This window comes from Bacteroides faecalis, assembly GCF_003865075.1.
GTDB lineage: Bacteria > Bacteroidota > Bacteroidia > Bacteroidales > Bacteroidaceae > Bacteroides > Bacteroides faecalis.
This window is the reverse complement of record NZ_BHWB01000004.1, coordinates 57,672-115,342: the sequence shown is the minus strand read 5'-3', so window position 1 is coordinate 115,342 and position 57,671 is coordinate 57,672. Positions and strand designations below refer to the sequence as shown.

At 37.4% G+C, this 57,671-nt stretch carries 57 protein-coding genes, 1 tRNA gene and 2 pseudogenes (2 of these 60 cut by a window edge); 37 read left to right on the top strand and 23 right to left on the bottom strand.

What is annotated here, in order from left to right; translation table 11 throughout:
* The 5 genes from EJF25_RS26125 to EJF25_RS24860 form a co-directional block, all read left to right on the top strand.
* Positions 1–444 carry the 3' portion of a transposase gene (locus EJF25_RS26125; protein WP_262707196.1) on the top strand. It extends 30 nt beyond the left edge of the window, so the window shows 444 of its 474 coding nt (coding positions 31–474); the start codon falls outside the window, past its left edge; it ends in the stop codon at positions 442–444.
* Complete coding sequence (locus tag EJF25_RS26120; RefSeq protein ID WP_262707201.1) at positions 327–623, top strand: transposase; 297 nt, start codon at positions 327–329, stop codon at positions 621–623. Before EJF25_RS26125 ends, EJF25_RS26120 begins: the two co-directional genes overlap by 118 nt.
* Before the next feature lie 318 nt (positions 624–941).
* A complete protein-coding gene (locus tag EJF25_RS08425; protein ID WP_125040859.1) occupies positions 942–1,334 on the top strand; it encodes a WbuC family cupin fold metalloprotein in 393 nt (130 codons plus the stop codon).
* 189 nt (positions 1,335–1,523) lie between these two features.
* A complete protein-coding gene (locus EJF25_RS08420) occupies positions 1,524–2,045 on the top strand; it encodes an HU family DNA-binding protein (RefSeq protein ID WP_125040858.1) in 522 nt (173 codons plus the stop codon).
* Between the two features lie 41 nt (positions 2,046–2,086).
* Positions 2,087–2,179 (top strand): smalltalk protein, encoded by a 93-nt coding sequence (locus EJF25_RS24860; protein ID WP_159106337.1) that lies wholly within the window; start codon positions 2,087–2,089, stop codon positions 2,177–2,179.
* 67 nt (positions 2,180–2,246) lie between these two features.
* Here the strand turns inward: EJF25_RS24860 and EJF25_RS08415 are convergent, their stop codons facing one another.
* From EJF25_RS08415 to EJF25_RS08400, 4 genes are all read right to left on the bottom strand, one after another.
* On the bottom strand, positions 2,247–2,504 hold the full coding sequence (locus tag EJF25_RS08415; protein ID WP_125040857.1) for a hypothetical protein: 258 nt from the start codon (positions 2,502–2,504) through the stop codon (positions 2,247–2,249).
* Between the two features lie 3 nt (positions 2,505–2,507).
* Positions 2,508–2,870, bottom strand: coding sequence for a phage holin family protein (locus tag EJF25_RS08410; RefSeq protein ID WP_125040856.1), 363 nt, complete (start codon positions 2,868–2,870; stop codon positions 2,508–2,510).
* 28 nt (positions 2,871–2,898) lie between these two features.
* Entirely contained in the window at positions 2,899–3,108 is a 210-nt protein-coding gene (locus EJF25_RS08405) for a YtxH domain-containing protein (RefSeq protein ID WP_005677876.1), read from the bottom strand.
* A gap of 78 nt (positions 3,109–3,186) precedes the next feature.
* Positions 3,187–4,437, bottom strand: coding sequence for a DEAD/DEAH box helicase (locus EJF25_RS08400; protein WP_125040855.1), 1,251 nt, complete (start codon positions 4,435–4,437; stop codon positions 3,187–3,189).
* A gap of 174 nt (positions 4,438–4,611) precedes the next feature.
* Between EJF25_RS08400 and EJF25_RS08395 the strand changes: the two genes are divergently transcribed.
* The 21 genes from EJF25_RS08395 (at position 4,612) to EJF25_RS08295 (ending at position 26,651) form a co-directional block, all read left to right on the top strand.
* Entirely contained in the window at positions 4,612–5,382 is a 771-nt protein-coding gene (locus EJF25_RS08395; RefSeq protein WP_125040854.1) for an SDR family oxidoreductase, read from the top strand.
* A 117-nt stretch (positions 5,383–5,499) separates the two neighbouring features.
* Positions 5,500–5,988: an SPOR domain-containing protein gene (locus EJF25_RS08390; RefSeq protein ID WP_125040853.1), complete on the top strand. Its 489-nt coding sequence runs from the start codon at positions 5,500–5,502 to the stop codon at positions 5,986–5,988.
* Positions 5,989–6,240: 252 nt separating this feature from the next.
* Positions 6,241–7,065 carry a 3'(2'),5'-bisphosphate nucleotidase CysQ gene (gene cysQ, locus EJF25_RS08385; RefSeq protein WP_200832891.1) on the top strand — a complete coding sequence of 275 codons (825 nt, stop codon included), beginning with the start codon at positions 6,241–6,243 and terminating at the stop codon, positions 7,063–7,065.
* A gap of 11 nt (positions 7,066–7,076) precedes the next feature.
* A complete protein-coding gene (locus EJF25_RS08380; protein ID WP_125040852.1) occupies positions 7,077–8,630 on the top strand; it encodes an SLC13 family permease in 1,554 nt (517 codons plus the stop codon).
* Positions 8,631–8,646: 16 nt separating this feature from the next.
* Positions 8,647–9,264 carry an adenylyl-sulfate kinase gene (cysC, locus tag EJF25_RS08375; RefSeq protein ID WP_125040851.1) on the top strand — a complete coding sequence of 206 codons (618 nt, stop codon included), beginning with the start codon at positions 8,647–8,649 and terminating at the stop codon, positions 9,262–9,264.
* Between the two features lie 16 nt (positions 9,265–9,280).
* Positions 9,281–10,189 (top strand): sulfate adenylyltransferase subunit CysD, encoded by a 909-nt coding sequence (gene cysD, locus EJF25_RS08370; protein ID WP_077154559.1) that lies wholly within the window; start codon positions 9,281–9,283, stop codon positions 10,187–10,189.
* Positions 10,190–10,202: 13 nt separating this feature from the next.
* The gene (gene cysN, locus EJF25_RS08365) at positions 10,203–11,663 is read left to right on the top strand and encodes a sulfate adenylyltransferase subunit CysN (RefSeq protein ID WP_125040850.1); all 1,461 of its coding nucleotides are present in this window, start codon (positions 10,203–10,205) and stop codon (positions 11,661–11,663) included.
* Positions 11,664–11,764: 101 nt separating this feature from the next.
* The gene (locus EJF25_RS08360; protein WP_125040849.1) at positions 11,765–12,871 is read left to right on the top strand and encodes a cholesterol-responsive sulfotransferase; all 1,107 of its coding nucleotides are present in this window, start codon (positions 11,765–11,767) and stop codon (positions 12,869–12,871) included.
* Positions 12,872–12,888: 17 nt separating this feature from the next.
* Entirely contained in the window at positions 12,889–13,857 is a 969-nt protein-coding gene (locus tag EJF25_RS08355) for a PCMD domain-containing protein (RefSeq protein WP_125040848.1), read from the top strand.
* Positions 13,858–14,161: 304 nt separating this feature from the next.
* Positions 14,162–15,433, top strand: coding sequence for a hypothetical protein (locus EJF25_RS08350; protein WP_200832890.1), 1,272 nt, complete (start codon positions 14,162–14,164; stop codon positions 15,431–15,433).
* A gap of 16 nt (positions 15,434–15,449) precedes the next feature.
* On the top strand, positions 15,450–16,886 hold the full coding sequence (locus tag EJF25_RS08345) for a carboxypeptidase-like regulatory domain-containing protein (RefSeq protein ID WP_125040846.1): 1,437 nt from the start codon (positions 15,450–15,452) through the stop codon (positions 16,884–16,886).
* Positions 16,887–16,939: 53 nt separating this feature from the next.
* Positions 16,940–17,683: a YjbH domain-containing protein gene (locus EJF25_RS08340; protein WP_125040845.1), complete on the top strand. Its 744-nt coding sequence runs from the start codon at positions 16,940–16,942 to the stop codon at positions 17,681–17,683.
* 54 nt (positions 17,684–17,737) lie between these two features.
* On the top strand, positions 17,738–18,877 hold the full coding sequence (locus EJF25_RS08335) for an OmpA family protein (RefSeq protein WP_025075622.1): 1,140 nt from the start codon (positions 17,738–17,740) through the stop codon (positions 18,875–18,877).
* A gap of 125 nt (positions 18,878–19,002) precedes the next feature.
* Complete coding sequence (gene ruvX, locus EJF25_RS08330; protein WP_125040786.1) at positions 19,003–19,419, top strand: Holliday junction resolvase RuvX; 417 nt, start codon at positions 19,003–19,005, stop codon at positions 19,417–19,419.
* Positions 19,420–19,457: 38 nt separating this feature from the next.
* Positions 19,458–20,012, top strand: a complete 555-nt coding sequence (def, locus tag EJF25_RS08325) for a peptide deformylase (RefSeq protein WP_125040785.1) — start codon at positions 19,458–19,460, stop codon at positions 20,010–20,012.
* Between the two features lie 76 nt (positions 20,013–20,088).
* Positions 20,089–22,113 (top strand): tetratricopeptide repeat protein, encoded by a 2,025-nt coding sequence (locus tag EJF25_RS08320; RefSeq protein WP_125040784.1) that lies wholly within the window; start codon positions 20,089–20,091, stop codon positions 22,111–22,113.
* Positions 22,114–22,195: 82 nt separating this feature from the next.
* The gene (gene thrS, locus EJF25_RS08315; RefSeq protein ID WP_125040783.1) at positions 22,196–24,136 is read left to right on the top strand and encodes a threonine--tRNA ligase; all 1,941 of its coding nucleotides are present in this window, start codon (positions 22,196–22,198) and stop codon (positions 24,134–24,136) included.
* A 70-nt stretch (positions 24,137–24,206) separates the two neighbouring features.
* Positions 24,207–24,806 carry a translation initiation factor IF-3 gene (infC, locus tag EJF25_RS08310; protein ID WP_125040782.1) on the top strand — a complete coding sequence of 200 codons (600 nt, stop codon included), beginning with the start codon at positions 24,207–24,209 and terminating at the stop codon, positions 24,804–24,806.
* Positions 24,807–24,877: 71 nt separating this feature from the next.
* Positions 24,878–25,075, top strand: a complete 198-nt coding sequence (gene rpmI / locus EJF25_RS08305; protein WP_002561639.1) for a 50S ribosomal protein L35 — start codon at positions 24,878–24,880, stop codon at positions 25,073–25,075.
* A 99-nt stretch (positions 25,076–25,174) separates the two neighbouring features.
* Complete coding sequence (gene rplT, locus EJF25_RS08300) at positions 25,175–25,525, top strand: 50S ribosomal protein L20 (RefSeq protein ID WP_125040781.1); 351 nt, start codon at positions 25,175–25,177, stop codon at positions 25,523–25,525.
* A gap of 358 nt (positions 25,526–25,883) precedes the next feature.
* Positions 25,884–26,651 carry an EFR1 family ferrodoxin gene (locus tag EJF25_RS08295; protein WP_125040780.1) on the top strand — a complete coding sequence of 256 codons (768 nt, stop codon included), beginning with the start codon at positions 25,884–25,886 and terminating at the stop codon, positions 26,649–26,651.
* On the opposite strand, the gene xpt is transcribed toward EJF25_RS08295, so the two are convergent.
* The 7 genes from xpt to EJF25_RS08260 all read right to left on the bottom strand — a co-directional run bounded on the left by xpt (position 26,648) and on the right by EJF25_RS08260 (position 34,049).
* Entirely contained in the window at positions 26,648–27,217 is a 570-nt protein-coding gene (gene xpt / locus EJF25_RS08290; protein ID WP_125040779.1) for a xanthine phosphoribosyltransferase, read from the bottom strand. The genes EJF25_RS08295 and xpt overlap by 4 nt on opposite strands.
* A gap of 85 nt (positions 27,218–27,302) precedes the next feature.
* The gene (locus EJF25_RS08285; RefSeq protein WP_125040778.1) at positions 27,303–28,610 is read right to left on the bottom strand and encodes a phenylacetate--CoA ligase; all 1,308 of its coding nucleotides are present in this window, start codon (positions 28,608–28,610) and stop codon (positions 27,303–27,305) included.
* A gap of 11 nt (positions 28,611–28,621) precedes the next feature.
* A complete protein-coding gene (locus EJF25_RS08280; protein ID WP_125040777.1) occupies positions 28,622–29,206 on the bottom strand; it encodes an indolepyruvate oxidoreductase subunit beta in 585 nt (194 codons plus the stop codon).
* A gap of 3 nt (positions 29,207–29,209) precedes the next feature.
* Positions 29,210–30,802, bottom strand: coding sequence for a thiamine pyrophosphate-dependent enzyme (locus EJF25_RS08275; protein ID WP_125040776.1), 1,593 nt, complete (start codon positions 30,800–30,802; stop codon positions 29,210–29,212).
* 83 nt (positions 30,803–30,885) lie between these two features.
* Positions 30,886–31,914, bottom strand: a complete 1,029-nt coding sequence (gene mltG, locus EJF25_RS08270) for an endolytic transglycosylase MltG (protein WP_125040775.1) — start codon at positions 31,912–31,914, stop codon at positions 30,886–30,888.
* 53 nt (positions 31,915–31,967) lie between these two features.
* Entirely contained in the window at positions 31,968–32,846 is an 879-nt protein-coding gene (locus tag EJF25_RS08265; protein WP_125040774.1) for a DNA/RNA non-specific endonuclease, read from the bottom strand.
* Between the two features lie 333 nt (positions 32,847–33,179).
* Complete coding sequence (locus EJF25_RS08260) at positions 33,180–34,049, bottom strand: IS982 family transposase (RefSeq protein WP_125040773.1); 870 nt, start codon at positions 34,047–34,049, stop codon at positions 33,180–33,182.
* Positions 34,050–34,109: 60 nt separating this feature from the next.
* On the opposite strand from EJF25_RS08260, the gene EJF25_RS08255 reads away from it, so the two are divergent.
* Both EJF25_RS08255 and EJF25_RS24855 read left to right on the top strand, forming a co-directional pair.
* Complete coding sequence (locus EJF25_RS08255) at positions 34,110–34,337, top strand: hypothetical protein (protein ID WP_125040772.1); 228 nt, start codon at positions 34,110–34,112, stop codon at positions 34,335–34,337.
* Between the two features lie 6 nt (positions 34,338–34,343).
* Positions 34,344–34,565, top strand: a complete 222-nt coding sequence (locus EJF25_RS24855; RefSeq protein ID WP_160119390.1) for a hypothetical protein — start codon at positions 34,344–34,346, stop codon at positions 34,563–34,565.
* 252 nt (positions 34,566–34,817) lie between these two features.
* Here the strand turns inward: EJF25_RS24855 and EJF25_RS08245 are convergent.
* Together EJF25_RS08245 and EJF25_RS08240 are read right to left on the bottom strand one after the other, a co-directional pair.
* Positions 34,818–34,890 (bottom strand) — tRNA-Thr (locus tag EJF25_RS08245).
* Positions 34,891–35,114: 224 nt separating this feature from the next.
* Entirely contained in the window at positions 35,115–36,323 is a 1,209-nt protein-coding gene (locus tag EJF25_RS08240; protein ID WP_125040771.1) for an ROK family transcriptional regulator, read from the bottom strand.
* Between the two features lie 346 nt (positions 36,324–36,669).
* Here EJF25_RS08240 and EJF25_RS08235 point away from each other — a divergent pair, with 346 nt between their 5' ends.
* From EJF25_RS08235 to EJF25_RS08215, 5 genes and pseudogenes are all read left to right on the top strand, one after another.
* The gene (locus EJF25_RS08235) at positions 36,670–38,550 is read left to right on the top strand and encodes an FAD-dependent oxidoreductase (protein WP_125040770.1); all 1,881 of its coding nucleotides are present in this window, start codon (positions 36,670–36,672) and stop codon (positions 38,548–38,550) included.
* Positions 38,551–38,583: 33 nt separating this feature from the next.
* On the top strand, positions 38,584–39,684 hold the full coding sequence (locus EJF25_RS08230) for a DUF4434 domain-containing protein (RefSeq protein WP_125040769.1): 1,101 nt from the start codon (positions 38,584–38,586) through the stop codon (positions 39,682–39,684).
* A gap of 9 nt (positions 39,685–39,693) precedes the next feature.
* Positions 39,694–41,112, top strand: coding sequence for a sugar porter family MFS transporter (locus tag EJF25_RS08225; RefSeq protein WP_125040768.1), 1,419 nt, complete (start codon positions 39,694–39,696; stop codon positions 41,110–41,112).
* A gap of 21 nt (positions 41,113–41,133) precedes the next feature.
* Complete coding sequence (locus EJF25_RS08220; RefSeq protein WP_125040767.1) at positions 41,134–42,306, top strand: n-acyl-d-glucosamine 2-epimerase; 1,173 nt, start codon at positions 41,134–41,136, stop codon at positions 42,304–42,306.
* A gap of 31 nt (positions 42,307–42,337) precedes the next feature.
* Positions 42,338–44,338: pseudogene (locus EJF25_RS08215) on the top strand (SusC/RagA family TonB-linked outer membrane protein); the annotation flags it as partial.
* A 215-nt stretch (positions 44,339–44,553) separates the two neighbouring features.
* Here the strand turns inward: EJF25_RS08215 and EJF25_RS08210 are convergent.
* On the bottom strand, positions 44,554–45,840 hold the full coding sequence (locus EJF25_RS08210; protein WP_009040242.1) for an IS1380-like element ISBf12 family transposase: 1,287 nt from the start codon (positions 45,838–45,840) through the stop codon (positions 44,554–44,556).
* 1,195 nt (positions 45,841–47,035) lie between these two features.
* On the opposite strand from EJF25_RS08210, the pseudogene EJF25_RS25555 reads away from it, so the two are divergent.
* The 3 genes and pseudogenes from EJF25_RS25555 (at position 47,036) to EJF25_RS08190 (ending at position 49,331) form a co-directional block, all read left to right on the top strand.
* A pseudogene (locus EJF25_RS25555) lies at positions 47,036–47,944 on the top strand (DUF4934 domain-containing protein).
* A gap of 72 nt (positions 47,945–48,016) precedes the next feature.
* Positions 48,017–48,208, top strand: coding sequence for a hypothetical protein (locus EJF25_RS08195; protein ID WP_125040843.1), 192 nt, complete (start codon positions 48,017–48,019; stop codon positions 48,206–48,208).
* A gap of 244 nt (positions 48,209–48,452) precedes the next feature.
* Positions 48,453–49,331: an exodeoxyribonuclease X C-terminal domain-containing protein gene (locus tag EJF25_RS08190; protein ID WP_125040842.1), complete on the top strand. Its 879-nt coding sequence runs from the start codon at positions 48,453–48,455 to the stop codon at positions 49,329–49,331.
* Here EJF25_RS08190 and EJF25_RS08185 read toward each other — a convergent pair.
* The 4 genes from EJF25_RS08185 to EJF25_RS08170 form a co-directional block, all read right to left on the bottom strand.
* Positions 49,306–50,313 carry a metallophosphoesterase family protein gene (locus EJF25_RS08185; RefSeq protein WP_125040841.1) on the bottom strand — a complete coding sequence of 336 codons (1,008 nt, stop codon included), beginning with the start codon at positions 50,311–50,313 and terminating at the stop codon, positions 49,306–49,308. The two genes, EJF25_RS08190 and EJF25_RS08185, sit on opposite strands and share 26 nt — an antisense overlap.
* A gap of 43 nt (positions 50,314–50,356) precedes the next feature.
* Positions 50,357–50,836, bottom strand: a complete 480-nt coding sequence (ispF, locus tag EJF25_RS08180) for a 2-C-methyl-D-erythritol 2,4-cyclodiphosphate synthase (RefSeq protein ID WP_125040840.1) — start codon at positions 50,834–50,836, stop codon at positions 50,357–50,359.
* 483 nt (positions 50,837–51,319) lie between these two features.
* Positions 51,320–51,934 (bottom strand): fumarylacetoacetate hydrolase family protein, encoded by a 615-nt coding sequence (locus EJF25_RS08175; protein WP_125040839.1) that lies wholly within the window; start codon positions 51,932–51,934, stop codon positions 51,320–51,322.
* Positions 51,934–52,587, bottom strand: coding sequence for a redox-sensing transcriptional repressor Rex (locus EJF25_RS08170; protein WP_125040838.1), 654 nt, complete (start codon positions 52,585–52,587; stop codon positions 51,934–51,936). Before EJF25_RS08170 ends, EJF25_RS08175 begins: the two co-directional genes overlap by 1 nt.
* A 166-nt stretch (positions 52,588–52,753) precedes the next feature.
* On the opposite strand from EJF25_RS08170, the gene EJF25_RS08165 reads away from it, so the two are divergent.
* Positions 52,754–53,104: a translation initiation factor gene (locus tag EJF25_RS08165; protein WP_125040837.1), complete on the top strand. Its 351-nt coding sequence runs from the start codon at positions 52,754–52,756 to the stop codon at positions 53,102–53,104.
* Positions 53,105–53,450: 346 nt separating this feature from the next.
* On the opposite strand, the gene tsf is transcribed toward EJF25_RS08165, so the two are convergent.
* The 5 genes from tsf to EJF25_RS08135 all read right to left on the bottom strand — a co-directional run.
* Positions 53,451–54,275, bottom strand: coding sequence for a translation elongation factor Ts (gene tsf / locus EJF25_RS08160; protein WP_125040836.1), 825 nt, complete (start codon positions 54,273–54,275; stop codon positions 53,451–53,453).
* A 120-nt stretch (positions 54,276–54,395) separates the two neighbouring features.
* Complete coding sequence (gene rpsB, locus EJF25_RS08155; RefSeq protein ID WP_025075938.1) at positions 54,396–55,232, bottom strand: 30S ribosomal protein S2; 837 nt, start codon at positions 55,230–55,232, stop codon at positions 54,396–54,398.
* Positions 55,233–55,357: 125 nt separating this feature from the next.
* Positions 55,358–55,744 carry a 30S ribosomal protein S9 gene (gene rpsI, locus EJF25_RS08150; protein ID WP_077155340.1) on the bottom strand — a complete coding sequence of 129 codons (387 nt, stop codon included), beginning with the start codon at positions 55,742–55,744 and terminating at the stop codon, positions 55,358–55,360.
* Positions 55,745–55,750: 6 nt separating this feature from the next.
* Positions 55,751–56,212 (bottom strand): 50S ribosomal protein L13, encoded by a 462-nt coding sequence (gene rplM / locus EJF25_RS08145; protein ID WP_025075940.1) that lies wholly within the window; start codon positions 56,210–56,212, stop codon positions 55,751–55,753.
* A gap of 416 nt (positions 56,213–56,628) precedes the next feature.
* A protein-coding gene (locus EJF25_RS08135; RefSeq protein WP_125040835.1) for a glycoside hydrolase family 88 protein crosses the window boundary here: on the bottom strand, positions 56,629–57,671 show its 3' portion. Its footprint extends 157 nt past the window's final position; only the last 1,043 of its 1,200 coding nucleotides appear in the window; the start codon falls outside the window, past its right edge — the gene reads right to left on this strand; the stop codon is at positions 56,629–56,631.

The following is a 57,671-nucleotide window of genomic DNA, read 5'->3' as shown; positions in this document are numbered from 1 at the left end:
CACATCTTTGAAGAATATGCTTACTATCTGGTTGGCGAAGTACGACAAAAGCGTGTTAATCATATTTTCAAGGTTAATGGTAACATTTATGCTTTCGAATCGACAACTATTGATCTGTGTCTTTCAGTCTTTTGGTGGGCTAAATTCTACAAGAAGAAAGGTGGCGTCAAAGTGCATACATTATATGATGTGGAAACACACCCTGCATTCTTTCATATTACGGAAGCATCCGTGCATGATTCGAAAGCGATGAATGAGATTCCTTATGAACCGGCTCTTATTATATCTTTGACCGCGGTTATAACAACTTCAAGATGCTGTATAAAATTCATCAAATTGAAGTCTACTTTGTTGTCAGAGCAAAAAAGAACCTCGGGTACAAATCCATCCAATGGAAACGTAGGCTGCCTAAGAATGTGCTGTCAGAGGCGAGTCTACTTCTGACCGGATTCTATCCTAAGCAATATTATTCGGAACTACTTAGACTGGTTAAATATTGGGATGAAGAACAAGAAAGAGAATTTATATTCATAACCAATGCGATGCATATATCTGCGCTTCAAGTTACTGAACTTTATAAAAATTGCTGGCAGGTAGAGCTGTTTTTCAAAAGGCTCAAGTAGCACCTTAAAATCAAAAGATTTTGGGGAACTACAGAGAATGCTGTTCGAATACAGATATATGCTACAATATGCGCTTACTCTTTGGTGGCAATCATTCAACACGATATGCAACTTGACAGAAGTACATATGAAGTGCTACAAATATTGAGCATCTCATTGACTGATAAGACTCATCTGAGAGACCTATTTGATAAAACTAAATTTCAAAATGACAAAGAACGATTCGGACCCAATGGATCAAATTTATTTAATTTGTCCCAATTTTAATGGGACACTAATGACATGAGGAATATTTGAAAACTAAAATGGTATAAAATTATGATTATAGATAATAGCTTATTAGACGAGGTTTCGGAGAAAGCAAAAGCAAGTGAACGGTTGAGAATGAATTTTAATCTTCATGATTCTCTTGATGCGAAAGCACAGCGTTTATTAAATGCATTGGAAATTGGTACGATACTTCCTATTCACCGTCATCGTAATACCGCAGAAACTTATATTCTTCTTCGAGGAAAAATTCGTGTGATGTTCTATAATGAAATGGGAGCTGAAACAGAATCATTTTTATTAGCTCCTTTAAATGGGAATTATGGTGTTCATGTCCCTATCGGACAATGGCACACATTAGAGGTATTAGAGCAAGGTTCAGTAGTTTTTGAAGTAAAAGACGGACCTTATATTCCATTCCAACCGGAAGATATATTGTATTAGTTTACTTGTTTTATTTACACTTGTATTAGAAGACGCTGATATTTAGTGTATTATAAATGATATTTTAAAAAAGGCTCCTTGTGGGGCTTTTTTTATTGTCCATTCAAAATAAAAACTTCACCTTTGCATCGTTGATCAACGACACGTGAAAAAATAATTTGAATTTAAATCTTTAAAAAAAAACGTATTATGAGTGTAATTTACAAAATCGTTACGCGACCATCGGATCCGCGTGTTCCTAATTCTCCTAAGAGATATTATCCGCATTTGGTTACTTTAGGTCAAACTGTTAATTTGAAATATCTTGCACAGAAGATGCAGGATCGTTCTTCGCTTTCGGTTGGTGATATCAAAAGTGTTATTCAGAACTTTGTGGATAAGTTGAAAGAACAGTTGCTGGAAGGTAAGTCGGTAAATATCGAAGGTTTAGGAGTGTTTATGCTGACAGCTCGTTCGAAAGGTGCAGATTTGGCGAAGGACATTACTGCCAATAGTGTAGAGAGTGTGCGTATTTTCTTCCAAGCAAATAAAGAATTACGTATCACAAAAACAGCCAGTCGTGCGGACGAGAAGCTTGACTTGATCAGTTTGGATGATTATCTAAAGAAAATCAATGCGATTGTGACACCGGAAAATCCTGATGGAGGTGAAGGTGGAGATGACAAAGGCGACGGTGATGACAGTGGGGAATCACCGGATCCCACATTGTAAGCTATAAAATGAATTGTTAAATTTAAAAATAGAAAGAATCTATGAAGAAAACGTGGAGTGTGGTATTAAAAGTAATTATTGCTGTTGCCGGTGCTATTGCCGGAGTGCTTGGAGTACAAACGGCAATATTGTGATAAGTAGTTACTAAGTCGATTATTAAATAGAGGTAGTAGGCGGGAATGATTTTTTCCGCCTATTTTTTTATTTCAGATTTCTAAAATATTTCCGTATCTTCCGCATGATTTTTATTCCCAGCATGACACCATCGAATACCGCCATACCGGTATTGAATGAACGCATAATAGCATCTGCTTTATTATTTGCCGGTGCAAGAGGAGCAAATATTTCGCGTACAGTGGCTGTCATCGCCTTCTTCTGAACTTGGATTTCGCCTTGTAGCTTTTTTTTGCGTTGGGTTATTTCTTCTAAAGTTATTTTTTGGGGGGACTGCGTGCTCATAACTTATTTATTTGAATCGGTTAAAAATAAACCGGCAAGGAAGTTCACCATTGGAGAAATAATGAGTCGCTTGCGGAAAATGATGACAGCGATGATGAGTAGGATGTTTATACCCGCTATGATGGAAAAGCTTATCATTAAGCCGCCAACTATAGGCTCCAGGATATAAGCTAATGCAAAAAGCAGGTAAAACAGAGCCACCATAGCAAGGATAACAAGTACTAAGACCATAATTAATGTGGAAAGAAGTATGGCTAACTTCTCTGTAATCTCTAATTTAGTGTATTCTTTTTGAAGTTCCAGATATTTCTTAAACTCGAAAAACAATTGTTGAAAATTCTCAATACTTTTATCGTCTGCAAACATGATCGCTCTGTTTTAATCCTTTGTTACTTTATTCTGCTATTTCTCCTTTCATCTCAGCTGCTATCTCATCAACGAGATTTTCCATCTCACTGCGATTCAGTTTGATACCTTTCTTGCGAAGAATTTCTGCAATTTTATGACGAGTGTCTTCTCCTTTTTCAGGAGCGAACAAAATACCAAGGGCTGCGCCTACGGCTGCACCACCTAGAAAAGCTGCTAATACATTTAATCCTTTCATATCTTTAAAATTTTAAATGAAATATCACAAATATAACATTTTTATCGGTAAGTTGTTCTCGAATGATGAAAAAAATAATTAGTTTTTATTCATTTTTTTTCTCCGCCAGTAATCTCCGTTCGCCCGATTTCCACGATAAGCTTTTTTTTCTTTGGCTTTGACTTTGATTTCTTCAGCTTTTTCGCTCTGAGCTTTAATGCCTTCTTGTGTGATGAATGGATGATCTTTGATAACTGGAATGTTCTTGCCGATTAACTTTTGAATATCTTTTAAATAGGGGAGTTCTTCAGACTCACAGAAAGAGATTGCTGTTCCTTCGTGTCCGGCACGACCTGTACGTCCGATACGGTGAACATAAGTTTCCGGTATATTGGGTAGCTCATAGTTAATGACATGGGATAGTAAATCTACATCGATTCCTCGGGCAGCTATGTCTGTAGCGATCAGTGCCCGGAGAGTATGATTTTTGAAGTTGGTAAGCGCACGCTGACGTGCATTCTGGGTTTTATTACCATGGATCGCTTCTGCTCCTATTCCGGCTTTTGTCAGAATACGTGCTAACTTATCCGCACCGTGTTTTGTGCGAGTAAAAATAAGTACAGATTCAATGGATGGGTTCTTCAACAGGTGAATTAATAAGTCCTTTTTCTGCTGTTTTTCTACAAAATAGATGGACTGGGAAATGGTATCTACTGTAGAAGAGGCAGGTGTTACTTCTACTTTTTCCGGATTGGTTAGCATCGAATTAGCTAATTTCTCTATTTCAGGAGGCATCGTTGCGGAGAAAAAAAGGGTCTGGTGTCGAACAGGAAGTAGTTTTAGTATGCGTTTTATGTCATGGATGAATCCCATGTCGAGCATACGGTCCGCTTCGTCTAATACAAAAAAATCAAGAGATTTGAGAGAAATATAATTTTGGTCTATCAGATCTAATAATCTTCCGGGGGTGGCTATTAGGATTTGCACTCCTCCTCGTAAAGCATCGGTTTGAGACTTTTGATTTACACCACCGAAGATGACAGTATGTTTTATCCCGGTATAGCGTTCGTAGGCTTCGAAACATTCGCCGATTTGAATAGCCAGTTCACGCGTCGGAGTTAAAATCAGGGCTTTGATATTTTTCTTCTGATCTGTCTTATACAATTTTTGTAGGATTGGGAGAGAAAAGGCTGCTGTCTTTCCTGTACCGGTCTGTGCGCAACCTAATAAATCTTTTCCACGAAGTACAATTGGAATGGCCTGTTCTTGGATGGGAGTAGGGGTAGTGTAACCCTCTTGTTGCAGAGCTTTTAAAAGTGGCTCTATTAAATTCAAATTTTCAAAATTCATGTAAAATAGTTGAATGAGCCTCGCGGCTCTGTTATATGATTGTACAAAGATACGATCTGATGAGAAGTATTCATTTTTTTATGAAGTGGTTTAATCTTATTTAACTACGCTTCGGGACTAACCAATGAATGTTAAGACGTACTTTTGTCTCTTGATATTGTAAAATGAAACATAATGGAAACTAAGATTGTTTTTATTACCGGTGCAAGTAGTGGAATTGGTGAAGGCTGTGCCCGTAAATTTGCATCTCAAGGATGGAATCTGATTTTGAATGCACGTACTGTGTCGAAACTTGAAAAATTGAAATCTGAATTGGAGGCTGCTAATGGGGTCCAGGTGTATATATTACCTTTCGATGTACGTGACCGAAAACAGGCAGCTTTGGCATTGGAGACTTTGCCTGAAAAATGGAAATCTATTGATGTGCTGGTAAATAATGCCGGATTGGTAATTGGAGTGGATAAGGAATTTGAAGGAAATCTGGATGAATGGGATGTTGTGATTGATACGAATATCAAAGCTTTGTTGGCTATGACACGTTTGGTTGTTCCGGGGATGGTTGAGCGTGGACGTGGACACATTATTAATATCGGTTCTATTGCCGGTGATGCAGCATATCCTGGGGGAAGTGTTTACTGTGCTACCAAGGCAGCGGTGAAGGCACTTTCGGATGGTCTTCGGATTGATCTGGTAGATACTCCGCTGAGGGTGACGAATATAAAACCGGGTATGGTGGAGACGAATTTTACAGTAGTACGTTATAGAGGTGATAGGCAGGCTGCTGATAATTTTTATAAAGGTATTCGCCCTTTGACGGGAGATGATATTGCTGAAACTGTTTATTTTGCAGCGTCGGCTCCTGCACACATTCAAATTGCCGAAGTGCTTTTGATGCCGACTTATCAGGCAACGGGAACTATTTCTTATAAGAAGAAGGAGGAATAAACGTTTTTTCGTTGGATTTCTTTTGCCGGATGATAAAATTTCTATTATTTTGTTGCCGGAAACTAAATATAAGTAGACGATAACATTGAATTATTAATTAAAACAGAGTATAAAGGTATGAAAAAATTGGTCGTATTAGGAATGGGGGTATGCATAGTGTTGGCATTTGCCTCTTGTAAATCTAGCGAAAGCGCCTATAAAAAAGCTTATGAGAAAGCTAAACAACAAGAGTTGGCTGAACCTCAGGTTGAGGCTCCGGTAGAAGTGACTCCGGTAGTGACTGCTCCTGTTACTACAACTAAGCCTACGGATACTTCCGGTGTTCGTCAGGAAAAGGTTACTGTTATTTCCGGTAATCAAGGATTGAAAGATTACAGCGTCATTGTTGGTAGCTTTAGTGTGAAAGCAAATGCTGAAGGGCTGAGAGATTGGTTAGATGCGCAAGGGTATAAAGCTACAATTGTATTCAATGCTGAAAAAGCTATGTACCGTGTCGTTGCAAGCTCATTCGCTGATAAACCTTCTGCTGCTGAGGCACGTGATGCTATCAAAGCTAAATATCCGAGTCGTTTTAAAGACGCTTGGTTGTTATATCGTATTAATTAATTTCTTTTTGGTAATATATATCGGGAGGAATGTGTATTGTTTCCCGAATAAGAAGGCGGTAACTGGGAAGTTACTGCTTTTTTATTAGAGTTGTATGAATATATTTTTAGATTTATTTATCAATCTACTAAAAGAAGTTATAAAAAAGGGATGTGAAACTTTTTTAGCAAAGAAAGTTTTTACTTTTGTCAATTCTTAATTTAGGAGATTTATGACCTTGATTGATAGGCCAATTTTAATATAAAGATTCTGATGGAACAAAAATATGTGATGGCTGCTATTGATGCGGCTTTGAAAGCAGGTGAGAATATTCTTTCTATTTATAATGATCCGACATCGGATTTTGAAATAGAGAGGAAAGCGGATAATTCTCCTTTAACGATAGCAGACCGAAAAGCACACGAAGTGATCGTTTCAATTTTGAAGGAGACTCCTTTTCCTGTTCTTAGTGAAGAAGGTAAGCGATTGGAATATGCAGTGAGACACGAGTGGGATACTTTATGGATTGTGGATCCGTTGGACGGAACAAAAGAATTTATTAAACGTAATGGAGAATTTACGGTGAATATCGCTTTGGTGCGCGAGTCTATACCTGTAGCCGGTGTGATTTATGTTCCTGTGACAAAAGAACTCTATTTTGCTGTAGATGGAGTAGGGGCTTATAAATGTAAGGGTATTATCTGTTTGGAAGATAATATGATAACATTGGAGCAGTTGATACGGAAATCGGAAAAGTTACCGGTAAAGGAAGTTCAGGATCGTTTTGTAGTGGTTGCTTCCCGTTCACATTTGACATCTGAGACTGAGACATATATTGAAGACTTGAAGAAGAAACACGGCGCTATTGAATTAATATCGAGTGGAAGTTCTATTAAAATCTGTTTGGTTGCTGAAGGTAAAGCTAATGTATACCCGCGTTTTGCTCCGACTATGGAATGGGATACAGCTGCCGGGCATGCGATAGCCAGGGCTGCCGGAATGGAATTATATCAGGCAGGTAAAGAGGAACCTCTTCGGTATAATAAGGAAGATTTATTGAATCCGTGGTTCATCGTTGAGGAAAGAAGAAAACACTAATTAATGTTTATATGACATTTGAAATTGTATTTGTACTGTTATCCTTATTAGGAATGGTAGCCGCTCTGATTGCTGATAAAATGCGTCCGGGTATGGTACTTTTTTCTGTAGTAGTTTTGTTTTTGTGTGCCGGAATTCTGACTCCGAAAGAAATGCTTGAAGGGTTTAGTAATAAAGGTATGATTACTGTTGCTTTATTGTTCCTGGTGAGTGAGGGTATTCGTCAATCAGGTACATTGGGGCAAGTGATTAAGAAGTTACTTCCACAAGGGCATACTAATGTTTTTAAGGCTCAATTGCGTATTTTGCCTTCAGTTGCATTTATTTCTGCTTTTCTTAATAATACTCCGGTAGTTGTTATATTTGCTCCTATCATTAAACATTGGGCTAAGTCAGTTAAACTTCCGGCAACTAAATTTCTGATTCCGCTTTCTTATGTTACAATTCTCGGAGGTATTTGTACTTTGATTGGTACTTCTACCAATTTGGTGGTGCATGGGATGATTTTGGAAGCGGGATTTGAAGGTTTCTCCATGTTTGAGTTAGGTAAAGTAGGAATTTTTATTGCTATTGCCGGTATTATTTATATTTTCCTTTTTTCCAAACGACTTTTACCGGATGCTCGTCCGGATACGGCTGTTCCTGATGAGGAAATAGAAGAAGGAGAAAAGCTACATCGCGTAGAAGCTGTGTTGGGTGCACGTTTTCCTGGTATCAATAAAAAATTAAGTGATTTTAATTTCCAACGTCATTATGGAGCCGAAGTGAAAGAAATAAAGACTCGTAGCGGACAGCGGTATGTTACGAATCTGAATGAGGTGGTGCTTCGTGAAGGTGATACACTTGTGGTAATGGCTGATGATACGTTTATTCCGACATGGGGAGAGTCTTCGGTGTTTGTGCTGTTGGCGAATGGTAATGATCTGGATTCTGCCGGTAAGAAGAAACGTTGGCTTGCTTTGATTTTATTGGTATTGATGATTGTTGGTGCTACAGTAGGTGAGCTTCCTGCAACCAAAGAAATGTTTCCGGATATTAAGTTGGATATGTTTTTCTTTGTTTCCATTACTACTATTATAATGGCGTGGACTAATATTTTTCCTGCTCGTAAGTATACTAAGTATATTTCCTGGGATATTCTTATTACCATTGCTTGTGCGTTTGCAATTAGTAAGGCGATGGTTAATTCAGGAGTAGCTGATAGTGTAGCTAAGTTTATTATCGGATTGAGTGATGATTACGGACCACATGTGTTGCTTGCTATACTATTTGTTATAACTAATTTGTTTACGGAGTTGATTACTAACAATGCTGCGGCTGCTCTTTCTTTCCCGTTGGCGTTGTCAATAGCTTCTCAATTGGGAGTGAGCCCGACCCCATTCTTTGTGGTGATTTGTATGGCTGCTTCTGCCAGTTTCTCAACTCCGATCGGTTATCAGACTAATTTAATTGTTCAAGGTATTGGCAACTATAAGTTTACGGATTTTGTCAAGATTGGACTGCCACTTAATATTATAACATTTTTAATTTCTGTGATTCTGATTCCAATGATTTGGAAGTTTTAATAAACTAATTGTATAGATGGAAGAGAAAAATCATATATATCCTATATTTGACCGTATGATGACACGACAGGACAAAGAAGAACTGTTAGGTCAGCATAGTGTGATGATCTGGTTCACCGGGTTGAGTGGTTCGGGAAAGAGTACGATTGCTATCGCTCTGGAACGGGAACTGCATAAGCGCGGATTGCTTTGTAGAATTCTGGATGGAGATAATATCCGTAGTGGAATTAATAATAATTTGGGATTTTCGGAAGCTGATCGAGTGGAGAACATCCGTCGTATTGCTGAAGTTTCTAAATTATTTCTTGATAGTGGTATTATCACTATCGCTGCATTTATTAGTCCCAATAATGACATTCGTGAGATGGCGGCTAATATTATCGGACAGGATGATTTTTTAGAGATTTTCGTGAGTACTCCTTTGGAAGAGTGCGAAAAACGTGATGTTAAAGGTTTATATGCCAAAGCACGAAAAGGGGAAATAAAGAATTTTACCGGAATATCGGCTCCTTTTGAGGTCCCGAATCATCCGGCTTTGTCATTGGATACGTCAAAGCTGACTTTGGAAGAATCTGTGAAACGTCTGTTGGAGCTTATTTTGCCTAAGGTGAAAAGAACTGTTGAAGTAGAATAAAATCATTATTAAAGTAATGGAAGAATATAAATTAAGCCACTTGAAGGAACTCGAAGCTGAGTCTATTCATATTATCCGCGAGGTGGCTGCGGAATTTGAGAATCCTGTGATGCTTTATAGTATCGGTAAGGATTCTTCAGTGATGGTACGTCTGGCTGAAAAAGCGTTTTATCCAGGAAAAGTACCATTCCCATTGATGCATATCGATTCGAAATGGAAGTTTAAGGAAATGATTCAATTTCGGGATGAATACGCAAAGAAGTATGGTTGGAATCTGATTGTAGAAAGTAATATGGAAGCTTTTCATGCAGGAGTAGGACCTTTTACGCATGGAAGTAAAGTGCATACAGACCTGATGAAAACACAGGCTTTGCTTCATTCGTTGGATAAATATAAGTTTGATGCTGCCTTTGGAGGTGCACGTCGTGATGAGGAGAAATCTCGTGCTAAAGAGAGAATATTTTCTTTCCGCGATAAGTTTCATCAGTGGGATCCCAAAAATCAGCGTCCGGAGTTGTGGGATATCTATAATGCCAGAGTACATAAAGGGGAAAGTATTCGTGTGTTTCCGTTGAGTAACTGGACCGAGTTGGATATCTGGCAATATATTCGTTTGGAAAATATTCCTATTGTTCCTTTATATTATGCGAAAGAACGTCCGGTTGTCACTATTGACGGTAATCTGATTATGGCGGATGACGATCGTTTGCCAGAGAAATATCGTGACCAGATTGAAATGAAAATGGTTCGCTTCCGTACCTTGGGATGTTGGCCACTAACAGGTGCTGTTGAAAGTGAAGCAGCTACTATTGAGGAGATTGTAGAAGAGATGATGACTACAACTAAGAGTGAGCGTACAACTCGTGTGATTGACTTTGACCAGGAAGCGAGTATGGAGCAGAAAAAACGTGAAGGATATTTTTAAATTCTAGAAAGTGATGGCAGAAAATAAGTTAGATATAAAGGCTTTTCTGGATAAAGATGAACAGAAAGACTTATTGAGATTGCTGACAGCCGGATCGGTGGATGATGGTAAATCGACATTGATCGGACGTCTGTTATTTGATAGTAAGAAACTGTATGAAGATCAGCTGGATGCGTTGGAACGTGATAGTAAGCGTGTTGGTAATGCTGGAGAACATATCGATTATGCCTTATTGCTTGACGGTTTGAAAGCTGAACGTGAGCAGGGTATTACAATTGATGTGGCATACCGTTATTTTTCTACGAATGGTCGTAAGTTTATTATTGCAGATACTCCGGGGCATGAACAGTATACTCGTAATATGATTACAGGTGGTTCTACCGCTAACCTTGCAATTATTCTAGTGGATGCCCGTACAGGAGTGATTACGCAAACGCGCCGTCATACTTTCCTGGTTTCTTTACTGGGGATTAAGCATGTGGTGTTGGCTGTAAACAAGATGGACTTGGTCGGTTTTTCAGAAGAACGCTTTAATGAAATCGTTGCAGAATATAAGAAATTTGTGGCTCCCTTGGGTATTCCGGATGTGAATTGTATTCCGCTATCTGCTTTGGACGGTGATAATGTAGTTGACAAATCTGAACGTACTCCATGGTATAAAGGAATTTCTTTGCTCGATTTCTTGGAAACGGTTCATATTGATAATGATCATAACTTTAAGGATTTCCGTTTCCCGGTGCAATATGTGCTTCGTCCTAATCTTAACTTTAGAGGTTTTTGCGGTAAAGTTGCATCAGGCATTATACGTAAAGGAGATACGGTGATGGCATTGCCTTCCGGTAAGACTTCGAAAATCAAAAGTATCGTTACATATGACGGTGAGTTGGATTATGCCTTTCCACCTCAATCTGTAACATTGACTTTGGAAGATGAGATTGATGTCTCTCGTGGTGAGATGTTGGTACATCCTGATAATCTGCCTATTATAGATCGTAATTTTGAGGCAATGATGGTTTGGATGGATGAAGAACCGATGGATGTTAATAAGTCTTTCTTTATCAAACAGACAACGAATCTGAGCCGTACGCGAATTGATTCGATTAAATATAAGGTAGATGTGAATACGATGGAACATTTATCTTTAGAGGACGGTCAATTAACTAAAGAGACTTTGCCTTTGCAATTGAATCAGATAGCGCGTGTTGTTCTGACAACTGCTAAAGAACTTTTCTTTGATCCATATCAGAAGAATAAATCTTGTGGCTCTTTTATATTAATCGATCCGATTACCAATAATACTTCTGCTGTAGGTATGATTATTGACCGGGTTGAGATGAAGGATATGAACAGTACGGATGATATTCCCGTATTGGATTTATCAAAATTAGGAATCTCTCCTGAACATTATGATGCTGTGGAAAAAGCCGTGGAGGAATTAAAACGTCAGGGCTTCGCTGTGAAGGTGATAAAATAAATAAAGATATAGAAAAGTGAAATGTTGAACCGGAATATTTGATAATATATTATTGTGATACAATTAATTCATTATCCATTATCCATTAACCATTATATAAAATGGGATTACTTGAATTTAATAAACTTCCGATTAATACCTTAGTAGGGGCTGATTGGAAAACGTTTAAGTCCATTACTGCTAATCGTGAAATTGATGCTGCCTATAAAGGAAAGTATCGACTGACTAAAGCGGTGTGTCAGTTATTGTCTCCTCTGGCTACTTTGCAGAATAAACGCTATGAGAAGTTATTGGCAAATCAGCCTTTGGAGCATGATCCTGTGTTTATTCTGGGGCATTGGAGAAGTGGGACGACTTTTGTTCATAATGTTTTTTCTTGTGATAAACATTTTGGCTATAATACCACTTATCAAACAGTGTTTCCGCATTTGATGATGTGGGGACAGCCTTTCTTCAAAAAAAATATGAGTTGGCTGATGCCGGATAAACGTCCGACAGATAATATGGAGTTGGCAGTAGATCTTCCTCAGGAGGAGGAATTCGCACTGGCCAATATGATGCCTTATACTTATTATAACTTTTGGTTTCTTCCTAAGTATCAGCAAGAGTATGCAGATAAATATCTGTTGTTTGATGATATAACGGAAGCTGAATTGAAAGTTTTTGAGGAGGTGTTTACTAAATTGATTAAGATTTCATTGTGGAATACCAAGGGGACTCAATTCCTTAGCAAGAATCCACCTCATACGGGTAGAGTGAAGGAGTTAGTGAAGATGTTTCCCAACGCTAAGTTCATTTATCTGATGCGTAATCCGTATACGGTGTTTGAATCGACTCGTAGTTTTTTTACAAATACGATTCAACCTTTGAAATTGGAAGATATCAGTAATGAACAAATTGAGGAAAATATCCTTTCTATTTATGCAAAGCTTTATCATAAATATGAATCGGATAAAAAGTTTATTCCTGAAGGCAATCTGATAGAAGTGAAATTTGAAGATTTTGAAGCGGATGCTATGGGGATGACGGAGAATATTTATAAATCACTTTCTATTCCGGGTTTTACCGAAGCGCAAGCTGATATTGAAAAATATGTCGGTGGGAAGAAGGGATATAAAAAGAATAAGTATAAATATGATGATCGAACTATCCGATTGGTAGAAGACAATTGGGACTTCGCTTTGAAACAATGGGATTATAATTTATAAAGAAAGGAAAGATATTAATGATTCAGAATATGGTTCATCGCTTGTTTTTTGTCGTTTTTATGGCATTTTTTATCTCTTTACCTGTAATGGCTCAACCAGTGGTTGAAATGCTCCCTTTTGGTGATATGGACCAATGGGTTGATCGCCAGATAAAGGAATCGGGAATTATTGGAGGAAATACGAAGAATGTATATGAGATAGCTCCGACGGCTGTGATTAAAGGGGATCAGCCTTATAAAAACATGGGCGGTTCGCCATGGGGTACTTCAAACGTAATGGCTAAAGTTGCGGGTATTACGAAAACGAACACATCTGTTTTTCCTGAAAAAAGAGGAAATGGTTATTGTGCCCGGTTGGATACGCGTATGGAAAGTGTGAAAGTGTTGGGGGTGGTTAATATAACAGTGTTGGCTGCCGGCTCTATTTTCACCGGATCTGTGCACGAACCTATTAAAGGTACGAAAAATCCGGAGAAGATGTTGCAAACAGGCATTCCGTTTACGAAGAAGCCGGTAGCTCTTCAGTTTGATTATAAAGTGAAGATGTCTGATAGAGAAAATCGTATTCGTGCTACTGGATTCAGTAAAATCACAGATGTGCCAGGTAAAGACTTTCCGGCTGCTATTTTATTTCTACAAAAACGTTGGGAAGATGCGGATGGAAACGTTTATGCAAAGCGTATTGGGACCATGGTGACTTATTACTATCATACTACAGATTGGAAAAATAATGCTACGTATGAAATTATGTATGGTGATATCACAAAACGTCCTGAATATAAGTCACACATGATGCGTTTGGGGGTTACTGAAAATTATACAGTGAATAGTAAAGGAGAAAGCGTTCCTATACATGAGGTTGCGTGGGGAGATGAAAATGATGTTCCTACTCATTTGTATCTTCAGTTTACGTCGAGCCATGGAGGAGCATATATCGGTTCTCCCGGTAATTCATTATGGATTGATAACGTGAAATTGGTCTACTAAAGTCCTTTTTTGATGGTTTTTCGAATTTTAAGGAACAAATAACTTAAAAATGGAGCTGTCGCTGAAACCGGTCTTTATCTTGGTATTCGGGACAGCTTCTTTTTTGTTTTTAATTCTGAATCTTACTCCGCACTTTCGCTTATTTATCGGGGGATATGGCTATATTTTATGTTTTTATAGTCGATCAGTGAGAAAAATAGTACAATATGTTATTTTTTCATATAAAATTCTTTGCCATTATTAAAAATCTGCCTATTTTTGCGTTGTATTTTTTTTACGAAGGGGGGAATATAAAATAAAACTAATGAGATATATAAACTCAAACATGAATAAATGTCTAATTACTAAAGACTTGACGCGTAATGCTATATTCTTTCTATTCTGTTTGTTCTCTTTTAAGGGAGTTTGCCAGAGTGAGGAAAGTACGGTTAGCACTTTAGTAAAGATGGGATTTGAAAATGTTGGGTGTACAGAAGATGATAAAGAACGGATTTATACCATACAGAATTCCGCATATCGTTTGCAAGGCGTTGGAATTGGTAAAGCTGTTGATGTGATTCAAAAAACTGGATTACCAGATGGAAAATCATGTCGGATCATAGTTCTGGATAATAATGTACCTCAGATTTCTCTATTTTACCAACCAACTAAGGCAGATAGCCTGCCGGAAGCAACTCGCCAGGATTGGAATGTTAGTTACAATTTAGGTGATGCGTGGAAACAGGCACGAAAGATAAAAAAAGAAAATAGCTCTTTATTTAAGGTGGATATTGTAGTATATCCGGAGTTGTCATTGAAGAATTTGGTAATTACGCAAGTTTATCAGGTATTATTCAATCTATCTCCTACAATAGAGGTCTCTTTTTGGAAGGGTATGTCATTAACAGCACAAATGGTTATACCTATATATAACGATGGATTTGAAATGATGTCCGAGGCTGTTCATAATGTCTATGATAGGGTTCATCCGGGATGTGTGAGTTTATCGCAAACGGTGCGGCTTCCTTATAATACGTGGGCTACATTGTCAGTTGGACATTTTATGGCGAATCGTTATGGAGTTGATTTAAGCGCTATGCATGTGTTGAAGATGGATCAACGTTTTTCTTTTGAAGGACGGGTGGGGTATACGGGGGCTTGTTATTGGGATGCTTTTACTTGCCACTTTGATTCTAGAAAAGTTTGGACTTGGCATATAGGAGCCAATTTCTTTTGGCCTTATTATAACTTACAAACAAGCGTGAAGTTGATTCAACATATACAAGGTGAAAAAAGTATCCGGTGTGATATGATACGTCATTTTAAATATGTGTCAATCGGATTTTATGGAGAAAAAGCAAATAGAGGGATTAGAGCGAATGCCGGTTTCCGTTTTCAGATTGCTCTGCCTCCATATAGATATAAGAGAAAAGGATATATTCCGCGTGTAACTCCTTCTGAAAATTTTGGAATGGTGTACAATGCGGGTAATGAGCGAAATTATTATAAGACGTATAGAACGTCACCAAGTGATAATATAATGCATAATAATAGTTTAAACCCATATTTTATTAAATCGGAATTAGTGAATTATTAATTTTATTGAGATGAAAATGAATAGTAAATTTTTCGGGCTAGGCGCTAAGTTAGCGTTATGCTTTGTAGCTGTCTTGGGAACATTGACAAGCTGCTATGAAAAGGAGGACATCAAAACAGTGATTGATACCTCTTCTAAAAGTGTAAATTATGTAATCTCTGGTTCTATTGCAAACTCAACGAGTTTGAAAGGAATAGAGAATGCAGTTGTTACTGTTACTGGACCGGCTGCTGCTGGAGTACAAACAACTACTACAGATGCAATGGGACTTTTTTCTGTCAAGTATGAATTCAAAACAAAAGATGGAGCTTCACAGGCTGAAATCGATGCTTTGATTAAGAGTGTTTGTGGCTCCTATACTGTAGATGTAACGGCTAATGGTTACAATAACAGAAGTACACAGACTGAATTACAGTTTGCAGCATTTGACAATCAGACAATTGCTACTCACCTTGATTTCTTATTGAAATCTAAAGCAATTCAAGGTGTTGCAGAAGAAATTGTAGCAGGTGACACTGAACAAATTATCACAATTGATGGTGCTTCAGCAGACGGTAAGGGTACAACGACTGATAAACTGATTGTTCCTCAAGGAGCATTTGGTAAAGATGCGGAAGGTAAGTTTATAGCTAAGACTATTACTATTGAACGTGCACCTTTGGTAACAGAAGAAGAAGCATCTGCTGTTCGTGTTTATGAAGGTAAACCTGACGGTACAGTATTTGAAATTCCATTGGAAATCGAATTCTCATATCCTGATGCTTTGGTAGGCGAAGGCGGTTTGAAAGTTCTTTTTGAAAAAGCTGATGGTAGCTGGGTAGCAGATGGTCAAGCAAGAGTTGAGAAGAAGGCTGCTAATTTATATGTTGCTTATATTTATCACTTCTCTACGTTCAAAATTGGATTGCCTACAAGTGAAGGTGGCTCTACAGAAGGAACTATCTCTTATGATAAACCGATTGTTGATAAAAAAGAATTACCAAACATTGGTGAAGATAGCAGCAAAAAATACTGCAATACAGCTAATGTAGCTAAAGAATTCCCATTTGTTACTACTCAGCAATTTGGTTCTGCATATACAAAATCTTTGGAAGTTGTATTCGCTGATATTACAGATGCAACTGTGAAAAATGCAGCTATTTATCAGATTACAAACTTTATTGAAAATCAAGTAATGAATGGAGTTAATCTTCCTTCAATTGGTTATCAGGAAAAAGAAGACAAACAAAATGTTTTAGTAGATGCACATTCTAACTTGAATTATATTGAAGTTGAGCAAGTTCGTCAAACTTATGTCGTTACAATGAAAATTAGTGGTAAAGACTATGAAGTTGAATTTGTAGAATATATCGGATATAATTATAAAGCTAATTGTACAGATTATAGCCATGGTCATGGTCATGCTCATGGTGATGATTTGAACGCTGGTGGTGGTATCATTGATTTTGAATAATTCTTTGAAATAAAGAGATTTTGACCGAAAGTACATTAATAGAAAGGAATGTAATGATTAAAAGATTGATATTAGCATTATTCTTCTTATGCACTGCTGGTGTGCTTTCGGCTCAATTAACTTACGGAACTACGGGATTATTGCATGCTCCTTCGGCAGAAATGCAAAAGGATAAAACAGTAATGCTAGGTGCCAATTTTATGAATAAGGAGATAACTCCTCCTACATGGTACTATCATACGTACAATTATTACTTGAATGTAACTTTCTTCCCTTGGTTAGAAGTGGCATATACGTGTACACTTTTTAAAGCGGAAGCATTAGGGTTAAAACCTTATGGTTACACAGGTTTTACGAATCAGGATAGATATTTTTCTGTTCGATTGCGAGCTTTGAAAGAAGGACAATTTTGGAAATATATGCCAGCTGTGGTATTTGGAACTTCGGATCCTTTTACTTCCTCCGGCGATGTGATTAATTCCACTTCGGGAAATGGGTATTTTTGCCGCTTTTATGTTGCAGCAACAAAGCATGTTTCTATCGGAAAGGAAGAGATTGGAATACACCTTTCTTATTTATATAATAAAAGATTGGAGTATAAGCTGAATGGAATCGCAGCAGGTATTAGTTATAATCCAACATTTGCACCGGATTTGAGATTGATTGCAGAATATGATTCAAAAGATTTTGCGTTAGGTGCTACCTATTTGCTTTTCAACCACTTGCATCTGCAGGTAGAAATGCAAAGAATGAAGTATTTTACCGGTGGACTTGCTTATAAGATTTATTTGAAGTAAGTGGGTTGGGACAAATAAGATAAAAGAGTTAAACGATTTAAAACTAAGAAAACAATGAAAAGTAAGTTAGTAATATTATCTTTACTGTTGGCGGGTGCTGCTGTTACAGCAAACGCACAGACTAAAGAGAAATTCACCAGCGAGAGATTCAAAGATAATATCTTTATCAGTGTTGGTGGAGGAGCTCAGGTTTGTGTAAATCCGGATAACAGTGACTATGGCTTGGGTAAGGCTATTACACCGCTGATCCATGTTTCACTGGGTAAATGGGTCAATCCTACATGGGGATTCCGCGGACAAGTTGCAGGCTTGTGGAGTACATTAAACTCTAAACACTTGAATGGTGTAGAAACCGTTGTTGGTAATCAGACTACATGGTACAAGATTAAGAATAAGAAGTATTTTACATTGCGTGCAGACGCTTTGTATAACCTTTCTAATTCTATTTGTGGCTATAACCCAGATCGTTTGTTTACATTATCTGTATTTGCAGGTCCTGGTTTGACATTTGCTAAGACTTATGGTGACCAAGATAAGTTGAATGCATTGATTAATGGTTCTGTTGGTTTGATGGGACAGTTCAATATAAATGACTATTGGGATATTAATATTGAAGCTAGAGGTGAGGTTTCTCCTTCTATCTTTGGTAAATATAGCAATGCTTATACTGATGGTGCTGTTTCTTTGACTGCTGGTGTAACTTATACTTTCGGTGGCAAGAAGTTTATTTCTTGCAACGGAGTTGATCAGGATGCGATCAATGATGAGGTTAATCGCTATAGAAGCCAGTTGGAAAAAGCAAAAGCTGATTTAGATGCTGCTAAGAGAGCTTTGGCTAATGTAAAACCAGAAGTGAGAGAAGTTGTTAAGACTGTTCAGGTTCCAGGTCCTCGTGCTGTCTTCTTCAAAATTGGTAAGGCTACTATTGATGATTACGGATTGGTTAATCTTAAATTAGCTGCTAAGGTTATGAAGGAAAATCCGAATAAGAAGTACAAGATTGCTGGTTATGCTGATAAGGCTACCGGAAGCGTTGCTTTGAATAAGAAATTAGCTGATAAGCGTGCTCAGGCAGTTTATGATGCTTTGGTTAAAGAAGGCGTAAACAAAGATCAACTTGAAGTTATCGGTTACGGTGGTACTGACAATATGTTCGGTAAGAACTTCTTGAATCGCGTAGTAATTCTTGAATAAGGGTTATTAAAAGTAATAAACTCTATAATGAAAGGGTGTTTGACAATGTCGGACACCCTTTTTTGTTATTATTTGATTTGAATAAGGATGGAATTCGAATATAAATCGTATTTTTGTAACCCATTATGAGTAGAATAATAGCCATTGATTACGGTAGAAAGCGTACAGGGATAGCAGTTAGCGATACTTTACAGATGATTGCTAATGGTTTAACGACAGTACCTACGCATCAGTTATTGACGTTTATCCTAGATTATGTATCGAAGGAGCCAGTTGAGCGTATCATCGTAGGGCTTCCCAAGCAAATGAACAATGAAGCTTCGGAGAACATGAAGAATATTGAGCCATTTGTGCATGCCCTCAAGAAAAAATTGCCTGATATGCCTGTTGAATATGTAGACGAGCGTTTTACTTCTGTTATGGCTCATCGTACAATACTGGAAGCCGGACTGAAGAAGAAAGATCGGCAGAACAAAGCATTGGTTGATGAGATTAGTGCAACTATTATTTTGCAAACATATTTGGAGAGTAAACGTTTTTAATTAAAAAGAGTAACTTAATTTTTAGTAGATTATAAAATATGATTTTACCTATTTATGTATATGGTCAGCCTGTATTGAGAAAGGTGGCAGAGGACATAACACCGGATTATCCGAATTTGAAAGAGCTTATAGCAAATATGTTTGAAACGATGGTAAACGCTGACGGTGTAGGATTGGCTGCACCACAGATTGGTCTTCCGATTCGGGTCGTTACAATTACATTAGATCCACTTTCTGAGGATTACCCGGAATTTAAAGATTTTAATAAGGCGTATATTAATCCTCATATTTTAGAGGTAGGAGGTGAAGAAGTGAGTATGGAAGAAGGTTGTTTAAGCCTTCCCGGTATTCATGAAAGTGTAAAGCGCGGTAATAAAATTCGCGTAAAATATATGGATGAGAATTTTGTAGAACATGATGAAGAGATAGAGGGGTATTTGGCTCGTGTGATGCAACATGAATTTGACCATTTAGATGGTAAAATGTTCATTGATCATCTTTCTCCGCTTCGTAAGCAAATGATAAAGGGAAAATTGAATACGATGCTGAAAGGAAAAGCACGTAGCTCTTATAAGATGAAACAGGTGAAATAAAGATAAAAAACGTTTATATCCCTGTTAAGTAAACTAAAAGCATTATTTTTGCTACGTTTACAAGTATAAAATGCCGATGATTAAAAGAATACTAACAGTCTTATTACTGTTTCCCACATTAGTATATGCTCAGATTAATACAGAACGGGTGATGACTATCGCACGGAATGCACTTTATTTTGAGGATTATGTGCTTTCTATTCAGTATTTCAATCAGGTAATTAATGCTAGACCTTATCTGTATGAACCGTATTTTTTCAGAGCTTTAGCAAAGATTAATCTGGAGGACTTTCAAGGGGCTGAAGCGGACTGCGATGCTGCTATCCAACGTAATCCCTTCGTTGTAGGAGCATACCAAATTCGTGGTTTGGCACGTATTCGTCAGAGTAAGTTTGATGGGGCAATCGAAGATTATAAGCAGGCTTTACATTACGATCCAGAGAATATTTCTTTGTGGCACAATCTGACATTATCCCATATGCAAAAGAAGGACTATGATGCAGCTAGAGATGATTTGGAAAGTTTGATGAAGGTTGCACCACGTTATACCAGAGCATATCTTATGAGAGGAGAGGTCTTTTTGCAACAAAAAGATACAATTGCTGCTTTGAGTGACTTTAATAAGGCTTTAGAGTTAGATAAGTATGATCCCGATGCTTGGGCTGCCAGAGCAATTGTTCAATTACAACAAGAAAAATATGCTGAAGCAGAATCTGATTTTGATCGTGCGATTCATTTGAGTGCAAAAAATGCAGGAAATTATATAAATCGTGCCTTGGCGCGTTTCCATCAGAATAATCTGAGAGGTGCGATGAGCGACTATGATTTGGCGTTGGATATTGATCCTAACAACTTTATTGGTCATTATAATCGTGGTTTGTTGCGTGCACGAGTCGGGGATGATAATCGGGCTATTGAGGATTTTGATTTTGTAGTTCAGATGGAACCGGATAATATGATGGCTGTTTTCAATCGTGGCCTGCTACGTGCTCAAATAGGGGATTATCATGGAGCCATCCAGGATTATACAACAGTTATCGATCAATATCCTAATTTTTTGGCAGGGTATTACCAACGTTCGGAGGCACGTAAAAAAATTGGAGATCGTAAAGGAGCTGAACAGGATGAGTTTAAGGTCATAAAAGCTCAATTAGATAAACATAACGGTGTGGTAAGTAAAGACGTTGCTCAAAATAAAGGAGAAGAGGATAAGGATACAGAAGATAAAACTCGTAAGAAGTCTGATAAAAATATGAATAACTATCGTAAGATAGTAATTGCTGATGATTCGGAGACAGATCAACGTTATACAAGCGATTATCGTGGACGTGTGCAGGATAAGAATGTGAATATTAAATTGGAACCGTTGTTTGCTTTGACTTATTATGAAAAAATGAGTGATGTAAAACGTTCTGTGAATTTCCATAAGTTTATTGATGATATGAATCGTTCGGGAATACTTCCCAAACGTCTTCTCATAACAAATATGGAGTCTCCATTGTCTGAGGAACAAGTCAAATTTCATTTCGCTTTGATTGATACGCATACTTCAGCTATTGTAGAAGATGATAAAAGTGCAGCAAAACGTTTTGCTCGTGCAATTGATTTCTATTTAGTGCAGGATTTCTCAAGTGCTGTTTCTGATTTGACACAATCGATCCTATTGGATGAGAAGTTCTTCCCGGCTTATTTTATGCGTGCTTTGATTCGCTGTAAACAATTGGAATATCTGAAGGCAGAACAAGCTAATGATTCAGATTTGCCTGGTGGTAATACAACTAAAGAAATTGGTGCAGTGGATTATGAGATAGTGAAAAAAGATTTAGATAAGGTTATTTCTTTAGCTCCGGATTTTGTATATGCTTATTATAATCGTGCCAATATTTCGGCAATGTTGAAAGACTATCGTGCTGCAATGGCTGATTACGATAAAGCGATCGAACTGAATCCGGACTTTGCAGATGCTTACTTTAACCGTGGATTAACTCATATTTTCTTAGGTAATAATAAACTGGGTATTTCCGATTTGAGTAAAGCTGGTGAACTTGGTATTGTGTCTGCATATAATGTAATCAAGCGTTTTACAGAACAATCGGAATAACATTTTTTTGATAAAAAAGAGAAAACTCAAAAGATTTAGTTACTTTTGCGTTCAAATTATGAAAATATAACATCATCATATTATGATAAAGATAACGTTTCCCGATGGCTCTGTTCGTGAATATAACGAAGGAGTGAACGGTTTGCAGATTGCAGAAAGTATCAGTTCGCGTTTGGCACAGGATGTTTTGGCCTGTGGAGTAAATGGCGAAATTTATGATTTAGGACGTCCTATTAATGAAGATGCTAACTTTGTTCTTTATAAATGGGATGATGAAGAAGGAAAACATGCATTTTGGCATACGAGTGCTCACTTGTTGGCAGAAGCTTTACAAGAACTTTATCCGGGTATTCAATTTGGTATCGGACCTGCCATTGAAAATGGTTTTTACTACGATGTAGATCCGGGGGAGACTGTTATTAAGGAAAATGATCTTCCTGCCATCGAAGCTAAAATGATGGAATTGGCTGCTAAAAAAGAAGCAGTAGTAAGAAAAAGCATTTCTAAAGAGGATGCATTGAAAATGTTTGGTGATCGTGGTGAAACATACAAATGTGAATTGATTTCCGAATTGGAAGATGGACGTATTTCTACTTATACTCAGGGTACATTCACTGATCTTTGTCGTGGTCCTCACTTGATGACAACTGCGCCGATTAAAGCTATAAAACTGACAACTGTGGCCGGAGCATATTGGCGTGGTCATGAAGACCGTAAAATGCTAACTCGTATCTACGGTATCACCTTCCCTAAGAAGAAAATGTTGGATGAATATCTGACTTTATTGGAAGAGGCTAAGAAACGTGACCATCGTAAGATTGGTAAAGAAATGCAGTTGTTTATGTTCTCTGAAACAGTGGGTAAGGGGCTTCCGATGTGGTTGCCAAAAGGCACTGCTTTGCGTTTGCGTTTGCAGGATTTCTTACGTCGTATTCAGACACGTTATGACTATCAAGAAGTAATAACTCCGCCCATTGGCAATAAATTGCTTTATGTAACCTCTGGTCACTATGCAAAATATGGTAAAGATGCTTTTCAGCCTATCCATACTCCGGAAGAAGGGGAAGAGTATTTCTTGAAACCGATGAACTGTCCGCATCATTGCGAGATTTATAAGAATTTTCCGCGTTCTTATAAAGATCTTCCATTGCGTATCGCAGAATTTGGTACAGTTTGCCGTTATGAGCAAAGTGGTGAGTTACATGGATTAACTCGTGTACGTAGCTTTACACAGGATGATGCACATATTTTCTGTCGTCCGGACCAGGTAAAGGATGAATTCCTTCGCGTAATGGATATCATTTCAATTGTTTTCCGTTCAATGAACTTTGCTAATTTTGAAGCTCAGATTTCTTTACGTGATAAAGTGAATCGTGAAAAGTATATCGGGAGTGATGAAAATTGGGAAAGAGCAGAACAAGCTATTATTGAGGCTTGTGAGGAAAAAGGCTTACCTGCTAAGATTGAATATGGTGAAGCAGCTTTCTATGGTCCTAAACTTGATTTTATGGTGAAGGATGCTATCGGTCGTCGTTGGCAGTTAGGTACTATTCAGGTGGACTACAATTTGCCGGAACGTTTTGAATTGGAATATATGGGTTCTGATAATCTGAAACATCGTCCGGTAATGATCCATCGTGCACCATTCGGGTCTATGGAACGTTTTGTAGCTGTGTTGATTGAACATACTGCCGGTAAGTTTCCGTTATGGTTGACTCCTGAACAAGTTGCTATTCTACCGATTAGCGAGAAGTTCAATGAATATGCAGAGCAAGTAAAAATGTATCTGAAAATACATGAGATTCGTGCAATTGTTGATGATAGAAATGAAAAGATAGGTCGTAAGATTCGTGATAATGAAATGAAACGTATTCCTTATATGCTGATTGTCGGCGAAAAAGAAGCAGAAAATGGTGAAGTTGCTGTTCGTAGACAAGGCGAAGGAGACAAAGGAACCATGAAATATGAAGAATTTGCTAAAATTCTGAATGAAGAAGTTCAAAATATGATAAATAAATGGTAACTTTGCAGCCGTTTCATGATAAATAATAAGTAAACAATAAAAAGATCAAACTAGGAAGTAAACGTTTTTAATGAAGAATGACACTTTAAAAGGGCAATATAGAATCAATGAACAGATTCGTGCCAAGGAAGTCCGCATTGTGGGCGATGATAGCGAACCGAAAGTATATCCTATTTTCCAGGCTTTGAAAATGGCTGAAGAGAAAGAATTGGATTTAGTGGAAATTTCACCCAATGCTCAACCCCCTGTTTGTCGTATTATTGATTACTCTAAATTTCTTTATCAGTTAAAGAAGCGTCAGAAAGAACAGAAGGCTAAACAGGTGAAGGTGAATGTAAAGGAAATCCGTTTCGGTCCTCAGACTGATGATCATGATTACAACTTTAAGTTGAAGCATGCAAAAGGTTTTTTGGAAGACGGAGATAAAGTGAAAGCATATGTGTTTTTCAAAGGCCGTTCAATCCTTTTCAAGGAACAGGGAGAAGTATTATTACTTCGTTTTGCCAATGACCTTGAAGATTTTGCAAAAGTAGATCAGATGCCTATTTTGGAAGGTAAGCGTATGACTATTCAGCTTTCTCCCAAAAAGAGAGAGGCTCCTAAAAAGTCTATGTCTCCGAAGTCTGTTGCTCCTGCACAGAAAGCAGAGCAGTCTGAAGAAGACGAATAATAAGAAAGAATGCGTAACGCGCAGGTATAGTGCGTTGCCATTATATATTTAATAATTTAAAAATAAGTAAGATGCCAAAGATGAAGACTAACTCCGGTTCTAAAAAAAGGTTTACCCTTACCGGAACAGGTAAAATCAAAAGAAAGCACGCTTTTCACAGTCACATTTTGACTAAGAAAACTAAGAAGAGAAAAAGAAATCTGTGCTACTCTACAACTGTTGATGCAACAAATGTAAGCCAGGTTAAGGAACTCTTAGCAATGAAGTAATCAAAAGCGTACAAAGTATTATTAAAGTATTAACCGAATGCATTAGCCTAAAGTTCGTTGCGTGAAGTAACGGCGCTAACATTCTAAAAAAGTAAAACTATGCCAAGATCAGTAAATCATGTTGCTTCAAAAGCAAGAAGAAAGAAAATTTTGAAATTGACCAAAGGTTACTTTGGTGCAAGAAAAAATGTATGGACCGTAGCTAAAAACACTTGGGAAAAGGGTTTGACTTACGCGTTCCGTGACCGTAGAAACAAGAAAAGAAACTTCCGCGCTCTTTGGATACAACGTATCAATGCTGCTGCACGTCTAGAAGGGATGTCTTATTCTAAATTGATGGGTGGTTTGCATAAGGCCGGTATTGAAATAAACCGTAAAGTTTTAGCTGATTTAGCTATGAACCATCCGGAAGCTTTCAAAGCTGTAGTTGCAAAGGCGAAAGCTGCTTAAGTTTCAGCAGTTTATGATTTACAAAGTGTCAGTTTTCTATTAGATTACTGACACTTTCCTTTTATGGGAGAGAGAAAAAAGATTTTAAAAAATATTAGATAGGCAACAAAAATGCTTTTTTTCTTGTTATTCTCATAGAATGTTATTACATTTGTGATACTAAAATATTAGCCGTATCGACTGGATCGGGAAACTCTTCAAATTAATCTGATATACCGAGAAAGCTTCGATCTTCAATGGCGGGCCACATCCTTCGGGACAGCTTTAAGCCGGTGGATTACAAAGGGGACGGGCACTCAAATCTTGTTTTATCAGAGTTTCATCACATCGTCGATGCGGCTTTTTTATATACTTTCCTATGATATTTTATTTCTCTGGTACAGGCAACTCTAAATGGATTGCTGATCAATTATCCAGTAATCAACAAGAAGATTTAATTTTTATTCCTGAAGTTTTGAAAGACGGGAATATGGAATTCTGTTTGGAAAAGGATGAGAAGATTGGTTTTGTCTTTCCTATTTATTCTTGGGCTCCTCCCGAAATTGTATTGCATTTTATCAAGCAAATGTCATTAGAGAACTATCAGGGGCAATATCTTTTTTTTGTATGTTCTTGTGGTGATGATATTGGGCTTACTCAACAAGTTTTTATGAAAGCTTTGTCACTGAAGGGATGGAAATGTCATGCCGGTTTTTCTGTGATTATGCCTAATAATTATGTATTGTTTCCCGGATTTGATGTCGATAGTAAGGAACTGGAAGAGAAAAAGCTGGAGAATGCTATTGGAGAACTCAATAGAATTAATGAATTGATAAATAGAAAAGAGGCTGTATTCTTTTGTAAAGAGGGGAGTATTCCTTATATTAAGACTAGAATTATTAATCCATTATTTAATCGCTTTCAAATGTCCCCTAAGAACTTTTGGACGACAGATAAGTGTATTGGGTGTAAACGTTGTGAAAAATCTTGTCCGGTGGATAATATTTTAATGCAAGATGGAAGACCTGTTTGGGGAAGAAATTGCACCTCTTGTCTGGCATGCTACCACGTTTGTCCCCAACAAGCGGTGCAATATGGAAAAAGGACCAAAGGAAAAGGGCATTATTTCAATCCCAATCAGTATTAATCCTTAATTTTTATGCTACAATTGGATAAATCCTCTATGATTGCTAGACTTTCTACACGTACTCCTTTTTCTTCTAGCATTTTTCGACCATTTTGAAAGGCTTTCTCAATAATGAATCCCATTCCGACTAAATTGGCTCCAGATTGTTTAATAAGATCAAGAATGCCTAACGCTGCATTTCCATACGCGAGGAAATCATCGACAAAGAGCACATTGTCATTAGGAGTAAGGAAATCGGCACTTATTACTACTTCGTAGTCACGATCTTTGGTGAAAGAGTGTACGGTAGTACTCAAAGCATTTTGGATGGTTTTAGGTGATTTCTTTTTGGCAAACACAACAGGGAGATCCATTAAATAACCTGTCATGATAGCAGGAGCAATGCCACTTGCTTCAATAGTCATAATCTTATTGACGTTGGTCGCTGCGAAACGGCGGACAAACTCAACTCCGATTGACTTCATCAGTACAGGATCCATTTGGTGATTAATAAAACCATCTACTTTCAGGATACCTCCTTCGTAGCATTTTCCATCTTGTAGGATTCTTTTCTTTAATAATTGCATGATATATGAATTAATAATGTGCTAATATGCCTATGACTGTTGAAGCAGTATAAATTGGCATATTAGCACACCGATAAATTAAATACTATTGGTTATTTCTTAAATCTTTCACTCGTACAGCTTTCCCTTCACTTTGCGGAAGAGAGCCTTTTTTTACTAGTTTTACTTTAGGAGTAACAAGTATTTCATCTTTTAATTGTCGAGTTATTTCTTTACGAATTTTTTCCAGTTCAATATAGTTATCTGTAGACAGATCACTTAATTCAACTTCAACAATCATTTCATCCTGATTATTAACAGTCTCTAATGTAATGAGGTAGTTACTACCAAGTTCAGGGAACTGTACTAAGATTTTTTCAACCTGCATTGGGAAGATATTGACTCCTTTTATGATGAACATATCATCACTACGACCTTTGATACGATCAATACGTAAATGAGTACGACCACAGGGACATTTACCTGGAAGAATGCGGGTTAAATCTCGGGTACGATAACGAATTAGAGGCATCATTTCACGATCTAATGTGGTGAGTACTAATTCTCCAATTTCTCCATCTGGTACAGGTTCACCAGTTTCAGGATCAATGATTTCCACAAGATAACAATCTTCCCAAAAATGCATTCCGTTTTGTTCCTGGCATTCGAAAGCGACACCGGGACCATTCATTTCCGTCATGCCAAAGCTATTGTATGCTTTTACTCCTAACATCTTTTCTATCTTCCGGCGTTGTTCATCCGTGTGAGGCTCAGCACCAATAACCAATGTTTTTAATGTTGTACCTGCAGCATCAAGTCCTTCTTCCTGGATAACTTCAGCAAGGCGAATCGCATAACTTGGGATTGCGTGTAAGGCTGTTGTTTTGAAATCATTGATAAACTTAATCTGACGTTTACTGTTTCCGGCTGCGGCAGGTACTGTTAAGCAACCGAGACGTTCGGCACCATATTGGAAGCCCAATCCTCCTGTAAACATACCATATCCGGAACTGTTTTGGAATACATCAGTTTTTCGAATGCCAACCATATAGAGACAACGAGCTATCAGATTTGCCCAAGAATCAAGGTCATGCTGTGAATGTACGATGACTGTAGGATTTCCGGTTGTACCGCTGGAAGAGTGGATACGTACCCCATCGTTTTTCATGTCGCCTGCCACCAATCCAAAAGGGTAGTGAGCACGCATATCAGCCTTCGTCGTAAAAGGTAATTTACGAATGTCGTCCAATGTTTGTATGCTATCTGCAGTGATGCCATGTTTGTTGAAAACTTTTTTATAATATGGAGCATTTGCAGCTATACTGATTGTTTTCCTGAGACGTTGAAGTTGTAGTTCATTCAACTTCTCACGACTCATGGTTTCTACTTCTTCTTCCCAGTATTGTGTATTCATAACAATGATAGTTATTGCATTAGTTTTTCTGCAATATCTTTGCCGGCAGCTAATGCTTTTAAATTCATTTCAACAATTGCCTCTCCTTTTCGTATGAAGATCTCATGGATGCTATCCTGTATTTTCCCATAAGCGATGTCAAGGAAAGGAATGGTTGCTCCGAGTAATACCATATTAGCAACCCGGATAGAGCCTACTTCTTTGGCAACCTTGTCTACATTCAATACAATCTTTTTTGGTAATTTATTGATTTCTGCCATCACTTTATCTTCTTCCGGATAATTCGGTATATTAACAAACGGAGTTTCGTTAGTAACCAACCATCCCTCTGAATGGAGGTAGGGGAGATAACGCAAACCTTCCATTGGTTCCAATGAAATGATGAGATCACATTTCCCGGAAGGAATTAAATCTGAAGCAATAGGTTGGTCACTGATACGAAGGTTAGATTGAACATCTCCACCACGTTGGCTCATTCCATGTACTTCTGCCTGTTTCATGTAAAGTCCTTCTTTTAAGGCTGCTTTTCCGATAACTGTAGCGATAGACAAGATACCTTGTCCACCTACTCCCGATAATATAATATCTTTTTTCATGGCTTATTTACTTCTTTTTTTGCGTGCTAATGTTTGGATACATTCTCTTCGTGGGATGATAACGGATACTCCGCGATATTCAATTTCTTCGCGTATAATTTGTTTCATCTCTTCGTAGTTTTTCTTTAATGGAACAACTACACGGATATGGGCAGGATCTACTCCCAAACCTGTACATATAGCTTCGATACGTCCAGTACCGGCAGAGTCCTGACCACCGGTCATTGCAGTAGTCTCATTGTCGGATATAACGATAGTGACATTTGCGTTCTCATTAACACAGTCCAATAATCCTGTCATGCCTGAATGAGTGAACGTAGAGTCACCTATTACGGCTACAGATGGATGAAGACCTCCATCAGCAGCACCTTTTGCCATAGTAATAGAAGCGCCCATGTCTACACATGAATTGATGGCATTGAAAGGTGCATTGGCTCCTAAAGTATAACATCCAATATCACTGAATACTTTGTGAGAAGGATACTCTTCTTTAAGAACTTCGGTAAGTGTAATATACATATCACGGTGCCCACAACCTTCACAAAGTGCAGGAGGACGCATTTCCACTACTGAAGGTATACTAAATTCTGATTTATTTTCTTTGCCAACTGCTCGTGCTACAGAGTCCGGATTTAATTCTCCATCTTGAGAAAGAGTACCATCCAAACGTCCTTTGACTTTAACACCGATACCTAAATAACCTTTTAATTGCTTTTCAACAAATGGCTGGCCATCTTCCAATACCAGAATCTCATCACAAGATTCAACTAATTGGAGAAGTTGCTTTTTGGGCAAAGGATATTGTCCGATTTTTAACACCGGATATTCGCATCCTTCGGGATAGTTCTCCATTAAATAGTTATAACCAATTCCACAAGCTATAATTCCCAACTTTTTGTTTGGTCCATCCATATACTTGTTGTATGGTGATTCTTCAGATGCTTTGATGAATTCATCTTGGCGTGCAAGTAATACTTTATAGCGTTTACGTGCAATTCCTGGTAATAAAATGAATTGGCGGGGATCATCACTGAAAGCAATACTATTTTGAGACTTCTGATCTTTACGTATTACTCCGGAACGAGAGTGGGCAAGACGAGTTACCATTCGCATTAAAACCGGTTCACCTAATTTCTCAGAGAATTCAAAACCATCATACACCATGTCGTATGCTTCCTGTTGGTTGCTAGGTTCGTACATCGGTATAAGTGAAAAATCTCCGTAAAAACGGCTGTCTTGTTCGTTTTGGGAAGAGTGCATACTAGGATCATCGGCTGCTACTACTATTAATCCCCCTTTTACTCCTGTCATTGCTGAATTAACGAAACAATCGGCTGCCACATTCATTCCTACATGTTTCATACAAACTAATGCCCGTTTTCCAACGAAAGACATACCTAATGCAGCTTCCATTGCTGTTTTTTCATTGGTACACCAGCGGCTATGTATGTTCTGCTCGCTTGTAATAGGAGCCATTTGAATATACTCAGTAATTTCAGTTGAAGGAGTTCCCGGATAGGCATACACACCTGAAAGTCCGGCATCCAATGCTGCTTGTGCAATGGCTTCGTCGCCAAGTAAGAGTTGCTTGCTCATATATAATTTCTTTTATTAGTGTTGATCACAGTTTGTTATTCTATTGGACAAAGATAGCCTTTTCATCTCGTTTTATCACAAATTTACTTGAAAATCTTTCTTTCATTCAGTGCTTTCCAATATTTTCTAGCATTTGCCATATGATCAGCATAATTAGAAGCAAAATTGTGAGTACCCGAAAAATCCTCTTTTGCACACATGTATATGTAGTTGTGTTTTGTGTAATTTAATACACTGTCTATCCCTTTTTTAGAGGGGATACGGATAGGTCCAGGAGGAAGTCCGGTATTTATGTAAGTATTATATGGTGAATTTATTTTCAGGTTTTCATTAGAAATGCGTCTCAAACCAAAATCTTGCAAAGCAAATTTAATGGTAGGGTCTGCCTGCAGAGGCATATCAGCTTGTAGGCGGTTGATATATAAACCGGCCACCATTGGTTTTTCTTGATTGTTATTGGTTTCTTCTTCGACAATAGATGCCAGTGTGCTGACCTCTGATGGTGTCATCCCAATGGCTGTGGCTTGGGATAGGCGATTTTTGTTCCAGAAGCGCTCATGTTCTTTTTGCATACGTTGAAAGAATTCATCAACACTCATATCCCAGTAGACTTGATAAGTTTCGGGTATGAAAAGACATGGCATAGTTTCAGCGTTGTAACCCATCTTTTGTTGAAAGGTAGAATCAAACAATAGTTTAGCTATTTCGCTAGAGTCGATCATCAATTGTTTACCTACACTTCGAGCAAGTCGGTCCATGGTACGAACGCTTCCAATTGTGAGATTTATAGGTTCTTGATATCCTCTGGAAATACGGCTAAAAACATGGTATACATTGTCATTCGGACGGATAACATAGCGTCCTGTATGAATGTTTTGATTGAGTTTTTTATATTTCACCATCCAATCGAAGCCTTTGAGGCTATTGACATGACCTACTTGTTTTATCTTAGTATATATTGAGTCAGTGGTGTCATCACGATCTATATATATATAAGCGTTTTTTGGAGGATGAAACTGTGGGGCAAATAAATAATAATAGATTGCCCCTCCTGTAATTGTGCAAAGAAGGATTGTCCCTAACAGTACCGTAAATAGAATTATTTTCTTCATCTTGTAAGACGTTATTTTTTTTATGCGACAAAGATAGAAGGATTTTAAATAGATTATTCTGGCCATTCGCGATAATTAGCATATGCCTCTATTTTATTCTCTACTTCATCAGGCAAGGGTGCAAAGAAATCCATACCGGTAAGTTGTTCAACGCTATCTACTGTTACAACATATGTAGAAAGAGGATTTAATGCTTGTGCATTGTTGAAGATAAAACCAATGGCACGCATAGGTTTTGCAAAAGGAGAGAGAACAACTTTAAAAAATTGCTTTGGTATTGCTATCTTATTTTTTCCAATTGTTTTAGCATTTTTTTCTACGATAGGACCACAGATGATGATAATTGCACTGTCTGCTATAGCCCAGTCTCGTATTTTTTCTTCCAAATTTTTCCATCCTCTTCTGTTTAATTGAGGATGTTGTGGGCACACATTGCTAAAATAAAAAGATTCTTTCATAACTATAGGACTCCATTTCATATCTGCAGCAGGCGCCATATGCCCCTTGTCGAAGCCAGATCGAGTGTAGTCAGCATTAGTTGCAATCGGGCCATTCACTAATGGATCAACAATAAAACGATCGTTCCTTTTTTCTTTCCCTTGTGATTCTTTACGAGTTAATTCATAAGAAACCCAGTTGGGAAGTCTTAAGTCTTTGTTATAAGAAACAGTGTAGCCTGTGTGATGGATTATTTGTTCTTGCCGGGGTGTTAATGAAATAGGTAATTCTAAGCCTTCTTTATCAAGATCTTGATAAGAGTTATTGATAATTTGTTGCTTACTTTCCTGTTGGATAACTTTAGGTTGTTGCTGACAATATAGATATATTCCATACAAGACGGGAATAAGAACTATGATTGTAAGTATACATCCTAATTTATAATTGGAATGTGGACTTTTTGTAGATGTTTTTCTTTTTTTACTTCGTTTCATTATTTGTTTAAAACACCACTTATTTAAAACGTCTTCTTGACATAAAATTGTCTATAAAACGAACTAGGTATACTATGATAATACCTGCTACAACCATTGCGAAAATACGAGCTATCATAAATCTTGATTTTTTGTTCTACATCAGTTATTGTGAATTGATCTCTTAACTACATAGGCTATTCTGTCGTGATTAACTTCTTTTGTTAAGATGTGCACAAAGATAAAATAAGATGTGCTGATATACAAATATTCATGGGAACAAAAAGTGTAAATGGATTGATAAAAGCTGTAATGTAGGAGTTTAGCTTAAAATAATGTGAGTTCAAAATAAAATCAGAAAATAGCGAGTTGCCTGTTATTGATGAATTTTACATCAATGGCGGGTTTCTTCTCAAAAAAGCAGTATGCTGCGATAGCTGACAATGCATTGGCAATGAAATTACAGAACGAACGATGTCTGAAGTGTCCTATCTGTGCAATGTTCTTCAATTCGTCATTGACCGTCTCAATCAAGGCTCTTTCTCTGAGCAGAATCTTGTCAGCTATACTCATCAGGGAGTTTCTCATGTTGTTTTTAACTTTGGTAACAAGCCGGATACCGTTAAGAAAGAGATTTTCGAACAGAGCCTGGCCAATATATCCCTTGTCTGCGCATAGTTTTCCTTTGATGTTCTCCAGGAATTTGCCCCGTTTCAATGGTTCCCGATCATCTACATTTCCAAGTGTAAACGTGAAATTAAGAATCTCACCCTTATCATTGATTATCAGATCCAGTTTGAACCCGAAGAACCAGCCCATAGAACATTTTCCACGCTCGGCAATCCCTTCAAATGTCTTATGAATCAGAATCCTTTGGTTACGACAGACACGTAAAGGGGTGGAGTCAACAAAACTGATGCCGGTACAGGTGTCCAGCAGGATTTTCTTGATGAAAATGACCAGAGGAAGCAGTACTTCCTTCTCCAGTTCCACAAAACGGCTATAGGATACCTGGCGCGGAAACAGGTGCTTCAGATGTTTGCAGATATACTCCTTGTAATAATGCTTGAAGCAGCGGAAACCACTGGAGTGGAACACAATAAGAATAACCATAACCTCAGCGTCATTCATGCAGTTGGGCTTGTTGCGATGCTTCCGCTTCTTGTCTTCAATCATATATTTTTCCTGTTGCAATGCAAATTCCTTGCAAAAATCATCGGCCATACAATAAATCTTTGTAACATCAAAATAAGAAACAAAGTATTAACAACTAAAAAATAGATTATGAATACTAACAGTCTAAGAAGTCCTAAGCACAAGTTCTCGGCAGAAATTTGTTTTGATATACCTTTGAAAGGTATAGGTAGTGTAATCGGTGTGACAGCTAATGATCTGAGCGATGTTGAGCATTACGCAGCTATATCCGCGCAAGGACATCCAGTCTATGTAACAATTGCGGAATATCCTCATTTCGACTGGAGTATAGTGAATGAATATAATTTAAATAAATGAACAATCATGAAAACAATTATAGGAAAAACAGTAGAAGGTTTTGAGAATGCGATCATTAGTGAGAATAAAGAAAGCTGGTTTGTTGACATCCGTACAGGTTTGGAAGAAGCAGAATATCCTAAAGTGATTTTTACTTTAGAGCAAATAATTGAAGCGTCAGGACGCTTTGTTACTTGCCCATTTTTAAACTGCGACAAGTTGTCAATAATGAAACGCGTTACAATATAACATGTCTCTTTCTTATGACATACGGCTATTCTTATTTTATGCCTCCCGTCCTTTAAAACTTTTGCTTTGAAAATAGTTAGTTTAAGAGTTGCCATAATAGATTAAAATTTAAAGGATAAGTTTTGGATAAGTCGTTTTGTCCACTGGTGGACAATATTTCCTTTTTTTTAATCTATAAATTGAAGATCTCGTAAATAAATAGCGGGAACCTAAACTCCTAAATATAAGAGAATTAAAAGGTTTCCGTTTGAGAGCCGCTAGCCAGACTTGAACTGGCGACCTACGCGTTACGAATGCGTTGCTCTACCAACTGAGCTATAGCGGCATTGTCTCTCGTTTATGGCGTGCAAAATTACAGCTTTATTTGAAAAAACAAAAAGAAATGGAGTCTTTTTTCTTGCTTTAATTAAAATGTAGTGGCCTTTTTGAGCACTGTTCTATGATGCTGTCACTATAGAGTCACTATAGTGACAGTATTTATAGAATATACCGACACTATACTTATCTCATAGCGTCACTATAATTGTATTAAGGATTGATGACATTATTTTAGCTTTCAAACATCCTGCTACGTGCCAACATACAAGCTCCGACAATCCCAGCTTTGTCTTTTAATTTGGATGTGACAATGGCGGAATCCTTATTGACTAAATTCAAGGAATATTTGCGTACCGCAGTTTTTATTGGTTGTGTGATATAATCACCGGTCAATGATACTGTGCCACCTATAATGACTAATTCCGGGTTAAAAATATTGATTAATCCGGCTATTTGTTTTCCTAACTTTTGCCCTATTTCTTCAACGATCTCAATGCATAATAAATCCTCCTTGTTTACTGAAGCGATAATTTCGTCAAGAGTAATGGGATCTTCTTCTGAGGAAATTCGGGTTGATAGAATAGAACTTTCTCCATTTTTGATACGTTCCAATAAAATACGATGGAGAGCAGAACCGGAAGCTTCTGTTTCCAGACATCCCTTTTTCCCGCAATGGCAAATAATCTCATTATCGTAAGCACTGATATGTCCGAATTCTCCGGAAAACCCTGACTTTCCAGTGTAAACCTTGCCATCAATAATAATTCCGATACCTATTCCCCAACTGACATTTACAAAAATGATATCTTTTTCTCCTTTGACACAGCCTTGCATATATTCTCCATAAGTCATAGCACGCGTATCGTTATCGACAGTAACCTTATAACCAAGTTTCTCTGATAAAACATCTGCTAGTGGGCGTTCTTCAAAGTTAAACTGGCTGAAACTATATCCTGATTCAGGATTGACCCGACCTGATAAATTTACATTAATATTTAGAATCTTCTCCTTATTAATTGTGAGTTTATTTATAAAATTGAGAATGTGCCGACATAATTCATTCATTCCTTCTATCGAATTCTCGAAATTATAAGGTATATTCATTTTCAACTCCATCATATCTCCTTTAAAATTGATCAACCCTATGTTGATTGCAAACCGTTTTATGTCCACCCCTATAAAATAACCGGATTCAGGGTTTAGCCCGTAGAGATTCGGATGGCGTCCGCCACTAGTTTCTAGTTTTCCGTAATCGTTAATATATCCGTCTTCGCACATTTCACCAATAAATTTAGTGACGGTGGGTACGCTTAAATCCAGCTCTTTTGAAAGATCAGGGATAGTAGAACTACCATTATATATATAATGTGTAATAATCCGCTTTTTGACGAGGGCGCTTTTGGAGCCCATTTCGATTTCTTTCAAGAATTGTTGGTTCATATGTCTTATTCATTTTTGTAATGTCTACAAAGATAATTAATTTTTTTATTAAATACAGGGATTTATAATAGAAAAGTTATAATCGGAAGGAGAAGTAGATCTTAATATATTAGGGTTGAGGAAAGTTTACATACTAATGGTGACTTGATTATATTATATATATAATTAAGGTATAAAGACGTTTTTCCTCTAATGATTGAGAAATATTCTCGTTATATTAATGAAATATGTTTTTAATATAAACTTTAATAATAAAATAATTTATTATCTATTGTTTATTTAATAAATATGTCTATATTTGTGGCGTGATATTAATTAAGATACGTTGTAACCAAATGATTCTGCAATGAAAAACCTCTTCCAAATCTTCTATGGTATGCTTTTGATGGTATCCTCCATCTCGTGTACATGTTCAGGAGAAAATAATGTAGATATACTTGTTATAGGTGGTGGTGCTAGTGGCGTAACTTCAGGTATACAGGCTGCGCGTATGGGTACAAATACTTTAGTTATAGAAGAAAGTGCTTGGCTGGGAGGAATGCTGACTTCAGCAGGTGTAAGTGCTATAGATGGAAATTATAATTTACCGGCAGGAATTTGGGGAGAATTTAAGAATAGATTGATTGAATACTATGGTGGATTAGATTCACTAAATACAGGTTGGGTAAGTAAAGTCCTTTTTGAACCTTCGGTTGGAAATAATATTTTTCACGAAATGGTGGAAGCCGAGAAAAATCTTAAAGTATGGAAGCATGCTCATCTTAAAGAGATAAAAAGAGAAGGAGATAAGTGGATTGCTAAAGTGAGTGTTGAAGGAGAAGGAATTAAAATCGTTCAGGCCAAAATATTGATTGACGCTACAGAGCTAGGAGATGTGGCTAAAATGTGTGGAGTGAAATACGATATTGGTATGGAAAGCCGCGAAGATACACATGAAGATATTGCTCCTGAGGAAAAGAATAATATTGTGCAGGATATCACTTATGTTGCAATATTAAAAGATTATGGGAAAGATGTTACTATTCCAAAACCGGATGGATACAATCCTAACGAGTTTGCTTGTTCCTGTGCAAATCCGATATGCACGACTCCTAAGGAGCCGGATCGTGTCTGGTCAAAAGAGATGATGATAACATACGGAAAACTTCCGAATCAGAAGTATATGATTAACTGGCCGATAGAAGGAAATGATTATTATATCAACTTGATTGAAATGACTCCTGAAGAGCGTACACATGCTTTGGAGAATGCCAAACATTATACAATGTGTTTTATCTATTTTATACAACATGAATTAGGGTATAATACATTAGGTTTGGCAGATGACGAATTTCCTACAGCAGATAAACTCCCTTTTATTCCTTACCATAGAGAATCCAGAAGAATTCATGGACTGGTTCGTTTTGATTTGAATCAAATAATAAATCCATATACGCAGAAAGAGAAATTATATCGTACCTGTATCGCGGTGGGAGATTATCCGGTAGACCATCATCATGCCCGTTATCATGGATATGAAGAATTGCCCAATCTCTATTTTCATCCAGTGCCTTCATTTGGTCTACCTTTAGGTACATTAATACCTCAAAATGTGGAAGGACTGATTGTAGCGGAAAAGTCAATTTCCGTATCTAATATTGTTAATGGAGCAACGCGTTTACAACCAGTCGTTTTACAAATCGGACAGGCAGCCGGTGCTTTGGGGGCACTGGCGTTAAATCATAATCAGAAAATCAGTGAAGTACCGGTTCGTGATGTTCAGAATGCTATCTTAAATGCAAAAGGATATTTACTTCCTTATTTAGATGTTCCTGTGACAGATGTTAAATTTGCTTCATATCAACGTATTGGTGTTACAGGCATATTGAAGGGAGTAGGAAAAAATGTTGATTGGTCCAATCAAACTTGGTTGAAAGCTGATACTGTATTATTAGCAACAGGATTAGAAGGCTTATCCGATATATATCCTACTGCAAAAGAAAAACTGAAAAAGTTAGGAGCAGAGACTCTGACGATTCAGGAAGCTATTCAACTTATTCAGGAAATAGCGAATGAAGAAAACTTGGATATCACAACAGATCCGGAGACTATTTGGAGAAGTTTCAAATTACAGGATTTGAATATGACACGAAATATATTGAGAGGAGAAATGGCTATTTTAATAGATCAGATGTTAGACCCTTTCAATCAAAAACAAGTGAACATTACTGGAGAGTTTATTCAATAGGGTACATATATAAAATAAAACAAAATTGAAACTATGGAAACGAATAATCGTAGAGATTTTTTAAAAAAGGCTGCTTTAACTGGGGCTTCTGCTTTAGTTGCCCCTTCATTATTTGCAGCTAATGATGAGGGGAGGAGAGAGTCCTCTCCGGCAGATATGGCTGGAAATTTAGAAAGTAGACTAATTGTTCCTAAAAATAATGGTTTAAAGATAACCGGAACATTTTTGGATGAGATTTCTCATGATATTCCTCATCAAAACTGGGGAGAAAAAGAATGGGACCGAGATTTTCAGTATATGAAGAGAATTGGCATTGATACAGTAATCATGATTCGTTCCGGTTATCGTAAGTTTATGACTTATCCTTCTCCTTATCTTTTGAAGAAAGGATGTTATATGCCGTCGGTAGATTTAGTGGATATGTATTTGCGTTTAGCTGAAAAGTATAAAATGAAATTCTATTTTGGTCTATATGATTCCGGACGCTATTGGGATACTGGAGATTTAAGTTGGGAGATTGAGGATAACAAATATGTAATTGATGAAGTATGGAAGATGTACGGTGAGAAATATAAAAGTTTCGGTGGCTGGTACATCAGTGGAGAAATTAGTCGGGCGACAAAAGGGGCAATTGATGCTTTTCATTCAATGGGTAAACAGTGCAAGGATGTTTCTAATGGTCTCCCGACTTTCATCTCTCCATGGATTGATGGTAAGAAAGCTATTATGGGTACGGATAAACTGACCAAGGAAGATGCAGTTTCTGTGCAACAACACGAAAAGGAATGGAATGAAATTTTTGATGGTATTCATGATGTGGTAGATGCGTGTGCTTTTCAGGATGGTCATATAGACTACGATGAATTAGATGAGTTCTTTACTGTAAATAAAAAGTTAGCAGATAAGTATGGTATGAAATGTTGGACAAACGCAGAGACGCTTGATCGTGATATGCTTATTCGTTTTCTACCCATTAAATTTGATAAACTTCGAATGAAACTTGAAGCTGCTAAACGAGCCGGATACGATAAGGCTATTACTTTTGAATTCTCTCATTTTATGAGTCCTCAATCTGCTTATTTGCAGGCAGGGCATTTGTATGATAGATATAGAGAGTATTTTGAAATTAAATAAGTACACGCTATGAAGTCTACCATTAATTTTAGTTATCTTATATTCCTTTCGGTTGTAGCTGCACTAGGAGGATTTTTGTTCGGATATGATACTGCTGTCATATCCGGGACAATAGCTCAGGTGACTCAACTTTTCCAATTGGATGCATTGCAACAAGGCTGGTATGTAGGATGCGCTTTAGTAGGATCTATTATAGGTGTTCTTTTCGCTGGAATTTTGAGTGATAAACTCGGACGAAAAATGACGATGGTTATTTCCGCAGTATTATTTTCTACATCAGCTTTGGGATGTGCCATTTCTGCTGACTTTACACAGTTAGTTGTTTATCGCATTATAGGTGGAGTCGGTATTGGTGTTGTTTCTATTGTTTCTCCTCTTTATATCTCAGAAGTTTCGGTTGCACAATACAGAGGTCGTTTAGTCTCTCTTTATCAATTGGCTGTTACGGTTGGTTTCCTTGGAGCTTATTTAGTCAATTATCAGTTATTATCGTGGGTAGAAGGTGGTGCTCAACTGAATATCTCCTGGCTCAATAAAATATTTGTTTCTGAAGTGTGGAGGGGAATGTTAGGAATGGAAACATTACCAGCTATACTATTCTTCATTATTATATTCTTTATTCCAGAAAGTCCGCGATGGTTGATCGTCAGAGGAAAAGAGGAAAAAGCTATCAATATTTTAGAGAGAATATATAACTCGATTTCAGAAGCTAAATGTCAATTAAGTGAAACAAAATCAGTCCTAACTTCTGAGACAAAGTCAGAATGGGCATTACTGATGAAGCCGGGAATTCTTAAGGCGGTTATCATTGGTGTGTGTATAGCCATTTTAGGGCAGTTTATGGGAGTGAACGCCGTACTATATTATGGTCCTTCCATCTTCGAAGATGCAGGGCTTTCAGGAGGAGATTCCCTGTTTTACCAAGTTCTCGTAGGACTAGTCAATACCCTTACCACCGTCCTGGCCGTCATCATCATCGACAAAGTGGGTCGTAAAAACCTTGTTTACTACGGCGTTTCCGGCATGATCATCAGCCTGCTCCTGATCGGCCTCTACTTCCTCTATGGCGAATCCCTGGGAATCTCCAGCCTGTTGCTGCTGTCCTTCTTCTTGTCCTACGTATTCTGCTGCGCCGTCTCCATCTGCGCCGTAGTCTTCGTGCTCCTCTCTGAGATGTACCCCACCAAAGTGCGCGGGCTGGCCATGTCCATAGCCGGTTTCGCCCTGTGGATCGGAACGTACCTGATCGGACAACTCACCCCCTGGATGCTCCAAAACCTCACCCCCGCCGGAACATTCTTCCTGTTCGCCATCATGTGCGTACCCTATATGCTCATCGTCTGGAGACTCGTGCCGGAAACCACCGGCAAGTCCCTGGAAGAAATAGAAAGATACTGGACCCGTTCGGGACAGTCATACAGACCTTAATCATTTAACAATAAAAGAAATATGGATTTTAAGAAACTAGCAAATCAATACAGGGACGAACTGCTCGAGAATGTTCTTCCCTTCTGGCTCGACCACTCCCAAGACCGGGAACATGGCGGATACTTCACCTGCCTGGATCGTGAAGGAAACGTATTCGACACCGACAAGTTCATCTGGCTTCAAGGGCGTGAAGTCTGGATGTTCTCAATGCTCTACAATAAAGTGGAAAAACGGCAGGAATGGCTCGACTGCGCCATCCAAGGCGGTGAATTCTTAAAGAAATACGGACATGACGGGAATTATAACTGGTACTTCTCTCTCGAGCGTTCGGGTAGCCCATTGGTAGAACCATACAACATCTTCTCCTACACCTTCGCCACCATGGCCTTCGGACAACTGAGTCTGGCCACAGGCAACCAAGAGTATGCGGAAATAGCGAAGAAGACATTTGAAATCGTCCTTTCCAAAGTCGATAATCCGAAAGGGAAATGGAACAAGCTCCATCCGGGCACCCGTAATCTGAAGAACTTCGCCTTACCGATGATTCTCTGTAATCTGGCTTTGGAAATCGAACATTTATTGGATGAAGAGTACCTCCGACAAACCATGGAAACATGTATCCATGAAGTAATGGAAGTATTCTACCGTCCGGAACTGGGAGGCATCATTGTTGAGAATGTAAACGCGGACGGTAGTCTTGCCGACTGTTTCGAAGGTCGCCAGATCACCCCCGGGCATGCTATTGAAGCCATGTGGTTCATCATGGATCTGGGCAAACGCCTGAACCGTCCCGAATTGATCGAAAAGGCGAAGAATGTGACTCTTACCATGCTCGATTACGGTTGGGATAAGGAATACGGTGGTATATACTACTTCATGGACCGTAATGGCTGTCCTCCCCAACAGTTGGAATGGGACCAGAAACTTTGGTGGGTGCATATCGAAACACTAATCTCGCTATTGAAAGGATACCAGCTGACTGGGGATAAAAACTGTCTGGAATGGTTTGAGAAGGTACACGATTATACATGGAACCATTTTAAGGATACTCAATATCCCGAATGGTTTGGGTATCTGGATCGCAGAGGGGAAGTGCTACTACCACTCAAAGGGGGAAAGTGGAAGGGATGTTTTCATGTGCCGAGGGGATTATATCAGTGCTGGAAAACATTAGATACCATTAACGGAGAATAAAATCCTAATATATAACTTTAAGTATAAAAACATGAAAACAAAAGAACTACTAAAAAGGGTACGAAGTATCTGCTTATTAATGCTTATCCCTTGCAGCTTAACGGCACAAAACATTAAGGAGATTACAGGCGTTGTGTATGAAGAAGATCAGGTCACTACCGTGGTAGGTGCCAATATCAAAATTAAGGGAACTACGGTAGGTACTGTTACCAACACAAATGGAATATTTAAATTAAACGCTAAACCCACTGATGTATTAATAATATCCTATATTGGGTATAGATCGCAGGAAGTACCAATAAAGAATAATACTCAGCTAAAAATAGTTTTAAAAGCAGATGAGGAATTATTGGAAGAAGTAGTTGTTACAGCATGGGGTAAAGAAAAGAAAAAAACAGTAGTAGGTTCTGTTGCAACACTTAGACCTTCGGAACTAAGAGGACCAAGCAGTAATTTAACGTCTATGCTTTCCGGTCGAGTAGCTGGCCTTATCAGTTACCAGACTTCAGGAGAACCGGGACGCGATAATGCACAATTTTTTATTCGAGGAGTTGGTTCTTTTGGTACAGGAAGAGTCAATCCGTTAATTCTGATTAATGGGATCGAATCTACAACAACAGAATTGGCAAGGATACAACCTGATGATATTGAAGGATTTTCTATCTTGAAAGATGCAACAGCTACATCTATGTATGGAAGTCGTGGGGCAAATGGAGTCATATTGGTTTCTACCAAAGGTGGTTTTGTAGGAAAAACAAAATTTAATATTCGTTATGAGTCTTCTTTATCGACCAATGCAAAAGATTATAACCTTGCGGACAATATTAGTTATATGAAATTAGCTAATGATGCATCTCTTACCCGAGGAGGAGAAAGAATATATGATTTTGATAAAATAGAGAATACAAAAAGGGGAGTGAACCCTCTATTGTATCCGAACAATAACTGGCGTGACATCATGATCAAGAAGTATACATTGAATCACAGAATAAACATGAATGTTTCCGGAGGTGCAGATATTGCCAAATATTATTTATCTGCATCTTACCGCTACGATGATGGTATGTTGAAAACACATAAGTCAAACGATTTTAATTCGAACGTGTCGAATTCCAGTATGGAAGTTCGTTCCAACATAGACCTGAATTTGACGAATAGCACAAAAGCTTCTGTTAGAATTAATGCACTTTTCGATTACCTGCATGGTCCTTCTGTCGGTACGGGAGGTGATGTATTCAAAAGTCTGCTGAAAGCCAATCCAGTTATGTTTCCTGCTGTATATCCTCAATCATATCGTTCGTGGGTCAAGCATCCTCTATTTGGAAATGCTCCTATGTCTGAAAACTCCCAATCCGAATCAGATCTTTTTTACAATCCCTATGCTTCTGCTTTATCAGGATATAGTGAAGATAATAGAGCTAATTTCACTGCACAATTTGAATTGAATCAGGATTTCAGTTTTATTATTCCCGGATTGAAAGGACGCTTGATGGCATATACCAAACGAAGTGCTCAAAGTGCCCTTTCCAGATCAATTGTTCCTTTTTATTACATGGGTGTTAAAGATAATGAAAATAAAAATGAAATGAAAGATGTAATACTCCTAAATGAAACAACAGGACGTGATTATCTGAATTATAGCGAAAAAGGAAAAGAAGTATGGAATGAAAACTGGATAGAAGGTTCATTGATGTATGATCATACTTTTAATGAACTTCATAATGTAGGAGGAACATTACTATATTATGTACGTGAGAAAAAACTTTCTAACGCGGGTAATCTAGAACGTTCCCTTCCTCAACGGAATATCAGTTTGTCCGGTCGTGTAACTTATGGATATGACAATCGTTATATGGCAGAATTTAATTTCGGTTATAATGCTTCAGAAAGATTTGACGAAAAACACAGATGGGGATTTTTTCCTTCTATTGGAGCTGCTTGGAACATTAAAAATGAAGCATTTTTAAAGAATGTTTCTTTCCTTGATAAGTTAAAAGTTCGTTACTCATTCGGAATTGTTGGTAACGATGAACTTACGAATTGGTTTAATAATGGAGAAGAACGTTTCTTCTATTTCCTCAAATCCGCAACTAAGCCCTTGAACGTCCTTATTGCGTTTACACGTCCTCTCATTACTGAATTTGCAGATAATTTGAACTTGAAGCACCCACTTCTGCCTACAATATCCCCTTACCCCACAATGTGACTTGAGGCAATACACAATATCATTCCCATAAGTTGTAGGCATTATCCAAAATCAGTCTGGAAAACATCTGCGTAAGCATTATTACAGGTATAGATGTTCAGCACATACCGCCTTGATGTCCTGATCCACTTGGCTGGTACAGAGATAAACCTGAAGACAAACGCTTTTATGCGACTTGTTGCATTGAGCCCGAACTTCTTTACGTCAAGTCTTTGAATAATGGCCTTGTAAAAGTTACGGATAAGTGCTGTAAGAAGAAGGAACACTGTGTTCTCTGCCATGAAGGATTTGGGCAATCTGTCCCACCCGAAACCATTGTTCATATCATCGAAGATACGTTCCTTTCCTCCACGAAGGTTATAGAACTCGACAATTTCTCTTACGGAAGAATCATAGTCGTTAGTCAGGATACAACGGTATGTGTATTCTCCTTCCCAAAAATCCTGCACACCATCCATCCGTTTCTGTCTTTGAATCACAAGTCGATATGCCTTACCTTTCCACTTCTCAACAAGGATAGAGTTCAATTCAAACTCAATGCCATTGATTTCCTCAGTTTTCCAGCCTTTGAGAGCAAAGGTGTCATTGTAGATCGAACTGCAGCGGTTAGCACGGATATAGAAGGACTTGCAGTGTTTTTCTATTTCCTCCACGATTTCCTCGGAACATGATCCACAATCAGCTCTGAAGCGATTGATAGTGAGCCCATTCTGTTCAAATCTCGCAAAGAACCTCTTCAGCGTGTCCTTCTGATGGAAACGAACATTTGTGTTACCATCGCTATTCTCTATACCGACTATCAAATCGCCAATAACCGCCACGCCAGGGCGATAACCAAGGAACTTCTTGTATGTAGGCTTTGCATCATACTTCTCTGTCTCTATGAACTGATGGTCGAAATCAACATCATACATCTCACCCTCTTTCAGTTGGCCAGATGCAAATATACAATTGAGCAATAAAGTATTGAGAGTGTCAGCCGTATTGAAATCGTAGGTCTTGCCCATATCTGATGTGTATGAAATGTTTTCTTGCGTCAACTCCTTTATCGCCCTGAGGATAGTATCAGAGCTACAAGTGCGAAGTGTCGGATGAAGCGAGAGGTGGTTCATCAAATGAGTAGTGACATCCTCAATACATGAACCGCTACAGAAGTAGATACTCATGAGAGAACGGATGATTTCGCTGTACTGATAACCGAACGATCTACACCTTAGACCGAGGGTTGAGTCGATTACAGATGATAATGTGGAGTCAAATTGCTCCATGATTGAAAATAATCCCCCAAAAGGAGTGAGTCTCTCAGATTTAATTTGTATCTTCGCCATGTCTATCGTCGGATTCTCTTGTTTTTTTTGCAACACTAAGATAAGTGAAAATTCTGACATGGCAAAATCCTGAGCAACTTTTTGTTGCTCAGGTACTTAAAAAGTTTAATTTATAATAGTGTTGCGGAATTAAGGTATAATAAAAACGATTGTTCCCAGACGTACATCCGAGGGTTACCCTACATGTATGTCTAAAGATTACCAATAAATACGTATAGAGATGTATTCTTATGCAATATAAAAGAAGAGTATAATACTTCACTCTAAAGAAATAAGGTCAGTAGAAGTGCAATCTTAGCGTAATAGATCAAATGATTTTTTTAATCACAAAAAATAAATCCAAGAATGCTTTAATCTATTATCTGATATAAACTCTATTATTATTTAGAAAAGATATCAAAGCCTCATTACAATTTATTTATTATTTTATTCTTATATTCATAATAGTGAAAGCTTAGAATTTCGATGAAATGGGATTTTTTTCTTAAAAACAATTGGTCAGAAATGGTCAGCCAATTTCCTTTTTTAACACTACTTTTGTTATATATATTAATCCAATAAATCTAATAAAATGAAAACTGTTTTTTCAATTCGGTATCTTTTATCATTCTTTCCTGTCGCAAATCAGAAACAAGTAGAGCAGCAAGGAGCTATCCATACATATATTATTTCCAAGCTAAATATATATAAAGAGAGAAAAATAAAGTACCTAAAAAAATAATAAATGTATATTATCATACAGAAAACAGCTCTTATACTTGATATTTGTAGGAAACATAAACTAAGAACTATGAGAGTTTAAGAAGAGGAAAAAAAGAAAACTGTTTTTTCAGAAATATATTCTTTTTTACCCAGTAACTCTCCTTAAAATGAAGAGAGGTAAGTCCAATGCAAATTTAAGAATTAAGCCGAAGATGAACAAATAAATCGTTTGTTTGCTTATTTATTACAAAACAAGAAAGCAGAATAATTAAAAATCAACTAAAGATGAAAATACTGATTGAATTAACCTTTGCAATTGCATTTATTTTTCTTGTAAGTTACAACGTATATCATTCTCATATAACAAACCCAATCTCCAATTTAGCATTAGCTAACGGAAGCATTAGCAGATGGTGGAGAAGGAAGCAGTGATAAAGGACTACTCTATGGAACAGTTCCTGATTCCGAAAGACATTTCAATAAATAAAATAAGATGAGAAAAATAATATTTATATCTGCCATGCTATTGTTATTATATAGTTGCGGAAAACAACAACAGACCGATAGTCAAACAACTATTTTAACCATTGTAATGAAGGATGTAAAGGATCCCCCTTTCGATTCGTCTAAACTATCAACCAGTGTCAAGTATATTAAATTAGATACAAATGATTCTTGTTTAATAAGAAATATAAAAAAGATATTTTATATAAATAACCAAATTATAATAGGAAGTGAAGATATGATCTTATTCTTTAATGAAGATGGAAAGTTAAAAAACATAGTAAATCAAAGAGGAGAAGGACCGGAAGAATATATAGGTCTGTCCGATTTTGACATATGTCGAAATAAAGGAGTCATTTCAGTATTAGACACTAGAGGAAAAAAAATCATGCAATATGACCTATCAGGAAATTAAAAAAAAATCAAACTGAATCATTGGAGTATAGGATTACAAAATATCAATGACTCTATAAACTTACTATATAGTGGTAACCAGACTTCTCCCCCAAACAATGATAAATTCAGAATATATAATATAAATGCATCAATTTTATCAAATTCTTTTTACCCTATTTCATCTAAAAAATCAAACTATTTGCATGTTCATAACGCAAACAATTTTAGCAAGTGCAAAGAAGAAATATTGTTCTGTGAATTGTATAATGACACCATTTATCAGTTATCCTCTGATAAATGCATTCCTTGCTATTATTTGGATTTTGACAATTATAAAATACCTGTATCTTATCTAGAAGGTAATTATAATAATATTATGGAATTTCAAAACGATATATCGAAACATGATTTTTCATACGGTATAAATTCATTATCTAATTTAGCAAATGGGATTTTAGTATCTTACTTTAGTGACAACAAAAAAACATTATCTTTATCATAATAAAACAAAAAAACATCTACACAATTTCATCTATTTTTCGATAAAAAAACATTTAATGACCGTAGCATAGATATGAGGAAATACAATGTAAGATTCTATTCAGATGAAAATTTTGTATTTACTGTAGCTAATAATGAACTATATATAGAAGAATTTGATTATATAATCGATGCAAAATTAAAAGAACAATTGGAAGCATTACAAATAGATGAGAATCCGGTTATAAGGATATGTCCAATAGAAAAATCATCTGAAACACTTTAACAAATGAACAAATAAAAATCTATAATTGAAAAGAACTTGTCAAAAGTCAGTTATACTTCAACTTTCTATTTCCGAAAAAGGAAAAGTAATAATTGACTTCTGATAATCTCTCTAAATCAACTAACAACTCATTCAAATGAAATAAACAAAAACATTATTAATTGAGCTTATCTAAACAGCAAAAGAACTTGCTTTTATGAAATAATATTCGTATATTTGAGATATACTTAAAGCAAACACAATTATGGCTAATCCAAAATTACCGGGTATTACCGCAAGCGAACAGGCCTTATTGTATGCCAAGCTCAATGAATACAATCGAGGGAGAGCTTCTTTCAAGGAAGCTGGGGTTTATTTCGTAGTATTGCCTAGACCAGGAAAACCTAATTATTCGTTATGGCTCTATTCTCCCTTACTTGAAAAACAATCTATTATTTATATACATGACCTGTCACCAGATATTAATGAATCATTGAGAATGGCTAGTACTATGCTTTATTACTCACAGCGTTGTCTTATCCTCGTAGAGTATAATGAGAAGAGAATGCAGAGTAATGGTGACGATCTTATCTCTTTCGGAAAATACCGCGGACACTTTCTACATGAGATTTTAAAAATAGATCCGCCATACCTCAGCTGGATTGCCTATAAATTTACTCCTAACATTCCCAAGCAGGAACGATTCGTAAAAATAGCTCAAGCCTATCATTCTATACATTTGGACTTTATGTTACGTAAAGTCAAAGAAACGCGGCGGGAAAGCCGTTATCTGGGTGAACCCGGTGAAAAACTAACAGACTTGAGTTTGAAAGTGACGCGAGTAAGACTAGAAGACGACCCATATAAAACAAGATTGAATGGCAACATTCCACAATTCTATGTCAAACAGATACTGACTTTGAACGATGCAAGTGGTAATTTAGTGATCATGACGATTTCATCAAAAAATCCCAGTTCCGTATCATGTACCTTGTCTGGATTAGAACACGAATACGAACCGGGACAAATTGTATATATAACATCTGCGCGAATCTCACGCAGATATGAAAGTTATGGGATTAAATATACGCGCCTCAGCCATGTAAAGCTAGCTAATCTCAACGCTTTGTCCAATCATCCTTGACGAAACTTGCAGGATAAGAGATTTTATCCACTACTCCATCTTCCTGACGAATCCAGGAAGTAAAACTACGTGTACCTTCATTTAACTCTATGATACGGGCTCCATTCGGCAAATGATTGTATTCCGTATTTCCACCGGTAAAACGACCGTAAGCCAACAATATACCTTTCCACATCACTGCATAATCGTTATCATGATCGTGTCCGACGAAAACACCCATAACATCTCCTGCTTCTTTCATTGCCGCAAACATTCCTGTATTCAACTTAGGAGCACAAGCCTCTTCCATTCGGGTGCCACGAAGAATGGCATTCTCATTAGAAGCTGCTTCATTATATTCCGGTAAGGGTATATGGAAAAAAGCAAGTGCCGGTAACGGTTTCCCGGCATTTCGTTCAGTGTAAGCAGCACTTTGCTCACGATACCAAGCTATCTGGTCAAAAGTTAGCCAGGCATAGCCTTTTACATCTTTCAATGGGGAATAAGAATGAGAATCCATACAATAAAGGATTGCTGCATCCTTTTTTGCATCCGAAGATCCTTTTACTGTTAAGACATAATCCGGAGAAAGAACGTCTCCTCTGTCAGGTAATATATTGCCGGGAACTCTCCGAATAAGATCATATAATTGCTCACGAGTCATTTTCTGTTCATTATCATGATTACCGAAAGTGACAACAAAAGGTATTTTACGTTTACTTACCGGTTCAAGCACCTGCAATAATCCAGAATCTGCCGGAGCAGAGTACACTACGTCTCCGGTAAAGATTACCAAATCCGGACGTTCAGCGTCAAGCACTTCATTAATACGCTCTAATGCTATGTCAGAAGCAGGATTCTTATATTTGAAATGAACATCGGTAAACTGTATTATCTTAAATTTACCATCTTTATTAAATTTCAGTTCACCCTTCTGAGCCCAACAGAAAGTTCCCATCAAAAGAGAAGTTAATAACAGAAATATTTTTAAAGGTCGATTCATAATCATTTATTATTTAGAGGATGATCTTTTTCAATGAATGGAATTATTCTTTTTCTATCAATACGGTAGTATAGGCTGAAATACCCTCTTCGCGCCCAGTAAAACCTAATTTCTCTGTAGTAGTTGCTTTTATGGATATATCATCAATATCTATACCCATGACAGAAGCCAATGTTTCTTGCATCAAAGGAATATGCACTTTCAATTTCGGCTGTTCCGCACATATGGTTGCGTCAATATTTCCCACACGATACCCTTTCGCCGCAAGAAGTTCCACCGTTTTCTTGAGTAAAATCTTACTATCAATATTCTTAAATTCTCCGGCTGTATCCGGGAAATGATAACCGATATCCCGCATATTCGCAGCTCCCAATAAGGCATCACAAATAGCATGAATCAACACATCAGCATCCGAATGCCCCAACAAACCTTTTGTATGTTGCAAAAGAATACCACCCAACCATAATTCTCGTCCTTCAACTAACTGGTGAACATCAAAGCCAAAACCTACTCTTATTTTCATCTTTATTATTTACGATATACGATCTTATTTACTATATTTGCAAAAGTACAAACAATTGTTGGAATGGTTATGAAAAAATGAATATTAGTTCTCGCTTTTATCTTTATAGCTATTAACCGGGCAATAGGGCAAACAAGTAATTTTACCTCCACTAGAATGCACCCATCTTATTGTCCTGACTCCTGCATGTTACATCTTCTGCAAATACCAACCCACAAGATAGAAAAAAAGTAGGAAAATATTATTTTCTTTTCAGTAAAGAAAAAGAGAGGAAGTTACTTAAACTAAGCCAAGAAAGAATCAACAAGCCAATACATTTATCTCTGAAAAGCCAGCAGCACTTTGATATAAAAGAATTACATCTTTCAGAAAGGAAGATGTATAATTAAAATAAAGTAACTGACATCTTCCTCGGAATTATAAATCTTTTTCCGAATATCATGTTTCCTTTCCCGGATGATATAGACTTATAAGCGGAAGAGTTCAACGAACATAAAAATCAAGCAACTTTTCCTCTTCAAGATATCCTTGTAAATGTTGTCCAATACTCACAGGACCTACCCCTACAGGAGTTCCTGTAAATAGTAGATCACCTATTTTCAGTGTCACGAACTGGCTGACATAGGCAATTATATCATCAATTCTGAACAACATATCTGCCGTACAACCATGCTGTACTTCCTTTCCGTCAATAGCCAAAGAAAAGTTCAAATTTTGAACATCCTTATAACGGCCCACCGGAACAAAATCTCCAATAGCAGCCGATGAGTCAAATCCTTTGCAAAGTTCCCAAGGTCCTCTCTGTTCACGAAATTTCCGTTGGAGATCACGAGCAGTAAAATCAATACCAATAGTAACAGCATCATAATAACGATCCGCAAAACGAGAAGCTATATTTTTCCCCAAACGATTAATCCGAACCACTAGTTCCGTTTCATAATGTATCTCATTAGAAAAATCAGGAATGAAAAACGGTTTACCATCCTTCAGAATGGCTGAATCCGGCTTCATAAAAATTACAGGTTCCGTATTTATTTGTGTATGCCCCAATTCCTTATTATGTTGGGCATAGTTCATTCCTACTGCAATAATCTTCATTATTTGATCTCGTTAAAATTCAATCGATTAAACATAACAGCTAAATGGGCATACAAAGAGGTATTCTGCACCACAATAGTCTCAGGGACACGAATACGAAACGGAGTAAAATTCCATACTGCCTTAATACCTCCGTCCACCATCTTATCTGTAATTTCCTGAGCTATATTTATAGGAACTGTAAGCACGCCAATATTGACATCATATTCTTTCATCTTTGCTTCAAAATCATCCGAATGAAAAATAGAAATTCCATTCAGATCCTTTCCTACCAAGTCGGGATTTACATCGAAAGCGGCTACTATTTCCAATCCGAAATGATGCAAACCCGAATCACGAAGCAATGCGGCTCCCAAACTACCAACACCAAACAAGAAAGCTTTGTGCATATCAGTAAATCCAAGAAAACTCTCCAAGACTTCAATTAAAGCATCAACATTATATCCCACCCTTGTACGACCTGAGATATCTACATAAGATAAGTCCTTGGCGATCTGAGATGCGTCAATATTTATTTCTTTAGATATTTGAGTGGAAGAGACATACTGTTCTCCTCTCTCCTTCATTAGTTTTATATTCGACAGATACCAGGGAAGTCTCCGCAAGGTAGGCTCCGGCACTTTATCCGCCTCTTTTCGTACAGAAGTGCTCATACTGCTTACAAAATTTGGTATTTTGCAAAAGTACACTATTTTTTGAGACTGACAATCCAAGACTGTAAAACCTTAATAGAGATTAAACAAAACAAGGAAAACTGACACAAATTTTGCGCATTTCGGTAAGTTTAATACTTTTGGGAAAGAAATTAAAACAACAGGTATGAAAGACAATGATTGGAAAGATAGATTGAATGTGGTATATTCTACCAACCCAAACTTCAATTATGAAATGGACGATGATGAGGAACAAGTTACTCTTGATAAAACCAAACAGAATCTCCGAGTTTCCATTGATAAAAAGAACAGGGGTGGAAAAGCGGTAACATTAATTACTGGCTTTGTTGGCACTGAGAACGACTTGAAAGAACTTGGTAAGTTACTGAAAAGTAAATGTGGAGTCGGTGGTTCAGCGAAAGATAGCGAGATCATTGTGCAGGGTGATTTCAAAACTAAAATCATAGAACTACTAATTAAAGAAGGCTACATTAAAACCAAAGGTGCCGGGGGATAAAACTTGCTAAAATAAAAGAGGTCATTTCAATATAAAACTGAAATCACATTAACTAGACATTTTAAGAAAAATCAACTTCGTATCTTTATTTAGTTTGACCTGTAGATTCCAAATAAAATAACGATGCGCGTAGGGGATTAAGATTTGGAGCTTTATAAAGCTATACGTATACTTACCAAATCTTCGTATAGTTTTCCATATTTCATAGCACATGAAACTTCAGAGACTATTTTGGAGAAACCATCAACCTAATTTTATTTATCAAGCTTCAATTAAATGAAAAAGATAAAATAAAGCCGCCCCTTGCAGAGACGGCTTTTTCTTTATAAAATGTTACGTTCGAGAATTATTCAGCTCTCAAAGTGAAACGTTTGAATGCAGTTACAGTCAGATCTTTATCTTGAGATTTCAAGAAATCAGCAACTGTCATTTTAGCATCCTGAATATATTCTTGTTTGAGCAAGCAAACTTCTTTATAGAACTTACCAATACGGCCCATAGCGATCTTTTCGATCATGTTCTCAGGTTTACCTTCCTGACGTGCTTTATCAGCAGCAATTTCTTTTTCTTTTTCCAATACATCAGCAGGAACATCTTTCTCGTCGATAGCAATCGGATTCATAGCAGCGATCTGCATAGCAACTTCGTGACCTACTGTCGGATCAACTTCCTTATTCAATGCAACCATTGTGCAAAGGAAGTTTTTACCTTGATGATTGTAAACAGAAATAGCAGTACCTTCTACTGTAGCATATCCGTCCAATTCCATTTTCTCACCAGTGATACCACTTCTGTCTGTTACAGCATCAGCAATAGTACCTGTGCCCATCGGAAGAGCTTTCACCTCATCCAAAGTCTTGCATTTATTAGTAATAGCAGCATCCAAAATATCTTGAGTCAGCTTAATGAAATCTTCGTTCTTAGCAACAAAGTCAGTTTCGCATTTCAAAGCAATCATAGCTCCAAAGCCATTTTCAGCCTTAACGAGTACACAACCTTCAGAAGCCTCGCGATCAGAACGTTTTGCAGCAACAGCCTGTCCTTTTTCACGAATAATCTTCATTGCACCGTCGAAGTCACCGTTTGCTTCAGTTAATGCATTTTTACAATCCATCATACCAGCTCCGGTCATTTTACGCAGCTTGGTAATATCAGCCATAGTTACAGCCATAGTATTTCCTCTATTTAAATGAATAATAATTTTCAAAAACAAAAAATGTGCCAATCTGCCAATTAAAATGCAAGCATATCAATACGCTCTTGCACATTAGCAAATTGGCACATTATTATATTAAGCCTCTTCGTCTTCCTTGATGAAAGCAGCAGCTTTAGCTGCGTTAATAGCTTCTTCGTCAGATTTGTCGAGTCTTGCTTTGGCTGATTTCTTCTTGCCTTTGTTAGCAGGAGCTTCACCAGCAGCTTCCATATCGATCTTTTCAGCTTTTCTTTCTTCCAATCCTTCTTGCATTGCAGCACAGCATGCATCCAAGATAACTTCTACTGATTTAGTAGCATCATCATTAGCCGGAATTACGAAATCTACGTTAGTTGGATCTGAGTTAGTATCAACGATACCAAATACAGGAATACCCAAACGGTTAGCTTCGCGAACAGCGATATTTTCTTTCATTACGTCGATAACGAACAATGCAGATGGCAGACGAGTCAGGTCAGCGATAGAGCCTAAAGTCTTGTCCAATTTTGCACGTTGACGAGAGATTTGAAGAACTTCTCTCTTAGAAAGATTTGAATAAGTACCATCGTTAGTCAATTTATCGATAGTAGCCATTTTCTTCACAGCCTTACGGATAGTCGGGAAATTAGTAAGCATACCACCCGGCCAACGCTCGATTACATAAGGCATATTAACAGATTGAGCTTTTTCAGCCACAACTTGTTTAGCTTGTTTTTTAGTAGCAACAAAAAGAACTTTCTTGCCAGATTTAGCAATTTGTTTCAAAGCTTCAGCAGCTTCATCTACTTTTGCAACTGTTTTGTGGAGGTCAATGATGTGAATACCATTGCGTTCCATGAAAATATAAGGAGCCATTGCAGGATTCCACTTTCTTTTAAGGTGTCCGAAGTGGCAACCAGCCTCCAATAAAGTATCAAAATTTGTTCTTGACATCTTGTTTTTCTTTAAATCGTTTACTTTCTTTTTTGTTTTTTCTAAACCAACCGCCGGGTAGTCTGATGAGTCCCGGTAGTTTAGATACTAAACGTACTTCTCTCCAGAGATTCCTCCAGCAGATATTAACGTTTACTGAACTGGAATCTTCTACGAGCTTTCGGTTGTCCCGGTTTCTTACGTTCAACAGAACGAGGATCACGAGTCATGAAGCCTTCAGCACGAAGAGCTGCTTTATCTTCAGCGTTCATCTTAACCAGTGCACGAGCTATTGCCAAACGCAAAGCCTGAGACTGACCTGTGAAACCACCACCACACAAGTTTACTTTGATATCATACTTCTCAGCAGCATCCAACTTGTTCAATGGTTGTTTTACAACATACTGAAGTATAGTTGATGGAAAGTACTCTGCAAGGTCTCTCTTGTTAATAGTAATCTTTCCTGTACCTTCGCTTACGAATATACGTGCGATTGCACGTTTACGTCTGCCTAATGCATTTACTACTTCCATTATATTTTATTTATATGAATTAATATCAATCATTTTTGGGTTTTGAGCATCATGTTTGTGTTCACTACCAGCGTAAACATACAAGTTACCCAGCAATTTAGCTCCCAAAATATTCTTAGGGAGCATACCCTTCACTACTTTTTTCAGCAATCTTTCTTCACCATTCGGTTTAGCGATTAAACGAGCAGGAGTCATTTCTCTCTGACCACCAGGATATCCTGTGTAAGACAAATAAACTCTGTCATTCCATTTATTGCCACTCAATTTTACTTTGTCTGCATTGATGATGATAACATTATCACCGCAGTCTACGTGAGGAGTAAAGTTCGGTTTGTACTTTCCTCTCAACAATTTTGCAACTTTCGCTCCCAGACGACCTAAAGTTTGGTCTGTAGCATCAACGATAACCCATTCTTTGGTTACAGTTGCCTTGTTTGCAGAAATGGTCTTGTAACTTAAAGTATCCACTCTTAATTTTGTTTTTTAAATGTTACTACTAAAATTGTTCTTCACCACTTATTAGCCTCCCCGGACAAAAGGATAACTAACTTGCTATGAATTAATCTCTTATCATTTTGAGATAATAATCGGCTTGCAAAAGTACGGCTTTTCTTTGAAATGGCAAACTATTTCTATCTTTTTTTGGTTATATTCAATTGAAAGACAAGGCAGAGAAACATTGTAAGACTAATTCTGGCCAAAGGAAAATCAATAAGAAAGAAAAATTCTCAGAGTTCAAAGTCTGATTTATCTACTGATATTTTAATCCCCTTACTTTACCATTTCAGATATAGAGAAGTGTAAAGTAAGGGAATATCTTGAAAAAAATTCAATCGACGGATGACTCAACTTAGAATTTTCATGTTGGAAATAACCTTTTCTCTTTAATTAAACTTTTTCAGTTCACCGTATCGACTTAGCGCTTCCAAATAATAATAGTCAGCATAGTTTAGCGGTACATCTATATCACTTTTGCCCGGATAGTTACCAACCGAATGCTTCAAAATAAATCCTTTATTCTCATTCTCCTTCGCTAAATAATCTGACGAAGAAAGTTGTTTCAAAATATTTTCTGCATATTTTATATAGCTATCACCTAATTTATGATTGTCCACATATCCACCTAATTCAAGTAATGCCGAAGCCGTAATAGCAGCTGCCGATGCATCCCGCGGTGCATCGGGAATATCGGGTGCATTATAATCCCAATAAGGAATATAGTCCTTTTTCGAAGGACGATTTTCCATGATAAAATGAGCGATTTTACGTGCTGCTTCTAAATAAGCCGGATTCTTTGTAAAACGATAACACATTGTATATCCATAAAGCCCCCAAGATTGCCCACGTGCCCAAGCTGAAGAATCTGAGTATCCTTGAAAAGTGCCCTTAGATTCTACTTTACCATCCGGAACAGAATAGCTGACTACATGATAAGATGACATATTCTCACGAAAATGATTTTTTAGAGTTTTATCTGCATGAGCAACGGCTACATCACGAAATTTCGAATTACCAGTCTGCTCAGACGCCCAGAAAAGAAGTTCAAGATTCATCATATTATCAATGATAACAGGATAAGTCCATTTACCAAAATCCCAAGAACGAATCAATCCTACCTCCGGATTAAAGCGTTTACAAAGACTATTGGAAGTATTAACCAGAATTTCTTTATCCTTCTGTTCCGGTTTCAAACGAATGGCATGTCCATAACTGCAATACATCATAAACCCAACATCATGATTTCCTGTATAATACTGAATTTCCTCCAGTCGGTTAGTATATTTCCGAGCTTCTTTTGCCAAGTCTTCGTCACCTGTCATTTCATAAGCTAACCACAATGAACCTGGATAAAAACCACTTGTCCAATCTTGAGCTTTCCCCATTGCATAACTCCCATCAGCTTTGAGAGTGCGTGGAAAGTAAACTT

Coding starts and splice junctions, on each gene's coding strand:
- EJF25_RS08425 (WP_125040859.1), top strand. CDS start 942: ATGATTATAGATAATAGCTTATTAGACGAGGTTTCGGAGAAAGCAAAA.
- EJF25_RS08420 (WP_125040858.1), top strand. CDS start 1,524: ATGAGTGTAATTTACAAAATCGTTACGCGACCATCGGATCCGCGTGTT.
- EJF25_RS24860 (WP_159106337.1), top strand. CDS start 2,087: ATGAAGAAAACGTGGAGTGTGGTATTAAAAGTAATTATTGCTGTTGCC.
- EJF25_RS08415 (WP_125040857.1), bottom strand. CDS start 2,504: ATGAGCACGCAGTCCCCCCAAAAAATAACTTTAGAAGAAATAACCCAA.
- EJF25_RS08410 (WP_125040856.1), bottom strand. CDS start 2,870: ATGTTTGCAGACGATAAAAGTATTGAGAATTTTCAACAATTGTTTTTC.
- EJF25_RS08405 (WP_005677876.1), bottom strand. CDS start 3,108: ATGAAAGGATTAAATGTATTAGCAGCTTTTCTAGGTGGTGCAGCCGTA.
- EJF25_RS08400 (WP_125040855.1), bottom strand. CDS start 4,437: ATGAATTTTGAAAATTTGAATTTAATAGAGCCACTTTTAAAAGCTCTG.
- EJF25_RS08395 (WP_125040854.1), top strand. CDS start 4,612: ATGGAAACTAAGATTGTTTTTATTACCGGTGCAAGTAGTGGAATTGGT.
- EJF25_RS08390 (WP_125040853.1), top strand. CDS start 5,500: ATGAAAAAATTGGTCGTATTAGGAATGGGGGTATGCATAGTGTTGGCA.
- cysQ (WP_200832891.1), top strand. CDS start 6,241: ATGGAACAAAAATATGTGATGGCTGCTATTGATGCGGCTTTGAAAGCA.
- EJF25_RS08380 (WP_125040852.1), top strand. CDS start 7,077: ATGACATTTGAAATTGTATTTGTACTGTTATCCTTATTAGGAATGGTA.
- cysC (WP_125040851.1), top strand. CDS start 8,647: ATGGAAGAGAAAAATCATATATATCCTATATTTGACCGTATGATGACA.
- cysD (WP_077154559.1), top strand. CDS start 9,281: ATGGAAGAATATAAATTAAGCCACTTGAAGGAACTCGAAGCTGAGTCT.
- cysN (WP_125040850.1), top strand. CDS start 10,203: ATGGCAGAAAATAAGTTAGATATAAAGGCTTTTCTGGATAAAGATGAA.
- EJF25_RS08360 (WP_125040849.1), top strand. CDS start 11,765: ATGGGATTACTTGAATTTAATAAACTTCCGATTAATACCTTAGTAGGG.
- EJF25_RS08355 (WP_125040848.1), top strand. CDS start 12,889: ATGATTCAGAATATGGTTCATCGCTTGTTTTTTGTCGTTTTTATGGCA.
- EJF25_RS08350 (WP_200832890.1), top strand. CDS start 14,162: ATGAGATATATAAACTCAAACATGAATAAATGTCTAATTACTAAAGAC.
- EJF25_RS08345 (WP_125040846.1), top strand. CDS start 15,450: ATGAATAGTAAATTTTTCGGGCTAGGCGCTAAGTTAGCGTTATGCTTT.
- EJF25_RS08340 (WP_125040845.1), top strand. CDS start 16,940: ATGATTAAAAGATTGATATTAGCATTATTCTTCTTATGCACTGCTGGT.
- EJF25_RS08335 (WP_025075622.1), top strand. CDS start 17,738: ATGAAAAGTAAGTTAGTAATATTATCTTTACTGTTGGCGGGTGCTGCT.
- ruvX (WP_125040786.1), top strand. CDS start 19,003: ATGAGTAGAATAATAGCCATTGATTACGGTAGAAAGCGTACAGGGATA.
- def (WP_125040785.1), top strand. CDS start 19,458: ATGATTTTACCTATTTATGTATATGGTCAGCCTGTATTGAGAAAGGTG.
- EJF25_RS08320 (WP_125040784.1), top strand. CDS start 20,089: ATGATTAAAAGAATACTAACAGTCTTATTACTGTTTCCCACATTAGTA.
- thrS (WP_125040783.1), top strand. CDS start 22,196: ATGATAAAGATAACGTTTCCCGATGGCTCTGTTCGTGAATATAACGAA.
- infC (WP_125040782.1), top strand. CDS start 24,207: ATGAAGAATGACACTTTAAAAGGGCAATATAGAATCAATGAACAGATT.
- rpmI (WP_002561639.1), top strand. CDS start 24,878: ATGCCAAAGATGAAGACTAACTCCGGTTCTAAAAAAAGGTTTACCCTT.
- rplT (WP_125040781.1), top strand. CDS start 25,175: ATGCCAAGATCAGTAAATCATGTTGCTTCAAAAGCAAGAAGAAAGAAA.
- EJF25_RS08295 (WP_125040780.1), top strand. CDS start 25,884: ATGATATTTTATTTCTCTGGTACAGGCAACTCTAAATGGATTGCTGAT.
- xpt (WP_125040779.1), bottom strand. CDS start 27,217: ATGCAATTATTAAAGAAAAGAATCCTACAAGATGGAAAATGCTACGAA.
- EJF25_RS08285 (WP_125040778.1), bottom strand. CDS start 28,610: ATGAATACACAATACTGGGAAGAAGAAGTAGAAACCATGAGTCGTGAG.
- EJF25_RS08280 (WP_125040777.1), bottom strand. CDS start 29,206: ATGAAAAAAGATATTATATTATCGGGAGTAGGTGGACAAGGTATCTTG.
- EJF25_RS08275 (WP_125040776.1), bottom strand. CDS start 30,802: ATGAGCAAGCAACTCTTACTTGGCGACGAAGCCATTGCACAAGCAGCA.
- mltG (WP_125040775.1), bottom strand. CDS start 31,914: ATGAAGAAAATAATTCTATTTACGGTACTGTTAGGGACAATCCTTCTT.
- EJF25_RS08265 (WP_125040774.1), bottom strand. CDS start 32,846: ATGAAACGAAGTAAAAAAAGAAAAACATCTACAAAAAGTCCACATTCC.
- EJF25_RS08260 (WP_125040773.1), bottom strand. CDS start 34,049: ATGGCCGATGATTTTTGCAAGGAATTTGCATTGCAACAGGAAAAATAT.
- EJF25_RS08255 (WP_125040772.1), top strand. CDS start 34,110: ATGAATACTAACAGTCTAAGAAGTCCTAAGCACAAGTTCTCGGCAGAA.
- EJF25_RS24855 (WP_160119390.1), top strand. CDS start 34,344: ATGAAAACAATTATAGGAAAAACAGTAGAAGGTTTTGAGAATGCGATC.
- EJF25_RS08240 (WP_125040771.1), bottom strand. CDS start 36,323: ATGAACCAACAATTCTTGAAAGAAATCGAAATGGGCTCCAAAAGCGCC.
- EJF25_RS08235 (WP_125040770.1), top strand. CDS start 36,670: ATGAAAAACCTCTTCCAAATCTTCTATGGTATGCTTTTGATGGTATCC.
- EJF25_RS08230 (WP_125040769.1), top strand. CDS start 38,584: ATGGAAACGAATAATCGTAGAGATTTTTTAAAAAAGGCTGCTTTAACT.
- EJF25_RS08225 (WP_125040768.1), top strand. CDS start 39,694: ATGAAGTCTACCATTAATTTTAGTTATCTTATATTCCTTTCGGTTGTA.
- EJF25_RS08220 (WP_125040767.1), top strand. CDS start 41,134: ATGGATTTTAAGAAACTAGCAAATCAATACAGGGACGAACTGCTCGAG.
- EJF25_RS08210 (WP_009040242.1), bottom strand. CDS start 45,840: ATGGCGAAGATACAAATTAAATCTGAGAGACTCACTCCTTTTGGGGGA.
- EJF25_RS08195 (WP_125040843.1), top strand. CDS start 48,017: ATGAGGAAATACAATGTAAGATTCTATTCAGATGAAAATTTTGTATTT.
- EJF25_RS08190 (WP_125040842.1), top strand. CDS start 48,453: ATGGCTAATCCAAAATTACCGGGTATTACCGCAAGCGAACAGGCCTTA.
- EJF25_RS08185 (WP_125040841.1), bottom strand. CDS start 50,313: ATGAATCGACCTTTAAAAATATTTCTGTTATTAACTTCTCTTTTGATG.
- ispF (WP_125040840.1), bottom strand. CDS start 50,836: ATGAAAATAAGAGTAGGTTTTGGCTTTGATGTTCACCAGTTAGTTGAA.
- EJF25_RS08175 (WP_125040839.1), bottom strand. CDS start 51,934: ATGAAGATTATTGCAGTAGGAATGAACTATGCCCAACATAATAAGGAA.
- EJF25_RS08170 (WP_125040838.1), bottom strand. CDS start 52,587: ATGAGCACTTCTGTACGAAAAGAGGCGGATAAAGTGCCGGAGCCTACC.
- EJF25_RS08165 (WP_125040837.1), top strand. CDS start 52,754: ATGAAAGACAATGATTGGAAAGATAGATTGAATGTGGTATATTCTACC.
- tsf (WP_125040836.1), bottom strand. CDS start 54,275: ATGGCTGTAACTATGGCTGATATTACCAAGCTGCGTAAAATGACCGGA.
- rpsB (WP_025075938.1), bottom strand. CDS start 55,232: ATGTCAAGAACAAATTTTGATACTTTATTGGAGGCTGGTTGCCACTTC.
- rpsI (WP_077155340.1), bottom strand. CDS start 55,744: ATGGAAGTAGTAAATGCATTAGGCAGACGTAAACGTGCAATCGCACGT.